At 65.8% G+C, this 54188-nt stretch carries 57 protein-coding genes and 2 pseudogenes (1 of these 59 running past the window's edge); 27 read left to right on the plus strand and 32 right to left on the minus strand.

Features of this window, described 5'->3' with window-relative positions; genetic code table 11:
* Nucleotides 1–3145 (minus strand): Ti-type conjugative transfer relaxase TraA (gene traA, locus ACI7BZ_RS20930; protein ID WP_414119234.1); only part of this gene is annotated, 3145 nt, incomplete at its 3' end.
* 212 nt (nucleotides 3146–3357) lie between these two features.
* Here traA and ACI7BZ_RS20935 point away from each other — a divergent pair.
* The 6 genes from ACI7BZ_RS20935 to ACI7BZ_RS20960 all read left to right on the plus strand — a co-directional run bounded on the left by ACI7BZ_RS20935 (nucleotide 3358) and on the right by ACI7BZ_RS20960 (nucleotide 7013).
* Nucleotides 3358–3642, plus strand: a complete 285-nt coding sequence (locus ACI7BZ_RS20935) for a TraC family protein (protein WP_414119235.1) — start codon at nucleotides 3358–3360, stop codon at nucleotides 3640–3642.
* Nucleotides 3635–3874, plus strand: coding sequence for a conjugal transfer protein TraD (locus ACI7BZ_RS20940; protein ID WP_282642217.1), 240 nt, complete (start codon nucleotides 3635–3637; stop codon nucleotides 3872–3874). Before ACI7BZ_RS20935 ends, ACI7BZ_RS20940 begins: the two co-directional genes overlap by 8 nt.
* Nucleotides 3871–5778, plus strand: a complete 1908-nt coding sequence (gene traG, locus ACI7BZ_RS20945; RefSeq protein WP_282890680.1) for a Ti-type conjugative transfer system protein TraG — start codon at nucleotides 3871–3873, stop codon at nucleotides 5776–5778. The genes ACI7BZ_RS20940 and traG overlap by 4 nt, the downstream gene beginning before the upstream one ends.
* 140 nt (nucleotides 5779–5918) lie before the next feature.
* Nucleotides 5919–6218, plus strand: a complete 300-nt coding sequence (locus tag ACI7BZ_RS20950; RefSeq protein ID WP_414119237.1) for a type II toxin-antitoxin system RelB/DinJ family antitoxin — start codon at nucleotides 5919–5921, stop codon at nucleotides 6216–6218.
* 155 nt (nucleotides 6219–6373) lie between these two features.
* Nucleotides 6374–6613 carry a DUF4160 domain-containing protein gene (locus ACI7BZ_RS20955; protein ID WP_282639822.1) on the plus strand — a complete coding sequence of 80 codons (240 nt, stop codon included), beginning with the start codon at nucleotides 6374–6376 and terminating at the stop codon, nucleotides 6611–6613.
* Nucleotides 6606–7013, plus strand: coding sequence for a DUF2442 domain-containing protein (locus ACI7BZ_RS20960; protein WP_282639823.1), 408 nt, complete (start codon nucleotides 6606–6608; stop codon nucleotides 7011–7013). The genes ACI7BZ_RS20955 and ACI7BZ_RS20960 overlap by 8 nt, the downstream gene beginning before the upstream one ends.
* A gap of 410 nt (nucleotides 7014–7423) precedes the next feature.
* On the opposite strand, the gene ACI7BZ_RS20965 is transcribed toward ACI7BZ_RS20960, so the two are convergent.
* Nucleotides 7424–7612, minus strand: a complete 189-nt coding sequence (locus tag ACI7BZ_RS20965; RefSeq protein WP_282639867.1) for a hypothetical protein — start codon at nucleotides 7610–7612, stop codon at nucleotides 7424–7426.
* A gap of 492 nt (nucleotides 7613–8104) precedes the next feature.
* Between ACI7BZ_RS20965 and parS the strand changes: the two genes are divergently transcribed.
* The 4 genes from parS (at nucleotide 8105) to ACI7BZ_RS20985 (ending at nucleotide 10830) form a co-directional block, all read left to right on the plus strand.
* Complete coding sequence (gene parS, locus ACI7BZ_RS20970) at nucleotides 8105–8590, plus strand: type II RES/Xre toxin-antitoxin system antitoxin (protein ID WP_282639824.1); 486 nt, start codon at nucleotides 8105–8107, stop codon at nucleotides 8588–8590.
* Nucleotides 8587–9090: an RES family NAD+ phosphorylase gene (locus ACI7BZ_RS20975; protein WP_282639825.1), complete on the plus strand. Its 504-nt coding sequence runs from the start codon at nucleotides 8587–8589 to the stop codon at nucleotides 9088–9090. Before parS ends, ACI7BZ_RS20975 begins: the two co-directional genes overlap by 4 nt.
* Before the next feature lie 194 nt (nucleotides 9091–9284).
* Complete coding sequence (locus tag ACI7BZ_RS20980; protein WP_414119239.1) at nucleotides 9285–10478, plus strand: DUF1173 domain-containing protein; 1194 nt, start codon at nucleotides 9285–9287, stop codon at nucleotides 10476–10478.
* Nucleotides 10479–10566: 88 nt separating this feature from the next.
* Nucleotides 10567–10830, plus strand: a complete 264-nt coding sequence (locus tag ACI7BZ_RS20985) for a WGR domain-containing protein (protein ID WP_282639827.1) — start codon at nucleotides 10567–10569, stop codon at nucleotides 10828–10830.
* On the opposite strand, the gene ACI7BZ_RS20990 is transcribed toward ACI7BZ_RS20985, so the two are convergent.
* The 4 genes and pseudogenes from ACI7BZ_RS20990 to ACI7BZ_RS21005 all read right to left on the minus strand — a co-directional run bounded on the left by ACI7BZ_RS20990 (nucleotide 10814) and on the right by ACI7BZ_RS21005 (nucleotide 12591).
* Entirely contained in the window at nucleotides 10814–11227 is a 414-nt protein-coding gene (locus tag ACI7BZ_RS20990; RefSeq protein WP_414119240.1) for a hypothetical protein, read from the minus strand. The genes ACI7BZ_RS20985 and ACI7BZ_RS20990 overlap by 17 nt on opposite strands.
* Nucleotides 11224–11493: a type II toxin-antitoxin system prevent-host-death family antitoxin gene (locus tag ACI7BZ_RS20995; RefSeq protein ID WP_414119314.1), complete on the minus strand. Its 270-nt coding sequence runs from the start codon at nucleotides 11491–11493 to the stop codon at nucleotides 11224–11226. The genes ACI7BZ_RS20990 and ACI7BZ_RS20995 overlap by 4 nt, the downstream gene beginning before the upstream one ends.
* 382 nt (nucleotides 11494–11875) lie before the next feature.
* Nucleotides 11876–12157: pseudogene (locus tag ACI7BZ_RS21000) on the minus strand (DUF736 domain-containing protein); the annotation flags it as partial.
* 137 nt (nucleotides 12158–12294) lie between these two features.
* Nucleotides 12295–12591, minus strand: a complete 297-nt coding sequence (locus ACI7BZ_RS21005) for a DUF736 domain-containing protein (protein ID WP_282892207.1) — start codon at nucleotides 12589–12591, stop codon at nucleotides 12295–12297.
* Nucleotides 12592–12603: 12 nt separating this feature from the next.
* Here ACI7BZ_RS21005 and ACI7BZ_RS21010 point away from each other — a divergent pair, with 12 nt between their 5' ends.
* A complete protein-coding gene (locus ACI7BZ_RS21010; protein WP_282892206.1) occupies nucleotides 12604–12831 on the plus strand; it encodes a hypothetical protein in 228 nt (75 codons plus the stop codon).
* Nucleotides 12832–13095: 264 nt separating this feature from the next.
* On the opposite strand, the gene ACI7BZ_RS21015 is transcribed toward ACI7BZ_RS21010, so the two are convergent.
* The 15 genes and pseudogenes from ACI7BZ_RS21015 to ACI7BZ_RS21085 all read right to left on the minus strand — a co-directional run bounded on the left by ACI7BZ_RS21015 (nucleotide 13096) and on the right by ACI7BZ_RS21085 (nucleotide 25322).
* Nucleotides 13096–13557 carry a hypothetical protein gene (locus tag ACI7BZ_RS21015; RefSeq protein ID WP_414119241.1) on the minus strand — a complete coding sequence of 154 codons (462 nt, stop codon included), beginning with the start codon at nucleotides 13555–13557 and terminating at the stop codon, nucleotides 13096–13098.
* Entirely contained in the window at nucleotides 13526–15412 is a 1887-nt protein-coding gene (locus ACI7BZ_RS21020; protein WP_414119315.1) for a site-specific integrase, read from the minus strand. The genes ACI7BZ_RS21015 and ACI7BZ_RS21020 overlap by 32 nt, the downstream gene beginning before the upstream one ends.
* A 2-nt stretch (nucleotides 15413–15414) precedes the next feature.
* Nucleotides 15415–16503 carry a site-specific integrase gene (locus tag ACI7BZ_RS21025; RefSeq protein WP_414119242.1) on the minus strand — a complete coding sequence of 363 codons (1089 nt, stop codon included), beginning with the start codon at nucleotides 16501–16503 and terminating at the stop codon, nucleotides 15415–15417.
* A gap of 37 nt (nucleotides 16504–16540) precedes the next feature.
* Nucleotides 16541–17692 (minus strand): annotated as a pseudogene (locus tag ACI7BZ_RS21030) (ISL3 family transposase); the annotation flags it as partial.
* A 274-nt stretch (nucleotides 17693–17966) separates the two neighbouring features.
* Nucleotides 17967–18260, minus strand: coding sequence for a type II toxin-antitoxin system RelE/ParE family toxin (locus tag ACI7BZ_RS21035; protein WP_394107394.1), 294 nt, complete (start codon nucleotides 18258–18260; stop codon nucleotides 17967–17969).
* Nucleotides 18260–18565, minus strand: coding sequence for a type II toxin-antitoxin system RelB/DinJ family antitoxin (locus ACI7BZ_RS21040; protein ID WP_282639832.1), 306 nt, complete (start codon nucleotides 18563–18565; stop codon nucleotides 18260–18262). Before ACI7BZ_RS21040 ends, ACI7BZ_RS21035 begins: the two co-directional genes overlap by 1 nt.
* A gap of 120 nt (nucleotides 18566–18685) precedes the next feature.
* Entirely contained in the window at nucleotides 18686–19615 is a 930-nt protein-coding gene (locus tag ACI7BZ_RS21045) for an ArdC family protein (RefSeq protein ID WP_394107393.1), read from the minus strand.
* Between the two features lie 345 nt (nucleotides 19616–19960).
* A complete protein-coding gene (locus ACI7BZ_RS21050; protein ID WP_394107392.1) occupies nucleotides 19961–20548 on the minus strand; it encodes a hypothetical protein in 588 nt (195 codons plus the stop codon).
* A gap of 572 nt (nucleotides 20549–21120) precedes the next feature.
* Nucleotides 21121–21423 (minus strand): DUF7673 family protein, encoded by a 303-nt coding sequence (locus ACI7BZ_RS21055; protein WP_282639835.1) that lies wholly within the window; start codon nucleotides 21421–21423, stop codon nucleotides 21121–21123.
* A 53-nt stretch (nucleotides 21424–21476) separates the two neighbouring features.
* On the minus strand, nucleotides 21477–21764 hold the full coding sequence (locus tag ACI7BZ_RS21060) for a hypothetical protein (protein WP_282639836.1): 288 nt from the start codon (nucleotides 21762–21764) through the stop codon (nucleotides 21477–21479).
* Entirely contained in the window at nucleotides 21761–22000 is a 240-nt protein-coding gene (locus ACI7BZ_RS21065; RefSeq protein ID WP_282639837.1) for a hypothetical protein, read from the minus strand. The genes ACI7BZ_RS21060 and ACI7BZ_RS21065 overlap by 4 nt, the downstream gene beginning before the upstream one ends.
* The gene (locus tag ACI7BZ_RS21070; protein WP_414119243.1) at nucleotides 21997–22188 is read right to left on the minus strand and encodes a hypothetical protein; all 192 of its coding nucleotides are present in this window, start codon (nucleotides 22186–22188) and stop codon (nucleotides 21997–21999) included. Before ACI7BZ_RS21070 ends, ACI7BZ_RS21065 begins: the two co-directional genes overlap by 4 nt.
* Nucleotides 22189–22197: 9 nt before the next feature.
* Nucleotides 22198–23076 carry a DUF7007 domain-containing protein gene (locus tag ACI7BZ_RS21075; RefSeq protein ID WP_282639839.1) on the minus strand — a complete coding sequence of 293 codons (879 nt, stop codon included), beginning with the start codon at nucleotides 23074–23076 and terminating at the stop codon, nucleotides 22198–22200.
* A complete protein-coding gene (locus ACI7BZ_RS21080; protein WP_282639840.1) occupies nucleotides 23073–23549 on the minus strand; it encodes a UCP036055 family protein in 477 nt (158 codons plus the stop codon). Before ACI7BZ_RS21080 ends, ACI7BZ_RS21075 begins: the two co-directional genes overlap by 4 nt.
* 93 nt (nucleotides 23550–23642) lie before the next feature.
* Nucleotides 23643–25322 carry a ParB/RepB/Spo0J family partition protein gene (locus ACI7BZ_RS21085; RefSeq protein ID WP_414119245.1) on the minus strand — a complete coding sequence of 560 codons (1680 nt, stop codon included), beginning with the start codon at nucleotides 25320–25322 and terminating at the stop codon, nucleotides 23643–23645.
* Between the two features lie 341 nt (nucleotides 25323–25663).
* Here ACI7BZ_RS21085 and ACI7BZ_RS21090 point away from each other — a divergent pair, with 341 nt between their 5' ends.
* Both ACI7BZ_RS21090 and ACI7BZ_RS21095 read left to right on the plus strand, forming a co-directional pair.
* Nucleotides 25664–26014, plus strand: coding sequence for an antitoxin Xre/MbcA/ParS toxin-binding domain-containing protein (locus ACI7BZ_RS21090; RefSeq protein ID WP_282639842.1), 351 nt, complete (start codon nucleotides 25664–25666; stop codon nucleotides 26012–26014).
* A gap of 4 nt (nucleotides 26015–26018) precedes the next feature.
* Complete coding sequence (locus tag ACI7BZ_RS21095; RefSeq protein WP_414119317.1) at nucleotides 26019–26525, plus strand: RES family NAD+ phosphorylase; 507 nt, start codon at nucleotides 26019–26021, stop codon at nucleotides 26523–26525.
* On the opposite strand, the gene ACI7BZ_RS21100 is transcribed toward ACI7BZ_RS21095, so the two are convergent.
* The 3 genes from ACI7BZ_RS21100 to ACI7BZ_RS21110 form a co-directional block, all read right to left on the minus strand.
* Complete coding sequence (locus tag ACI7BZ_RS21100) at nucleotides 26522–31609, minus strand: helicase-like domain-containing protein (protein WP_414119247.1); 5088 nt, start codon at nucleotides 31607–31609, stop codon at nucleotides 26522–26524. The genes ACI7BZ_RS21095 and ACI7BZ_RS21100 overlap by 4 nt on opposite strands.
* A gap of 108 nt (nucleotides 31610–31717) precedes the next feature.
* The gene (locus ACI7BZ_RS21105) at nucleotides 31718–32116 is read right to left on the minus strand and encodes a DUF3085 domain-containing protein (protein WP_282639847.1); all 399 of its coding nucleotides are present in this window, start codon (nucleotides 32114–32116) and stop codon (nucleotides 31718–31720) included.
* Between the two features lie 10 nt (nucleotides 32117–32126).
* Nucleotides 32127–32732: a DUF1419 domain-containing protein gene (locus ACI7BZ_RS21110; RefSeq protein ID WP_282639848.1), complete on the minus strand. Its 606-nt coding sequence runs from the start codon at nucleotides 32730–32732 to the stop codon at nucleotides 32127–32129.
* 359 nt (nucleotides 32733–33091) lie between these two features.
* Between ACI7BZ_RS21110 and ACI7BZ_RS21115 the strand changes: the two genes are divergently transcribed.
* The gene (locus ACI7BZ_RS21115) at nucleotides 33092–33553 is read left to right on the plus strand and encodes a mobile mystery protein A (RefSeq protein ID WP_282639849.1); all 462 of its coding nucleotides are present in this window, start codon (nucleotides 33092–33094) and stop codon (nucleotides 33551–33553) included.
* The gene (locus ACI7BZ_RS21120) at nucleotides 33550–34146 is read left to right on the plus strand and encodes a mobile mystery protein B (RefSeq protein WP_282639850.1); all 597 of its coding nucleotides are present in this window, start codon (nucleotides 33550–33552) and stop codon (nucleotides 34144–34146) included. Before ACI7BZ_RS21115 ends, ACI7BZ_RS21120 begins: the two co-directional genes overlap by 4 nt.
* A 20-nt stretch (nucleotides 34147–34166) precedes the next feature.
* Here ACI7BZ_RS21120 and ACI7BZ_RS21125 read toward each other — a convergent pair whose 3' ends face one another.
* Nucleotides 34167–34463, minus strand: a complete 297-nt coding sequence (locus tag ACI7BZ_RS21125) for a DUF5983 family protein (protein ID WP_282639851.1) — start codon at nucleotides 34461–34463, stop codon at nucleotides 34167–34169.
* 521 nt (nucleotides 34464–34984) lie between these two features.
* Between ACI7BZ_RS21125 and ACI7BZ_RS21130 the strand changes: the two genes are divergently transcribed.
* The 3 genes from ACI7BZ_RS21130 (at nucleotide 34985) to ACI7BZ_RS21140 (ending at nucleotide 36010) form a co-directional block, all read left to right on the plus strand.
* Nucleotides 34985–35158, plus strand: coding sequence for a hypothetical protein (locus ACI7BZ_RS21130; RefSeq protein WP_349237833.1), 174 nt, complete (start codon nucleotides 34985–34987; stop codon nucleotides 35156–35158).
* A gap of 172 nt (nucleotides 35159–35330) precedes the next feature.
* Complete coding sequence (locus ACI7BZ_RS21135) at nucleotides 35331–35570, plus strand: FitA-like ribbon-helix-helix domain-containing protein (protein ID WP_282639852.1); 240 nt, start codon at nucleotides 35331–35333, stop codon at nucleotides 35568–35570.
* Nucleotides 35570–36010, plus strand: coding sequence for a type II toxin-antitoxin system VapC family toxin (locus ACI7BZ_RS21140; protein ID WP_282639853.1), 441 nt, complete (start codon nucleotides 35570–35572; stop codon nucleotides 36008–36010). The genes ACI7BZ_RS21135 and ACI7BZ_RS21140 overlap by 1 nt, the downstream gene beginning before the upstream one ends.
* 2 nt (nucleotides 36011–36012) lie before the next feature.
* Here ACI7BZ_RS21140 and ACI7BZ_RS21145 read toward each other — a convergent pair whose 3' ends face one another.
* Entirely contained in the window at nucleotides 36013–36906 is an 894-nt protein-coding gene (locus ACI7BZ_RS21145) for a DUF3991 domain-containing protein (protein WP_414119248.1), read from the minus strand.
* 409 nt (nucleotides 36907–37315) lie between these two features.
* Here ACI7BZ_RS21145 and istA point away from each other — a divergent pair, with 409 nt between their 5' ends.
* From istA to ACI7BZ_RS21170, 5 genes are all read left to right on the plus strand, one after another.
* Nucleotides 37316–38815, plus strand: coding sequence for an IS21 family transposase (istA, locus tag ACI7BZ_RS21150; RefSeq protein ID WP_414119249.1), 1500 nt, complete (start codon nucleotides 37316–37318; stop codon nucleotides 38813–38815).
* The gene (gene istB / locus ACI7BZ_RS21155) at nucleotides 38815–39543 is read left to right on the plus strand and encodes an IS21-like element helper ATPase IstB (protein ID WP_510804056.1); all 729 of its coding nucleotides are present in this window, start codon (nucleotides 38815–38817) and stop codon (nucleotides 39541–39543) included. The genes istA and istB overlap by 1 nt, the downstream gene beginning before the upstream one ends.
* A 281-nt stretch (nucleotides 39544–39824) precedes the next feature.
* Nucleotides 39825–41057 (plus strand): tyrosine-type recombinase/integrase, encoded by a 1233-nt coding sequence (locus tag ACI7BZ_RS21160; RefSeq protein ID WP_414119251.1) that lies wholly within the window; start codon nucleotides 39825–39827, stop codon nucleotides 41055–41057.
* Nucleotides 41054–42019: a tyrosine-type recombinase/integrase gene (locus ACI7BZ_RS21165; RefSeq protein WP_414119252.1), complete on the plus strand. Its 966-nt coding sequence runs from the start codon at nucleotides 41054–41056 to the stop codon at nucleotides 42017–42019. The genes ACI7BZ_RS21160 and ACI7BZ_RS21165 overlap by 4 nt, the downstream gene beginning before the upstream one ends.
* Nucleotides 42012–43022, plus strand: a complete 1011-nt coding sequence (locus tag ACI7BZ_RS21170; protein WP_414119253.1) for a tyrosine-type recombinase/integrase — start codon at nucleotides 42012–42014, stop codon at nucleotides 43020–43022. The genes ACI7BZ_RS21165 and ACI7BZ_RS21170 overlap by 8 nt, the downstream gene beginning before the upstream one ends.
* On the opposite strand, the gene ACI7BZ_RS21175 is transcribed toward ACI7BZ_RS21170, so the two are convergent.
* The 3 genes from ACI7BZ_RS21175 to ACI7BZ_RS21185 all read right to left on the minus strand — a co-directional run bounded on the left by ACI7BZ_RS21175 (nucleotide 42968) and on the right by ACI7BZ_RS21185 (nucleotide 44850).
* Nucleotides 42968–43255, minus strand: a complete 288-nt coding sequence (locus ACI7BZ_RS21175; protein ID WP_414119324.1) for a hypothetical protein — start codon at nucleotides 43253–43255, stop codon at nucleotides 42968–42970. The genes ACI7BZ_RS21170 and ACI7BZ_RS21175 overlap by 55 nt on opposite strands.
* Before the next feature lie 696 nt (nucleotides 43256–43951).
* Complete coding sequence (locus ACI7BZ_RS21180) at nucleotides 43952–44413, minus strand: RES family NAD+ phosphorylase (RefSeq protein WP_414119254.1); 462 nt, start codon at nucleotides 44411–44413, stop codon at nucleotides 43952–43954.
* Nucleotides 44413–44850: an Xre family toxin-antitoxin system antitoxin gene (locus ACI7BZ_RS21185; RefSeq protein ID WP_282890531.1), complete on the minus strand. Its 438-nt coding sequence runs from the start codon at nucleotides 44848–44850 to the stop codon at nucleotides 44413–44415. Before ACI7BZ_RS21185 ends, ACI7BZ_RS21180 begins: the two co-directional genes overlap by 1 nt.
* A 1180-nt stretch (nucleotides 44851–46030) precedes the next feature.
* Here ACI7BZ_RS21185 and ACI7BZ_RS21190 point away from each other — a divergent pair.
* Nucleotides 46031–48058 carry a c-type cytochrome gene (locus tag ACI7BZ_RS21190; RefSeq protein ID WP_414119256.1) on the plus strand — a complete coding sequence of 676 codons (2028 nt, stop codon included), beginning with the start codon at nucleotides 46031–46033 and terminating at the stop codon, nucleotides 48056–48058.
* Between the two features lie 77 nt (nucleotides 48059–48135).
* Here the strand turns inward: ACI7BZ_RS21190 and ACI7BZ_RS21195 are convergent, their stop codons facing one another.
* Genes ACI7BZ_RS21195 through dsbD form a run of 3 tightly spaced genes read right to left on the minus strand, consistent with a single transcriptional unit; the run spans nucleotide 48136 to nucleotide 51304 of the window.
* On the minus strand, nucleotides 48136–48807 hold the full coding sequence (locus tag ACI7BZ_RS21195) for a L,D-transpeptidase (RefSeq protein WP_414119318.1): 672 nt from the start codon (nucleotides 48805–48807) through the stop codon (nucleotides 48136–48138).
* 23 nt (nucleotides 48808–48830) lie between these two features.
* A complete protein-coding gene (locus ACI7BZ_RS21200; protein WP_282639860.1) occupies nucleotides 48831–49463 on the minus strand; it encodes a DsbA family protein in 633 nt (210 codons plus the stop codon).
* Nucleotides 49464–49489: 26 nt separating this feature from the next.
* Nucleotides 49490–51304: a protein-disulfide reductase DsbD gene (dsbD, locus tag ACI7BZ_RS21205; RefSeq protein WP_414119257.1), complete on the minus strand. Its 1815-nt coding sequence runs from the start codon at nucleotides 51302–51304 to the stop codon at nucleotides 49490–49492.
* A 79-nt stretch (nucleotides 51305–51383) separates the two neighbouring features.
* Between dsbD and ACI7BZ_RS21210 the strand changes: the two genes are divergently transcribed.
* The 3 genes from ACI7BZ_RS21210 to ACI7BZ_RS21220 form a co-directional block, all read left to right on the plus strand.
* The gene (locus ACI7BZ_RS21210) at nucleotides 51384–52046 is read left to right on the plus strand and encodes a response regulator (protein ID WP_414119258.1); all 663 of its coding nucleotides are present in this window, start codon (nucleotides 51384–51386) and stop codon (nucleotides 52044–52046) included.
* A complete protein-coding gene (locus ACI7BZ_RS21215) occupies nucleotides 52043–53350 on the plus strand; it encodes a sensor histidine kinase (protein WP_414119259.1) in 1308 nt (435 codons plus the stop codon). Before ACI7BZ_RS21210 ends, ACI7BZ_RS21215 begins: the two co-directional genes overlap by 4 nt.
* A 664-nt stretch (nucleotides 53351–54014) precedes the next feature.
* On the plus strand, nucleotides 54015–54188 hold the 5' end (the start) of the coding sequence (locus ACI7BZ_RS21220; RefSeq protein ID WP_414119260.1) for an SLAC1 anion channel family protein. The gene runs 846 nt beyond the window's last position; the window shows 174 of its 1020 coding nt (coding positions 1–174); it begins with the start codon at nucleotides 54015–54017; the stop codon falls past the right edge of the window.

The following is a 54188-nucleotide window of genomic DNA, read 5'->3' on the forward strand; positions in this document are numbered from 1 at the left end:
TCTCCTTCACGGCCGGCGACACAAGCTGAGCCCGGCGCGCATCTTCCTCCACCGACCGTGCGAACCGCGTTACCGGCGCGAGCAGATGGCGACCCTCCCCGGCCGACACCTGCGGAGGCGGCGCCTGGGCGCGCATGTCGTTATAGGCGACGCCACGTTCGCGGGCGATCGCAAAGCCCAGGGCGACGCTCGCCCGCTCCCACAGCCGCGCCAGCTCGCCCCTCTTTTCGGCCAGCCACGCCAGCTGCCGCGCCGCGCCCTCCTCCATCCCGGCCGCGGCCTCCGCGAGTTGGTCGATGCCGCGCAGCCGCGCGAAGTCGCGGGCGTGCGCCTGGTAGGAGGGCTCGCTTTCGTAATCGAGCGTGGTGGTCTTCGCACCGGATCGCGACAGACGTTCGACGAGCCCGGCGAACACCTCCAGCCGGTGGCTGTCTCGTGCGAGCCGATCTAGGCGAACGGCGGCGGTTTCGATCCGCCCGGCCCGCCAGACGTTGCGCTCGACGACACGGTCCTCGAACCGCTTCTGTCCGGTTTCCTCATCGACGATTGGCAGCTTCAGGGTGACGGTCTCGACGCCGTCCTTGCGCAGCAAGACGGTATCACCGACCCCAACCCCCGCCTTCTCCAGCGCGGCGGGCAGACTCGTGCCCCATAGCCGACGGGTGGACCCGTCGTCGGTCCGCACATCCGCGAACGGGCTCAGCGCGACATCCTCGCCGTCGCGGAACTTGGCCCGGCCTACCGCCACGAGCGCGCCGGTGACGCCGGCGGCGTGATCGACGCGGGCCTTTCGTCCCCATTCGCTCCTCGGTTCGAAATCCTCCTTCGCCGCATAGAGATCCGCCCGATCACGGTGCCGGCTCATCCCCACATAGGTCAGATGCTGGTCCATCATGCCGGTGACGAGCACGAAGGTCCGGTCCACCGTCGCGCCCTGCGCCTTGTGGATCGTGGCCGCATAGCCATGGTCGACATTGCGGTAGGTGTCGTCGCCAAACACGACCTCGCGCCCATTGTCGAGACGCACCGACAAGAGCGTTCGGCCGCGCTTGTCCGTGGTCGACGTCACCGTGCCGAGCATGCCGTTCTTGACGCGCTGCGGGCCGAGATGCGTCGCCCGCGGCTCCACGAACCGCGCGTTTTCGAGGAACATGATCCGGTCGCCGGCGGCGAATTCGCGCGTCCCGCGCTCGGTGGCGAACGTGCGGCTCTGTGTCAGCACACCGTCGTCGATCAGCACCTTGCGGAGGGCCTCGTTCAGGCGTTTCACATCGTCATTGGTATGGGCGAGCACGAGCAGCTCATCCCCGCGAACGGGTTGCGGATCTCCACCAGCTGGCGCCTTGGTGGCGAGCGCGCGGCGAGCCTCGGTCCAGTCGGCAACGATCCGGCCGACGGCGTCCGCGCGCGTCGCGGTCTCGACAATATGGCCATGCTGCGCATAGGCATCGAGCGCTGTGGCGACCTCGGCGCGCGCGAACATCCGGGACGCTTCGCGCGCCCACGCGTCGCGCTGGCGGCGCACACCGGCGAGCTCGGCAAAGCCGATCCGCTCCACGATCGCCCTGAAGGCCGCGCCCGCCTGGATCGGTTGGAGCTGCATGGCGTCGCCCACCAGGACGACCTTCGCCTCGGCGGCCTCGGCCGCCTTCAGCACCCGCGCCATCTGCTGCGACGACACCATCCCGGCCTCGTCGACGACGAGCACGTCGCCGCGCTTGAGCTGGTCGCGCCCGTTGGTCCAGGCCAGTTCCCAGGACGCCAGCGTGCGCGATGCGATGCCCGAGCTGTCCTCCAGGCCCTCGGCCGCCTTGCCCGCCAGCGCGGCCCCGACCACGCGGCGTCCGTCGCGTTCCCAGGCGACGTGCGCCGCGGCGAGCAGGGTGGACTTGCCGGCGCCGGCGAGCCCGACCACGGCGGCGATCGCCGCATCCGAGGTGACGTGCCGCACCGCATCGACCTGCTCCGCGTCGAGCTTGAACGGCTTGTCGGGGTCTCGGGTCTCAACGGCTTCGATCGCGGCGGTAACGCGCGCGGGGCCGACACCGAAGCCATCACGTGCCGCGAGCGTGAGTGCGGAGCGCGCCATGCCGTGCTCGACACGCAGCATGTCGCGCGTCGTGAAGACTGCGGGCTCCAAAGCCCGCCCGGTCTCGGGATCGAGCTGCTGCGGGCGCAGCGTCACCAGATCGGGCGACGCCATCAGGCGGGCCCGGATGTTGGCGAAATCGTCCGGATCGTCCACATAGCGGTGGAGCGCGCGGGCGATCTCGCGTTCGTCGAAAGTGGATCGCTCGTTGGCGAGCTGCTGCAGGAGCAGCCCCGGATCGGCGGCAAGGCGATCGGCCATGTCCTGCCTGCGGGCGAGCTCCGCCGGCGCAAGAAACATCGCACTGCCCTTGCGCGCCATCGCTGCCTTGGCAGGCCCCAGGTGCCTCTGGGCGATCCCGTCACGGCCCTGCTCGGCATAGGAGCGTCCGTCGAGGCGGATGTCGTAGCCCGCCAGCGCCAGATGCCGATTGGCCGTCTCCGCCCAGGCGAGCTTCCATGCCTTCATCGTCTCGCGGTCGCCGGCCCACAGCCGATAGACGATCTTGCCGTTCGGTCGATCGGGCGTGACGACGCGCAGCGGCCTGCCATCCTCCCCGAGCACCGCCACCTTCTTCGGGCCAAACCCGTCCTCCGCGAGCGGCCGCAGCGTCATCATCAGGTGGACGTGCGGATTGCCGTCCTTGTCGTGATAGACCCAGTCGGCAATCATGCCCTTCGAGGTGAAGGTCTCCCGCACGAACGCGCGCATCAGCGCGATGTTCTCGCTTCGGCTGAGTTCCTCCGGCAACGCAATGATCAGTTCGCGGGCGAGTTGCGCATCCTCCCTTTTCTCGAACGCCTCGACCGCATTCCACAGGACCTCGCTGGCGGCGGCGACGCTCTTTCCTCCGATGGCCGCCTCAAGCCAGGCCGGCAGCTGCTGCGGAAGCGCCAACTCCTCATGCACCAGCTCGGAGGCCCCGCCCTCATAGCGGAAGCTGGTGCCGCCCTTCTCGTCCGTCATCCGGGTGCGGTGACGATAGGCGGCGGCCGAGACGACCGAGCGCCCCGTCCCGCGGCTGATCACCTGCGCTCTGACGAACATGATGGCCACTGCCGTCGTCGCTCCCACCAGGCATGTCGCTAGCGCGACGTATATTGCGCCCTCAAACAGATCGGACCGCTGGGCCGATGCCGCTTCAAACGGCTGGCCCTGCGGGGGACCGCCGCCAGTGAGCCAGTTGGCTCATGATGAAATTAGCCTATTTAACTGCCTTATACGAGTCGATATAATCGACCTGTTTCGAGTTGAGGTGAGGTCCATTAATGCGCGTAAAATCGTCACTTCCCGAGATCGATGCCCAGATCGAGAAGCTGCGGGAGCGTCGGAAATTTCTGATAGTCAAAGCCGGGGAGCGCTTCGCCCGGGCCGCCACGAAGGCAGGCCTGGTGGAGATGGAAATCCCCGACGAGGAACTCGACGCCATCTGCGAGGAGATCGCCGCCCGATTTCGCAAGGCGGAAAAAGGGAACGCCGGTTCACCTGCCGCTGCGACGGATCGATCGGGAGCTCGTTCGGTGGGCGCGACGGCGAAGGGCCACCATGAGTGAGGTCCGCCGACGCGACGCACTTCAGAAAATTCTGCTCGGCGCCCTGGTGGTCCGTGCCGGACTGGCGGAAGCCGACCGGGCGTTTCTGCTGGGTGCGCTGATCGAAGCGGGCCGCATCGCGGTCGGCTCAAATGAGCACGAGCGGCTGAAGGCAATCGGACTGGAGGCGTTCAAGTGGCAGCCGATGGAGGACGCACCGGCGCCGGATCAGGAAAGTGAAGTGGCGCCGTGAAGCGACGATTGAACCCGAGCCTGCTGCTGGTTGTCGTGCCGATCGCCGTCACCGCCCTGACCGTCTATGTCACCGGCTGGCGATGGCCGGATCTCGCCGTCGGAATATCCGGCAAGGTGGCCCATTGGTTCCTGCGAGCTGCACCGCTCCCTGCCCTTCTGGTCGGCCCCCTCGTCGGGCTCGGGACCGTCTGGGCGCTGGCGATGCATCGGCGCCGGCCGATCGCGATGGCGACGCTGCTGTGCTTTCTCGGCGTGGCCGGACTCTATGCCCTGCGCGAATATGATCGCCTCGCCCCCTTCGTTGAGAGCGGCGCCGTCACCTGGGACCGTGCCCTCTCCTACCTCGACGGCTTCGCCGTAGCCGGCGCGATTGTCGGATTTCTCGTTGTCGCCACGGCGGCAAGGATTTCGGTGCTCGTCGCCGATCCGGTCAAGCGCGCCAAGCGCCCGACCTTCGGCGATGCGGACTGGCTGCCCATGGCTGCGGCGGCGCGGTTGTTTCCCGCCGATGGTGAGATCGTGGTCGGCGAGCGCTATCGCGTCGATCGGGAGATCGTGCATGAGCTGCCGTTCGACCCCGCGGACCGCGCGACCTGGGGCCAGGGCGGGCGGGCACAGCTCTTGACCTACAAGCAGGATTTCGATTCGACCCACATGTTGTTTTTCGCCGGGTCGGGGGGCTTCAAGACGACCAGCAACGTCGTCCCGACGGCGCTGCGCTATTCCGGGCCGCTGATCTGCCTCGATCCCTCGACCGAGGTCGCGCCGATGGTCAAGGAGCATCGCACGCGCGCTCTCGGCCGCGAGGTCATGGTGCTCGATCCCACCAACCCGATCGCCGGCTTCAACGTCCTCGACGGCATCGAGGGATCGAAGAAAAAGGAGGAGGACATCGTCGGCATCGCGCACATGCTGCTTTCCGAGAGCGTGCGCTTTGAATCCTCGACCGGCGCCTATTTCCAGAACCAGGCGCACAACCTTCTGACCGGCCTGCTCGCGCATGTGATGCTCTCGCCCGAATATGCGGGACGGCGCAATCTGCGTAGCCTGCGTCAGATCGTTTCCGAGCCCGAGCCCTCGGTGCTCGCCATGCTCCGGGACATTCAGGAGCACTCGGAATCGACCTTCATCCGTGAGACGCTCGGCGTTTTCACGAATATGACCGAGCAGACGTTCAGCGGCGTCTATTCCACCGCATCGAAGGACACGCAGTGGCTCTCGCTCGACAATTACGCCGCCCTCGTCTGCGGCAATGCCTTCAAGTCGCGTGACATCGTCTCCGGCAAGAAGGACCTGTTCCTGAACATCCCCGCTTCGATCCTGAGGTCCTATCCCGGGATCGGCCGGGTGATCATCGGCTCGCTCATCAATGCCATGGTGGAAGCGGATGGCGCGTTCGCGCGCCGGGCCCTCTTCATGCTCGACGAGGTGGACCTGCTCGGCTACATGCGGGTCCTGGAAGAGGCCCGCGATCGCGGCCGCAAGTACGGCATCACGCTGATGATGATGTACCAATCGGTCGGTCAGCTGGAGCAGCATTTCGGCAAGGCCGGCGCGACGTCGTGGATCGACGGATGTGCGTTCGCCTCATACGCCGCGATCAAGGCGCTCGAAACCGCGCGCAACGTCTCGGCCCAGTGCGGCGAGATGACGGTCGAGGTCCAGGGCCGGTCGCGGAACGTGGGATGGAGCATGTCGAGCACTGGCGATCGGCGCTCGGAGAGCCTCAGCTTCCAGCGCCGGCCGCTCATCATGCCCCACGAGATCACCCAGTCGATGCGCAAGGACGAGCAGATCATCATCGTCCAGGGCCACAGCCCGATCCGCTGCGGGCGGGCGATCTATTTCCGGCGCAGGGACATGAACGAGCAAGCCAAGGCCAATCGCTTCGTCAAGGTGTGAGCCGCCTTCGCGAGCAGTTTCCGCAGACAACGCGCTTCGCGCCAGTGACACGGGGCAATGGCGAGCCGCCCCCATCGTCGCCCCTCCTCGAATGTCTCTCAAAAGAGAGACACAATGCCGCCAAGTCAGGAGGTCGGAACATGGCCGCTCACACCTCAATGCTGCACATCCGCATAGACGACAAGCTGAAGGCCGACGCGACCGAGACGCTGGCCAGCTTCGGTCTGACGGTTTCCGATGCCGTCCGGATTCTCCTCACGCGCGTCGTAAACGAGGGCGTGTTGCCGGCGGGCCTGACTGCGGACCCGGACTCCCATGACGCATGGTTTCGGGCCAAGGTACGCGCGGCCCTGGTCGATACCCGGTCGGCGGTGCCGCACCAGCAGGTGATGGAAGAGGCACAGTCGCTGATCGACAGGAAGCGCCGTGCGAAGGCTTGAGCGGCGCGAGAACGCACGCGCACCGATCTGCAGGCGATCATAGACTCCGGCAAGCAGGGGCATCGAACCGTCCGTGTCCTGATTTCGGAAGGACTCCCCCGATGCCTTCAGCCGATCATTCTTGCAAAACCCATCATGTTAGGTTACTTAACTCTATGGTCACGATCTACCGCGCATATGGCCTGCGCGTCGTCATCTTCGTTGATGACCATGAGCCGGCCCATGTCCATGTATTCGGCGACGGACAGGCAAAGATCAATTTGATCGGCTCGGAAGGAGCACCGGAACTGGTCTGGGCCGAGGGCATGAAGCGGGGCGAGGTGCGCCGCGCGATGCAATTGGTGACCGAGCAGCAGACTGCGTTCCTGACCCGATGGAGAGAGATTCATGGCTGACCTTACCGATGCCGCCATCGAGGCCGCCCTGGAACGCGGCCGCCGGGCCCATGAAAGCGAGCCGCGAGCAGCTACCGCGCGCTTTAACCGGCAGACTGGCCGGGTCATCGTCGACCTCACCAACGGCTGCACTTTCGCCTTTCCGCCGCGTCTGGCGCAGGGGCTGGAAGAGGCAACCGATGACCAGCTTGCCGCTGTCGAGATCCTTGGTCACGGCTATGGCCTGCATTGGGAGGCGCTCGACGTCGACCTGTCCCTGCCTGGCCTGATGGCCGGCATCTTCGGCACCAAAGCTTATATGGCTCGCCGAGCCGGCCAGGCGACGTCCGCAGCCAAGGCGGCCGCTGCCCGCGCCAATGGCGCTAAAGGCGGTCGTCCGCGAAAAGCGAGCGGCCAGTAGCTTGGCGCGTCGCCCTACGCCGCGCCTGGTTGGGGGGCTGGCGTCTTTGTTGTCGGGAGTGGATCTTTGGTCATCGCTGTCGTCGCCGGTCGCCCGATCGCAGCGTGCCGTCGTTTGGCATCCGCTCAGCGCGCGGAATATTTCGTAGCCACGTTCAGGATGGCGGGCGAGGCCCGCTTTATCGAGGGATTGACTGCGCCTTCAAGGCACCCTGTTGCTCACCAACCGTCTGCCATTGCGCCGCAAAAGGCCATTTCGTGGCGCCAGATTGCGAGGTTTGCTCGCCACCATGGAAGCCGCCCTTCGTCCAAAGACGATGGACTGTCGGCCGCGGCGGCCTTAACCAGGCATGCTGCCGTCGTTCCATGACACGCCGGGACCGTCACCGAGCCGCGGCGAAAAGAGCTGCTTCACGGCAGCTCCTCCTCGGCGATCTTGCGGGCGAGTTCGGCGCGGGCCGTCTCAAGCTCGGCCGCGATCTCGCGGCGCTCACCGGCATTGACGGCGTTCCGCAGCTCGGCGCGCAGTTCCTCGATGTGCTGTTCCAGGGTCATCGTCATCTCCTCGACGTTCTTGTGAAAGATGACGACGGCGGTCATGGCGGGTGGGCACGGGTCAAAACCCGCGACAGCGGCCAGCTTGCTGGCGCGCGGAGGAACCGATTTTCCTGCGCAGCGGGAAAATTGGAGGGGCCGCGCGGTTTTGGGGCGTGCCCACCCGCCATGGCAGGCTTGGACATTCTGAGCAGACAGGGTGGGTTATCCAGGCACGCGGCAGCAGCAGGCGAAGCCTGCCCTCATCCCCCCTCAGGCGGGGTCGATGCAGTGACCGGGCGTCGATGCCGGTCTCGCGGGTTCGCCCCAGACAGCGAGGCTGCATGCGCAAGGGATCGTCACGCCGCGAGGCGCGAAGACTGCGCGCAGGCTTCGTGGAGCCGGGATCCGGCGGAGTAGAGCCCGGTCCGGCACGCCGGATGCGCCCGAATACTCCTTTGCAGGATGCAGATTCATGCCCTGCCGATCGCTCCGACGCTTGAACCAGATGCGTCACCTGTCATATATAGAAGCGACAGTTGACACACGGAGCTTGCAATGGCGATCGCGGCGAAACAGACCGTTCCCGAGGTGGCCCCGCGCGATCTGCAGAAGATCGCCGAGTTGCTCGGCGGCTCCCGGGTGTTGTCGGGGCACGTCAACAGTGCCCTTGACGCCCATGAGTTGCTGCTGCGCGGCCTGCCCGCCTCTGCGCTGGATCACCTCGTGGGGCATCTGCGCGTTCTGCACAAGGCGGATTCGCTCGAGAAGGCGGTCGGCATGAGCGTGCGAACCTATCAGCGCCGGAAGGATGCGCCCTCCAAACCGCTGAGCCAGGAGCAGAGCGGCAGGGCATGGAAATTTGCGGAGATCCTTGCCAAGGCGACCGACGTCTTCGGCTCACAGGAGGAGGCCGAGCAGTGGCTGGAGCGTCCAGCGATCGGGCTCGACCAGCGCCGTCCCATCGACCTGCTCTCCACGCCCGCCGGCATCGAGCTCGTCGAGGACTATCTCGTGCGGCTTGAATACGGCGTCTATGCATGACGCCGCTGCCGGGAGCGCTTGGCGGCGGTGAGCTTGTGGCATGGCGGCTCGACCAGGTGAGTTTTGCTTCCAGCTGGGACAGCGGTGAGGGCTCCTACCGGGTTGGCGGTCGATGGAACAGCAAGGGCGTTCGCGCCGTGTACTGCTCTATCGATCCCTCCACCGCGATCCTGGAGGTGGCGGTCCACAAGGGGTTCAGAGCGCTCGACACGATCCCTCATGTAATGACGGCGACAATGGTGACGGACCTCACCGACGTGCATGTCGTCGAGCCCGCCGACGTTCCCAACCTGAACTGGCTGAGGCCCGGCATCCCGAGCGCAGGCCAGCAGGCGTTCGGCGACGATCTCCTGCACCGCCATCGCTTCGTGGTCATTCCGAGCGCCGTCTCCACGCACAGCTGGAACCTGATCTTCATGGCGAGCAGCGCTGCAGGCGCCTATGCCGTGAAGCGTCAGGAACCTTTTGCATTGGACACACGCCTGCATCCGCCCGCGTAGGCGCCGAGGCCGCGCAGTGTGCTCTCTTCTCCCGGTCGAACGGACCGGCGAGCCTAGGCCGAGGTGGCGCGAGTGTGGCCGTGGCAGAATGAGATCTCCACGACCACGTCCTTCCGACGTTGGGAGGTTTGTGGCTGTCCGATCAGCATTTTTACTGCCTTGTCCTTTGCGGTTAAATGAAGGTGCATCCACCCATGCGGCAGTTCAGGATTGGTGAGCGGACCTGCGATGAAGGCGCGCCGGAGCTTCAATCCGCGCTCGAGCAGGCCTTTGAGCGCAAGCAGCGGCCGCTCTGCCTGTGCCGCGAGCCGCCCACCACGATGTATATCGCGCGGAACGACGGACAGTTCCTGGTCAAGCGCATGCCGCTGACTGGCCGCGATCACGACCCCTCCTGCCCGTCCTACGAACCGCCCTACGAGCTTTCGGGGCTCGGTCCCCTCATCGGCAATGCGATCCAGATTGACGATGCGACCGGGACCGCCATTCTCAAGCTCGATTTCTCGCTGACGAAGCGTGGCAGCCGGTCCGCGCCGGCATCCCCATCGGAGACTTCCGACACGGTGCGGAACGAGACCAAGAAGCTCTCGCTGCGCGCCGTTCTGCACTATCTCTGGGATGCCGCCGAGCTGACCGAATGGACATCGCTTTGGGCCGGCAAGCGCGGCTGGGGCAAGGTGCGGGCGAGCGTGATGAATGCCGCTAGGGAAATGACCGTGCGCGGCGGTCCGCTCAGCGACATTCTGTTCGTGCCGGAGGTGTTCCACGCCGACGACAAGGCTGCGATCGCGGTGCGGCGATCCAGGGCTCTATCCGGCGCCCAGGCGCCGGGCAACGGCCCGCAGAAGTTGATGCTGCTGGTCGGCGAGGTGAAGGAATTCCCTGAGGCTCGCAGCGGCCGGAAGGTTGTCATCAAGCACCTGCCGGATTTCCCTCTGATGCTGGAGGAGGCGGCCTGGCGCCGGCTGAACAAGCGGTATGACGCCGAGCTGGAACTCTGGGATGCGAACGAGGAGACGCACGTCGTCGCCATCGCGACATTCGGGATTTCAAACGCCGGCGTTCCGGCCATCAACGAGATCGCCCTGATGGTGGTGACGGAGAACTGGATTCCCTTCGAGAGCGCCCACGAACTGCAGTTGCTCTCTCGCCTAGCAGGCATGCGGCGCAAGAGCGTGAAGGGATTGCGGTTCAATCTCAGCCGGGATCAGCCGGTCGTTTGCGTGACGCTCCCTGAGAGGCGCCCGTCTCCTGTCGCAATGTACATCGTCCCTGCGGGCGCCGACGAAGACTATGATCGCATACTGGCGGAGATGATCGACGCTCGGCCCGAGATGACGCCCTGGGTCTGGCGCACGGCTGACGGCGGCATGCCGCTCATGCCCTGAGGCGTTCATCACGGGCATGAATCGATCCCGCAGGATCGATTCATGGAAGTCGTTGGACGCGCCTTTCCTGGGACGCGAGACTCGCCCCATGGAAAGAACGGCACCGGGCCCGCTGCACCTCCGCCGCATCGATCCCGCGCAGAACATGCGGCGGTACTACACGCTCTCGCTCCAGCCGACGCTGTTCGGCGGGGCGACGGTCATCCGCAACTGGGGCCGGATCGGCACGAACGGCCAGTCGATGATGGAGACCTTCGATCAGCCTGAGGAGGCTGTGGGCGCGTTCTCGCGCCTTGCCCGGACGAAACGACGCCGCGGCTATGGCGACGCCGGCGTCAGCGGAAACGGCTGACCTCGGTGAAGGCTTTCCGGCGGGCGATGAACTCGCGCAGCAGCGGCAGGAAGAAGGCCTTGCTGAAGCGGCCGATGGGCCGCTTCGGTTCGAGATAGAAGGACCGGCCGACAAGGTCGGTGTTGAATTCATCGAGGATGATCCAGAGGCGCAGATCGGTGTCCAGCCCGGCACGGCGCTTTTCGATGGCCGGGATCTCGGCAAAGAATCGCGATGCTTCCGGTTCCTTGGTGGTAATCGGAAAGAAGAGCACGAGATCACCGTCCGGCCGGACGATACGCGCGCCGACGGCGACGGGCCGATCCTTGCGGCCCTCGGTTTCGCCGGCACGCGCCTGCCGCGCCCAGAGATACGGATAGCGGATGACGGTCGCGGTCTGGATGTCGTCGAAGCTCACGGCTTTCCGGCCTCGTCCTCCCGCGCATAGGCGTCGACGGCGTTCTCGAACTCTGCGAGAAGGCTGTCGGGCATCGTCTCGATGGTCCCCGCCGAGCGTGCGTCCGACTGGCGCATCAGGCGCTGATAGTCCTCAATGTTGAGGAGCACGAGGCGCGGCTTGTTGCGCTGGGTGATCGTTACCGGCCGGCGCAGCGCCTCAGCGATGATATCGCCGGACTTGCGGGAAAGCTCGCTCGTGGAATAGGACCCACCTAAACGCGGCATGGCGATCTCCTGTAATTGCTGCCTTTGCTGATATATACAGCATTGACCGCATTTGCGCAACGAAGCGCCGTCCGAAGCGCCGCCGCCGGGCCGGCAGCGCTTCGGACGGCGCGACATGGTGAAAGCAGGCCCTCCAGCTCGGCCCAGATGAGCTCGCGCTCCGCGAGAACCGTCTCCAGATGGGCCTCGATCTCGCGGCGTTCCGCAGCTCGGCGCGCAGTTCCTCGATGTTCCGTCGGGCCAAACCGCGATGTCGCCACTGTGGTGGACCTTTGCACCTGTGAGATTGTGGTGGTAGTCATGTGTTTCCTCCTGGCTGTGGCCGTTCGTCACCGAAAGGGCTGAAGGCCCCGCCTTGCGGCGGAGCCCTCTGGTCGGAGGCTCAGTCCCGGTTCGGGCGGGACCAGATCAGCTGGAGGCCTTCCTCGCCTTCCACCTCGATCAAGGTGGCGTAGATCGGAGCGGGGAACGAAGGGTCGTCGAGCTTGACGGAGAGGTAGTCGCGCTCCGTCTCCTTCGCGGTCTTCTGCCAGGCGGCGCCGAATTCCACGTTGCGGCTGTCGAGGATGCGGAAGTCGGGGCCTTTGTCGGAGGTGCGCTCGGCGCGAACGATCTTGGCCTTGACGTTGAGGTTGAGGGTCTTGATGACGCCGGTGAAGCCGTTTTAGGTCAGCCGTCAACTGTCCTCTTGAAACGACGCATCGGATTTTGCTTGGCTATCTGGTGGAGGACACTTCCGAGTGTCCTTTAGCTGGATCGCGGCGCCCCGGGGTGGAGCGCCGCGTCCGGTGAGTGGTCGCCTCAGCGCGACCAGATGAGGGCGTATCCGTCCTCGACTTCCACGAGGCTGGCGTAGATCGGAGCTGGGAAGCTCGGATCGTCGAGCTTGACGGAGTGGTATTCCCGGCCGGTTTCCTTGGCGGCTTTCTTCCAGCCTGCGCCGATCTCGATTGAGCCTGCGAGGGCGCGAAGGTCAGGGGACTTCTCGCTTTCCTTGTCGGCGGCGACGAAGCGGGCCTTGATGTTGAGGGAAAGCGTCTTGATCACTCCGGCGAAAGAGCCGTCTTCGTTGCGGGTGAAAGTGCCGATCTGAGCCATGGGTCTTCTCCTTTGCTGTATCAGGTCGCGACCATCGCGGCCTTGATGGCGATCGGAGAACACCGGGCGACCGGCCCGCACCCGAAGGGCTGGAACGAAGTGGAGGGCGGCGCAGGGACGAGCTTCTTGCTTCGCGAGGAAACCGCGCGCAGGCGTCAGCCGAGCACGGTGGGGAAGAAGGTAGGCATCGCGCTGTTGTGGGATCGAGGTCGGGCTGCGCAGCAGCCGGACGCGGTGTGAGATACGCCAACAAGAAAGGCCGCAATGGACGTACCTCAGGACAGCCCTGCCAAGGAGATGCCCTAGCTTGCGACACCGAAATCCCAACGATAGCGACATGGTGGAAATCCAGACGCTCCCTCTCATCATGCGAAGCCTGCCTGCCTCCCGACACAAAGAGGGAACCCCGTGGCACCTTGCGCCATGCGGCGCCAAGCCGGCGGCGTTCGGCGACGGACCGCATGAACCAGCCAGGAATATGACGGCATCTGCTCGAGCAGTCGCTCATGGCTGCGTCGATCGCAGTATCGCGGGACGGCGATGGGCGTCGATCTCCCTCGTCAACTGCGCGCTGCGGCGTTCAGCCCTCTCGGCCCAGCGTTCGGCCTCGATCGCGCGCCGCATGAGACCGGCATTCTCGGTCGCGAGCTGGCGAATCTGGCGCTGCATGTCGTCGATCACGACGCGCTGCTCGGCAACTTTGTCTGCGATGGTGGCGATCCGGCTGGGGACACGCTGCCGCTGAAGAGCGCGGGCAAGATCGTCGAGAATATCGCGGTGATTAGCATAGATGGCGTTGCGGCCGACGCGGGCTTCGCGAGCGAGCGCTGCAACGGTCAAACGTCGAGTGGGCGCCGCCGGGTATTCTGCGGAACGCCCAGTCAGCCGAGCGAGGGCGGCACGCAGCTTCTCGGCCGTCGCCTGCATGCGCCGGTCATGCGGGTTTTTGGCGGTCGTCTTCGGCACGGGCTTCTCCGGTGGCGGAAAGATCGGAAAGGATGCGCTCGCACTCGGCGATGCGGGTCCTGGTGAGAGCGAGGCTCGGTTCGTCGAGCCGTTCGTCGGCGATCAGGGCGAGGTTGCGGTCAAGATGCGCCTGCCAGACTGGGCGATGACGCTCGGTGACGGCGAAGTTGGCGCAGCTCATGCCGGTGCTTTCGGTGCGCCACAGAGGGTTCGGGCCACGCTCGTCGCCCATGCAGGCGGCGGACTCGGCGCGATAGACGCAGTATCCCCAATCGCAGACGCCGAGCCGCATGCCGCTCTCCTCGATGAGGAAATCGACATAGGCGGCGAGTTCGCCGTCACGAGTACGGCCGCGGAAACGCGACTGCGACGACAGCGTGCGTCCGGCCTTGCCGCCGAGGCGGGATGCGGTGAGCAACTCCTCGAGCGCGGATCGGGTCTCATCGAGCGTTTGTGCGTCGACAAGTTCGCCGAGATCGAAATCCGTCCCGACATAGGCGCTGTCGGTCATAATGCGGGTCACGTGCCCGAAATGATGCTGCAGGGCGTGGAGGCCGGTTCGGTCGCGCTTGCCGACGAAACGGGCGAAGGTCTTGCGGCCCTGATGTGTGGTCAGATGCCACGACGTCCCGTCGTCATTGCGCGGCATGTCGATGAATGGTGCGAACCTCTCGTTCAGGCGGATGACGAGGGAGCTGCCCGTCGCGACCTCCGGTGGGCGGCGATCGACGATGCCGCTCCCGGCCAGGGAGAGCCACAGTTCCGATCGGCCAGCCTGGGTACGCAAGGGTTCCGACAGGCGATGAAGGACCTCCACCGCGCGCAGAACGGGCGGCGGCGCTGGCCAGAGGTGCGGCGTGCCGGCTTCATTGGCGGCGGTCTTGAATATCCGCCCGCGGAGATAGGTGAAGGCTTCCATGCCATCCGCGGACGGGTGCTCTTCGATGCAATCGACTTCGAGTGCGAGAATCTCCGAAGCCCTCGCGCCGATCAGATAGGCAATGGTGATGAAGCAGGCCTCCTGGATCCTATTGATCAGCAGGCGAAGATCCTTGGTCCGCGTCAGCGGCGGATGCCAGGGCGCGTTCTCGCCGTCGATGGTGGAAAAGCAAAACGACGAAACAAGGGCGCGGACGGCCTGACGGTGGACGAAGAAAGAGCGCCCCTGATGGTCGATGCGAAACGGTACGGCCTGATCGCGCAAGGCGATGACGTCGTCGGCCGGCTGGCCGATCAGCCGGATCCCCGCCGAGACGAGCGGAACAGCGATGGCGTCGGGCGTGAATGGCAGGCGCCGCACGGTGTGGCGGCTGAAGCCCGAATACATGCTGGCACGCTGTTCGTCGAAGGGATGCTCTGATGGCGGATATGCGAGCTTGCGCCTCTGCTGGTAGAGAGCCAGCAGGACGTTAGCGTAGTCGTGCCGGGTTCCCGGCCTGATTGGCGTGCCGTCATGCCTTCGCCGCTCGGCAATGGAATGCATGAACCGCTCGGCTGTATCGCGATCGAGATCGCCGAAACTGCGCATGGCTTCGCCGGCTATCCACCGGATCAGAACACGAAGTTTGACGGCCGTTGCGACGAGCGATCGTGAGCGGGCGTGCCGCCGGCCTGGCGGCGGATCGACCCGAAGCGACCATAGGAAGACCCGCGCATCTTCCAGCCACACAGCCCAGAAAGGATCGGTGAAGCGACTGCCGTCCGGGAGTTCGAAAGCCCAATCGATCAACAACTGATGCGTTCGCAGATCAGGCCGCAAGCCATCGAGCTGCCACTGCGGATCTGACCACAGCGAAGCCGACGAAACCTTCTGCGGCGGATCGGTATCGCGGATGGTGGCGGATCGGCTCGGCATGATCACTCCAGTTCCGGCAAGGCAGGCATGCCGGCGACGAGCGAGCGGGCGGCCTCGTGCAGTGCCGTCGGGAAATCCGGAAGGATGTCCTGGGTCAGAATCCGCCATGACGGCGCGTAGAGGAGATTCCAGCGCCGTGGGTCGAGCCGGTTGCGGGCCTGTTCGAAGCGATCGATGGCAGCCAGAATGCGCGCCAGATGCTCGGTGTCGATCGGGATCACCAGGCCGGGGCAAGCGAGACATCCGCCGAATTGCGGGCATAGGCGCTCAGCGCCGTCGCGACCGGGAACGACCGGCGCGAGACAATCATGGCCGAAGGGAACGGCGGCGCGAGGCTGGCTGGGTCCTGGCACCGGGTCGATCCGCTCGGAACCCCGAACCCAGGCGACCATCAGGTCTTGGAGGCGGGCGATCGTCTGGCGCTGAAGCCGCGTCGTCTCCTCGCTTTTGATATAGGTCTCGGTCGTTGCGACGCTGGCGTGGTTGAGGATCGACTGTGCCGCAAGGATATCGCCGCCGGAGGCGCGGTAATGCTCGGTCGCGACGGTCCCGCGAAAGAGAGCCGGAGCAAAGCTTGCGATCGACGCGCGCGGACTGTCGGGGTGCGCTGCGTTCCATTCATCGATGCGTTGGTTGGCGCGCTTTGTGAATCTGAGGATGGCCCGCCTGAGAACCGAGTGCTCGATGACCTCGGTGCGGTTGCGGAGCGAGCGACGGGTAGGCCCGGCATAGATGCTGCGCGTCAGGAACACCCGATCCTGCTGACCGGGCGGCGCGTCTGCGAGGAGCGGTCCGGTCAAGGCCAGCATCATCTCGATCAGGTTCGGTGCGGCGTATCGTCGACGCCGGTCGAACGACCGCCGCTGCGCCTTCTGGAGCCGCGCGCTGGTCTTCGCCTTGTTCCAGTCGACGATGACACGATGTTCGTCGAGCGGATGCGGAACGAGGCAGTCGCGCCGGAGGTCGCGCAACGGTTCCGGATTGGCGGCCGTCTGGATGGCGATCGCCAAGAAGAACGGAACGAGCGTGTCGGTCGTGATGTGAAAATGCTGTGCGATGGTGCGATAGCCACCCCAGATGTGTTTCGGCATGGAAGATTGGGTCTGACGCAGTTTTGGTGAAGAAGACCTAGGGCGCGCCGACGAGACGGGCCTGAAGGAGATCGAGCTTTCCTCTGCCGTACATCTGGCGCTTGACGAGTTTGAGCTTGGTGATCTGCCCCTCGGTTTGGCCGTTGGACCAGTGCGAGGTGATGGCGGCAACCACGGCGGCCCGATCTTTGACGACGCCGTTGGCGAATGACGCGATCAGGCTGGATCTGGCCCGCTCGAGCCATGGCTCGAGCTCTGCGACACTCTTCTTGCGGATCATGGCCTGGAACGCGGCGATGATCTCTCGCGCCTCGACGAGGAGCGGCACGGCGGCTTCGATCGCAGCGATCGTGACGCTCTCGGATTTGGACACGCGGTCCCGGCCAATGGTCATGAGGCGCGCGATGGTGCGCGCCGAAGGGGTTCGAGTGAGTGCATCACTGTCCATCCGTTCGGCGCGCCGACGGCGTGACACCCACTCGGTGACGACCCGAAGGCAACCGCGGAAGCCTTGGCGCTTGAGGCGCCGCCACAGCTCCGCGCCGTTGCGTTCGCCGGCTGCCCACCTGTTCTCAAGCCACGGCAGGTACAGTTCCAGCGAACTTTCCCGGGAGCGGAACACGTCCGTGCGCTCGCCGCGCAGGATCCTGCGGACAAGGCCACGGCTATGCCCAGAGCGGCGCACGATCTCCTTGATCGCGATCCCATCCTTCGCCAAGCGGAGGATGGTCCCGTTTGCGTCTTCCCGACGAAGATATCCCTCATATTGCAGCCGCTCGGCGGCCGTGAGCAGATCAGGGTTAATGGTCGCGGCGCCGATCGCGGCTCGTACCTGACGCATGGATTTGCGCACCGCGTCGAGAAAGGCACGGCTGGCGTTCTCCATCAGGTGCCAGCGGTCAGCCACCTGGGTGGCCGTCGGCAGCGCCTTGGCCGCAGCCGTGGCATATCCTCCGCCGCGATCACGAGCGACGGTGGTGATTTGAGGCTGGCAGGTCAGCCACGCCTGCGCTGTCGCGGGCTCCCGGTCGGGTAAGAGAGCGATGGTCCTGCGGCGCTCAAGGTCACAGATGATCGTGCCATAGCGTTGGTTGCGCCGCCACGCCCAGTCGTCGATCCCAATGACCGTTGGCGGGACGAAAGGCCGGTGGCCGCGTCGCCGCACCACCCGCAGCAGGGTGTCGTTGCTGAACCATCGTCATGTGAAGCTCCTTCGTCTCGTTGACGAAGGCGGATCACCGAGCGTTGGAGGGACGGGTCAGGATCGTGAAGCGACCGGCGGGGTCAGCGCGTGGGGAGCCGATTTCGTTGTCGCGCGGCGGTGGCAAAATTGGGGGCACCGCGCGTCCTTGACGCGGCCTGACTGCCGGTATGATGGATGGCGATGAGAGAAAGATGGCCTGGTACAACATTGCGGCTGCGTCCATTTCGCGCCGCGAAAGCGCCGTGTAACCCGCGACTGCTCAGCTCTCGGGGAAGTCGCCCGGCCAGATCTGTGCACCAGGAAGGACGCACAGAATGCGCACGAATGTCGTCGTCACGGTATAGGCAGCGATATAGGGCGTGCCGGGAATAACGAGCTCCCGCGTTCCCGGGACACGGCCGGGCCTCCCGCTTTCAGGAAACTCCAAGAGGCGATGGGCCGCGGCCGAAATCCGCTCGTCGACGGCGATGGCGGCCTTCGGACTATCAGCTTCGATATGGGTGAAGATGCCGTCGCGATCGGTGAGGGCAACGGCGGACCAGACGAGCCTCATCAGCCTGCGGACCCGGCCTTACGCCGGGCCGTGGCGCGTCGGGCCGCGAAATGCGCCTCCGCTTCTTCATCCGGAACATCGGGCCGGGTATCCTCGATCGCCTGCAGGACCTTGGCCCGGAACCATGCATCATGCGCTTCGCTGTTGGTGACCAGCTCAAGCGGAAGGGTACCTTCATTGGCCGTTCGGGTCAGCAGGATGCGAACTGCGTCTGAGACGGTCAGGCCCATGCTCTCGAGCACTGCAGACGCCCGGTCCCTGACATCGGCATCGATGCGGGTCTGGACCAGTGCATTGGCAGTCATGTCGATCTCCCTGTCTGACACCTGTAGTGTAATGCATTTGCATGACGATGACCAGCGCGACGTCGAATATCATACGCTCCCCGAGGAGCACTCGCCGAACTCCTCGCCAGCCAGTGAGCACTATGCCGCTGCCTCCTGCACCGTCTCGGCCTGTAGCTGCAGGCCATGCAGAAAGGTGACGGCACGCTGCGCATGGGCGGCGGCCGAGAAGATCGCCCGCTTGTCGTTGGCAAGGACCGTCAGCCAGCTTCCGAGATAGGTGGCGTGGTCGGGCCTGGGCTCCAGCTCCGGAACGATGCCGAGATCGGCACAGAGAAACGCCGAGCCGATTTCGGCCACCAGCTCTTCGCGCGCCCTCTCGCTGCGATCCTTCGCGTAGCGGCTGAGATCGCGGCCGACGCGGCGCGGGTCAGCCGTCCAGTGCACCGATTCATGGCTGAGGACCGCCACGTACGAAGCCGCGTCGCGAAACGTCTCGAACGGCGGCATCTGGATGTGGTCGGTCGACGGCGAATAGAATGCCGCCGAGCCACCGTGGCGGATCACGGCGCCGGTATGCGCAAAGAACCAATCGGCATGCTCGATCCGCGCCATCGGATCGAGAACGGGCGGCGGCGGGAGATAGAAATTTGCCGGCAGACCCTCGATCTGGTCGACGTTGAAGACGCGGTAGGTCTTCAGGAACGGGATGTCCCGCTCCACCTCCCCGCCGTGCGCGTCCGTTTCGGTTTTCGTGAAACGGCTGGCGTAGATGACGATCGAGCCGGATTCGCCCTTGCGAACATGGCCGCCGAGCTCCGCCGCCTGCTTGAAGGTCATCCAGGTCGGCGAGGCGAAGCCCCGCGCCATGGCCTCCGACCACAGCAGCAGCACGTTCATGCCGGAATATGGCGCTCCGGTATGACGCAACGGGCGGGTGATGCGGCCGGTCGCATTCGCCGCGCTCCATGGCTGGATCCACGGTCGCACGCCCTTTTCGAGATCGGCGACAATCCGCTCGGTAATCCTGGCGTAGATGTCGCCGCGCTCGCCAATCTCTTTCCTGCTCATTTTCCTGAACCTCCGCACTGGAGGCCGCGCCGATCGCGGCCCCGTCACGGGGTCCGGTTGCCGGGGGAACAGGCGAGACCGCGCACCCGGAGGCGCCCGACCGCGGGGCGAGGCGCGACGGGCCGCAACGAAGTGGAGGACGGCGAAGCCGTTGCGCTGACCGCCGGCCCCGGCAGGACCTCCTTCCGGGACGGGACGCGCACGGCGCGCTCTCCTCCCATTTCTTTTCCTTCCGCGATCGACTGAGGTTTGGTTTCGACATGCGAAAAGGCCGGCGCCTGGAGAGGCCGGCTTGGTCTCGTGCGAGCGATGAGAAGGGCGGAGCCAAGGCTCCGCCCGGGCGGCTCAACCGAGAGCCGCCATCTGGAGCTCGGCCGCCTTGCGGTCGACGCTCTGGCCGGCATTCTCGAGCGGCCGCTCGAAGGGCTTCCAGCGCTCGCCGACGACCTGCTCATAGGCCGCGTCGGCGCCCTCCGCCGCCATGCGGAGCACGTGGGCCTGGAGCCCCATGTCGGCGGCGAATTCGCGCTTGCGCTGTGCAGCGCTCGAGAAGCCGACCGGGCCGTCGAGATCCTCGTCGCGGGCGTCATTGGCGAGCTTGGCGGTGGCGTCGCGGGCTTCGGTAACGGCGCGGGAATAGAACTGGCCGGCTCCGTGGGCCGATCCGACATAGGCACCGACGATGCGCTGGAGATGGATCTGCATCGCCCGTTCGCTAAGCCCTTCGCCAAGGCTCTCGGCCGTCTCCATGATCAGTCGCAGGTGGAGCTCCCGGATTCCGTCGCTGTCGGGGACCGGAAGCCCGAAGCTTTCGCAGATGAGGAAGGTCTGGTGGGCGTCGGGGCAAGCCAGCCGAACCATCTCGAGCGTGGTGCCCTTGCGGAGTTGGACAACGCGGGCGGACTGGCGGGGAGCGCGAGCGGTCTTGGTCATGTGAACTTCCTTTCCTGCGGTTTCTCCCTCGGGCTAGGATCGGCCCTTGCCGGTCTTTCCTTCGGGTGCGGTCGAGAGAAATCGGCGATAGGTGGACGTTTCAGGGTCCGGAGACGGCGAGGCGAGCGAAGCGGGCCTGCGGACAAGCGGGGCTTTCAGCCCTCGCGCGGGACGCGGGCCCGCTTTGCCGAGCCTGACGGGGTCCGGCCGCCACGCGGCGCGGAACGCGGCCTTGAAGCGGCCGGCCGCCGGTTTACGACCGCAGCAAAACCCGAGGGGAGGACCGGCAAGGGACCTGTGCCCAGGCTTCGAAAGTGACATGGGAAGGCCGACATGACCTGCCGCCGCGGACCTGCTTTCCCCGTCGGCCACGACAAGGCGCAGGCGGAGAGATCGACCGGCGGGCCCGCGCGCAGCGCCTCACATCCCGAACGTCACGGCGGTTCACAGCAGCGATTTGGAGAGAGCCACGCCGCTATCGTCGAGGCGGACGACAAATGGCGAATGCGAGAAAACGCGAGGATCCGCTTGCTGCCGAGGAATTGTCGGCGGGAGATAGCCAGCAGCTTGGCCTAGGCGGCGTCGGTTGCCCTCGCCCACACGTCTGGCCGCCACTGCCGGATGACGTCCTCGATTTCGGTCCGATAGGCTTCGGGATACTCCGCCACAGGTCGGCCGGCGACATAGGCGAAGACGGTCGCCATGTCATGGGCGATGGCATTATCGACGGCGAAGAGGTCGGCGATGTCGAACCCGCCGAGGTCGATTGCATTCCACCAGGCGAGGACGAAGCCGGCGACACGGCGCGACTGCCCGGTGTCGCTGCGGGCGATGGTGAAGAGCCGCTCGAACCCGGCGCGCGTCGTCTCGTCCATGATGGTACTCCTATGACGAGCCAAGGTTAGCGCAAGCGCGATCCACTTGCACCTCAACGCCGCCCCCGCGACCTTCCGCTGGCGAGCTTCCACGAGAGCGCCTCGATCTCGCCGCGGCGCTCAAAGGCCAGTTGATCGACATGCTCGCGGAAGAGCCGCCCATCCGCCGGCGTCCATCCGGCCCGACGACGGCTCGACGGTCGGGCTTTTGCCTTTGCGGTGTTGGTTTTCCGTTCGGCGCGGTGCTTGATCTGGCGTTCGATGCGAGCAAGCTGGCGACGGGCCTCGGAGCAGGCGGCTCGTGTTCGTGCGAGCGGCGCCGGTCTGCCCGAGGTATTCATGACGAACTCTCCCGGGCGCGGCGCCGCGAATACGCCGCCGGCCACGCCGGAAGCGGGGTGGTGTCTGGCGCATAGGAGGCGGGCAACGCGACCGAAGCGATCGAGGATGCGAGATCCTCGCCGGCATCCTGCTGCATGGCATCGCTCAGGATGCCATGGAGTGCCGCGCAGATTTCGGCGCGCGGCTCCGGCCCTGCCTCGACCAGCAGATGAACGGCCACCATATAAGTCGTCATGGCCGGCCCTCCCTGCGGAGCAGCGGGTGTGCCGACGGCGAGCGGATCGACAGCAGGACAGCCTGCTTCCAGGCGTCAGTGCCGGAATAGTGCCGGCGCCGTTTGGGGTGCCGGACGACGAGGAGACTTGCCTCGTCATCATGGGCGGCCTTCCAGCCGAAGGCGGAAGCGATGATTTTCCAGGGCATCGCTGCCTCCTATCGCGTCCAGCCGAGGAAGCTCGACGGGCCGGAATAAATCCGATGGCGATTCTTATCGATGACGAAGCCGAACGGGCCACTTCGGTACTGTGATGACGGGATGAGGAAGCGGCGCTCCTCGGTGCCGGGGCCACGTCGGCCGCCCATCGTGGCGACGACTTCGACCATGCCTTTCTCGCGGTTCGAGGTGATCGCCGACACCACGATCCAGTCGCCGGCGTGCTGTTGTTCGAAGGACCGGCGATCCTTCTCGCGGGACTCTCCTGGGGCGAGGATGATCCCGAAGATCGTCTCCCATGCCTCCGGCCAGCTGTCCTTGACCGTCTGCTCGGCGCAGCGCCGCTCGAAGGCGGTGAACAGGTGCGGGAAGGTGATGGCGACGATCGCCCAGGCTTCATCTTCCTCGTACCAGCCGCCCTCGGCGCGAAGCATGGGATGGACCATGCGGTTGCGCGTTGCCGAGAGGTGAATGCCTCCATGGCCGGCCGTGGAATGGAAGACGACATCCTCGGCATAGAGGGTCGCGCCCTGCGACCGTCCCCAGGGCGTGCTGGCGGTCGCGCGGATCTCGCAGCGGCGGAGCGCGCGCTTCTCGCGCTGATGCTCGGCGTTTTCCATGACCTTGGCGCGGAAGGCCACCTCATTGGCGAGCTCGCCGGAATGACTGTGGAAATCGGCGCGCGTCCATTGCTCCATGGGACGGCCGATGCGCCAGCCACTCGCGAGATAGAAACGCCCGTCGCGCGAGGGCAGCATGGCGAACGCGGTGTCCGCGACCCGGGCGACGGCAAAGCCGTCCGCGCTGTGGCCGAACGCCACCTCCGGAAATCCGCTGGCGGGGTCGGCAGCTTCGTTCGGAGATGCCAGCATGGTCATGCGACGATCCTCCCCTCGACGACGTCGGCGCCGACCTCGTCGGCGGTGACCTCCTCGAACACGGCGCGCGGATAACCATGACGCGAGAGCCATTCTTCGGCAGCCTGCCGATGCGCAGCGAGATGGACGAGCACAGCGCCGCGGCCGGCGCGGTCGAAGATTCGCACCGAGCCGATGGCCGGGCGCTCGAGGATCGTGAAGTGCAGCTTCGAGTCGAGCGAGAACGTCCGGTGGACGCGAATCGCGATGACGCCGCCAGCGCCATAGTCCGCCTCGTGCAGGGTGAAGCTGGCGGACAGGCCGACGCTGCCGATGCCGCGTTCCCCCTGCTTCTGGATCAGGCGGCCCTTGCTGTTGTGGGTCTGCCAGGCGGACAGCTTCCTGGTGAAGCGCTCGGGCGGCCGCGGCGTTCCATCGGACCAGGCGACGAGGGAGCCGATCGGCGCGTTGTCGTAGATCGTGTGCGCGGACATCATGTCCTCCGTGATTGCGCAGGAGTGGAAACGAAAGCGCCGCCGGCAGAGCCGGCGGCGGGATGGGATTCGCAGTGCGAAAATGTGCGCCGGCTATTCGGCCGCGACGCCGTAGGCCTCGCCGTCGAGCGCGTCGGCCGGCTCCGCGGCGTCCGGCTCGGCCGACCCCTCGTCGAGATCGTCGTCCTCGCTCGCCTCGTGCTTCACCAGCCAGCTCGCGAGCTTCATCGCGTCGGGCGCGAACAGCGCCAACGGATGAACGAACCGCTCCGCCTTGAAGTGCTCGACGAGAGCGGCGCGGGTGTCCTTCACCTTCTGGCGCGGCAGGACCGGGGTGTCCTTGCACGAGCCTTCGAGCGCGGCGCGGGACAGGCACGAGAGGAATTCGTCCGTGCCCATGTTCGGGAGGAAGCCGTCGGCGCCGATGGCGTCGCCGGCGAGCCGCGCGACGATGCCGGTGTCGGTGCGGTTCTCCCGGCACGACAGCACATCGATGAGGACGCCGCGGGCCGCCTGCTGCAGCGTCTCGCGGTCGAACGCGAGCTTGCCCTCATTGCCGACCAGCCGTGCGGCATGGCGATCCATCCGGGCATAACCGTAGACGTCGCCGGAGGCGCCGGACGCGATGGAGATGTTTCGGCCAGCGAACGCGAGCACGAGCAGCGCCAGCAGCGTGTCGTCTTCGATCGGGGCGCGGGCGAGCGCTTCATGCAGCGCATCGGTCCGGAAGTCGCCGATCATCTCGATGCCCTTGCGGGTCACGTCCGGACGCGGCCTGGATACGACGACGCCATCTTCGCCAGCCGCGCCACCGACCTCCTCGCCCTTGGCCTTGGCCTTTTTCGGCTCGGGGAGACGATAGTGCACGGTCTGCACCTTGCCCTCGCGATCAAGATACATGGCAGCGTGGTCCGACTTGCCGGGCCGGCCGTAGACCTGCTCGGCTTTGGGGGGCAACTTCGCGCGGCCCCAGGTGTCGGCCTCGACGATGACACTGCGCTTGGGCAGGTGGTTCGCCATCCATTCCTGCTGGGCGCCGAGGAAGGCCTCGACGTCCGTCGTGTAGCGGCTGTCCTCGTCGGCCGAGGCGAACAGGTCCTCGACCCAGGCGATGCCGTAGGCCTTGGCGAGATCGTCGTCGAAGCTCGCATCCTTCGCGTACATCCGGGTCTTTTCCAGGCCGTTCGCCACGCTGTACCAGGCGACCTGCGGGTCGGCCTTGGACGGCTTGTGCTTCTTCCAGACCTCGCGCTGCTCGTCGGGCGAGGCTGCCGCAATGGTGCGCAACTGCTTCTCGTTGGGCATGTCGCCCTTCGTCATCTGGTCGAGCATGGCCGGCAGGACATTGGCGAGGAGGCGCAGCTTCTTGATCTGGCGAACCGGCAAGGCAAGCGCGACGCCGATCGCCTCCTCGGTCCAGCCGAGCGCGACGAGGCGCTCGATGGCGCGCCACTGGTCGACGGGGTTCAGCGCCTCGCGGGCGATGTTCTCCACCATGGACCGCATCGCGCCATTGTCGTTGGCGGCGTCGTCGACGAGGACGTCGATCTCTTCGAGGCCGGCGGCGATCGCCTGGCGCACGCGACGGTGGCCGGCAGTGATGATGTAGCCGTTGCCTCCGCTGGTCTCGGGGGCGATGACAGGCGGCTGGACGATGCCGACCGCCTTTATGGTGGCGAGCAACAGGGCGTCGGCCTGTGGCGTGGACTTCGTCAGGCGCATGCGGTCGGGGTTTTCCTTCAGCGCGCGCGGATCGACTTTCATGAGATGCATGGGGAAGCTCCTTGTGGGGATGTTGGACGCCGCCCTTCGCGGGTCCTTCCTTCGTCTTCTTTTTGAAGACCTCCCCCGGCCCGCGGAGCGGACGGGCCGGTGCAACTGCGGCCGAGCATCCCTGCCCGGCCGGCCAAGCGGGGCGTCAAGCCCTGCGCCGGACGCCGTGGCCGGGATCGCGCGGGCTGCGGTTGAGCTTCAGCGTCGCCGGTTCGGCCGATCGGCGAACCGGATTTTTCCTGAATGGCCCTCCTTTCCTCCTCATAACGCACCTTGAATGCCGGCCATAGTGGCGCTATATTGCGTCAGATGTAGCGTCATTCGGACAATAGGAGGCTCGCATGGGGTTGGCGCAATATGCGGATAACGGCTTCCTCGCTCCCCGGAAGATCGCGGTTGCGTTTCGAACCACCAGCGAGGAAGTCGCCCGCACGGCCGGGCTCGGCAAGGATGCCGTCCAGCGCAAGGACCGCGTCCGGTCGGACAAGACCCAACGCCGGCTGCGCGAGATGGTCGAGGTGATCAACAAGGTCGAGCCGCGCTTCGGCTCCACCTTGATGGCCTATGCTTGGTACCGGTCGGAGCCCCTGCCCGGCTTCTCCGGCCAGACGGCCATGCAGCTCGTGCGCAATGGTCGCGTGGATGACGTGCTCGATTATGTCGACGCGGTCGACGCCGGCGTGCACGCCTGACGACGTGCAATATCGGGGAAAGCTCTATCGAGCGCTGAATCCGGTCTATGCGCGCGAGCCACTGTCCGGGCGGGGTGCCGAACTCTATGGCGGACGGTTCAACCCGAAGGGCCTGCCCGCACTCTATGGGTCATTATCAGTGATGACCGCGCTGCGCGAAGCCAATCAGGTCGGCAATCTCCAGCCGACCACGCTCGTCTGCTACGACGCGGAGATCGATGGCATATTCGATTGCCGGGATGATGAGGCGCTCGCGGCAAAGGGAATGGACCCCGCGGCACTCGCCGACAGCACATGGCGCGACCAGATGAAGGCGAGCGGGGAAGCGCGGACGCAGACCTTTGCCCGGCGACTTATTGCCGGCGGCTATAACGGCTTGCTCGTCAGGAGCTTCGCAGCCGGCGCGACGGCCGAAGATTTGAACCTCGTGCTCTGGAGATGGGGCGACGGGGCTCCATCTCGTCTCGTATTGATCGATGATGAGAATCGCTTGTCGCCAGAGCGCTCCTAAGCAGCGATCAGATCGCGGGGACTCTCGACGTCGTTCGCAAGATCGGCCTCGATCTCGGCGAGCTGCGTGCACTTCATCTCCAGCTCGTCGGTGAAGGCGAATGCGCCGCCCGCGCGCGCCTGGTAGGAAGCGAGGCGGCGGCGGGCATCGCTCAGTCGCTGCCGATATCCTTCCTGTTCTTCCTCGAAACCCGACAGCGCGTGCTCGAGCCGAGCGACGGCGCCGAGCGGCGTGACCGTAACAGGCAGATCGATCTCGAAGTCTGCGCCGGTCCGCAGCAGCATTGTGGTGTAGTGGAAGCCGTCACGTCCGACCCGCTCGCCGGAGAATTCGAGATCGAATCCGCCGAGCGAGGCGATAACGACCTCCTCCTGCTGGAGTTGGACAAGCGTCAGGATCTCCTTCATCAGAGCGCGACCGGCGCTCTTGCGCTCGGCGTGGCGTTTCCCGGTCACGGCCATGGCGAAAGCATCGCCGGCAGTTGGCACAAGCCGCTCGATGTCTTGCCCAATCTCGGCCATGCGCCGGGTCGCATGCTCGATCTCACGCTCGGCATCGCGGATCTGGCGGCGAATGGCATGCTGGTCATCGACATGGGCGGCACGCAGGCGATCGAGCCGGGCGATCTCGGCCTCCAGCCCAGCCTTCTGCATCAGGCGCTGATCGCCACTGGCAATGGCCTTCGCCATGGCGAACTGCGATGCCTGCCCTTCGCCCATGTCTTCCAGCCTGCGGATCGAGGTGTCGCCGGAAAGCGCGGCGGTGATGAAGCGAGCCTTGCGCTCGTTGTTCTGCCACATCGTGGCGTCGAGCGACCCGAGCGTTGCGTACGCAAAGATGTCCACGACGTCATGCTGATTGCCTTGCCTGACGATCCTGCCTTCACGTTGCTCAATCTGTGACGGCAGCCACGGCACATCGAGGTGATGCAGCGCCTTCAGCCTCAGCTGCGCGTTGACTCCGGTCCCCATGGTTTCCGAGCTGCCGAGAAGGAAGCGGACCTTACCGGCCCGGACATCGCCGAACAGGCGCTGCTTCGCATCAGAGCGTTTGAAATCCTGAATGAAGGCGATCTCGGCAGCGGGCACTCCCATGCGGACCAGTTCGTCGCGGATCCAGCGATAAGCTGAAAAGCCGCGGGTCTTCTCGACATTGAGCGTGCCCAGATCGGAAAAGATCATCTGTGCGGCGCCAGTCAGATCGTAAGGCTTCCCATCGCCGCGGACATAGGTGATTTTCGCCGTTTCCCGCCAGATGCGGAAGGCGTTCGCGACGAGCTGATTCAGCTTGTTGCCGGGCTCGTTGTCATAGGCGGGACCGACCAGCCGAAGATCGATCGCGGCATGGCGCCCGTCGGTGATGACGGAGAGCAGGATGTCGTCACCGGGCTCGGGCGGACGGTCGCGTTGCTCTATGGCGGTGATGCGGACCTCGAGCTGGCGCTGATAGGCCTTGAACGCCGCGCTCGGCGGCGCGGTGATGATCTGGCGCTTGCCGCCTGAGATCTCCGGCACCTTCACGGACTCGCGCAGGTCCGCCGGCATCACCACGTCGGCGAAGGAGCGGAACATGGCGATCAGCTCGGCGACATTCACGAACTGCGCGAAGCGCGTGACCGGCTTGTATTTGCCCGACGGCTGGAGCTCGAGCTCGGTGGATGCGTCGCCGAAGGTCGAGGCCCATGCGTCGAACTCGTGCAGCCCGCGCTCACGCAGCGCCGCGTGGCCGAGTAGCCTCTGCACGGTGAACATCTCGCCAAGCGTGTTTGTGATCGGCGTGCCGGAGGCGAGCACGAGCGCCCTGCCCGGGTTTTTCGTCTCGATGAAGCGGGCTTTGACGAACAGGTCCCAGGCCCGCTGCGAGCCGTTCGGATCGATGCCTTTCAGCGTCGACATGTTGGTGGCGAAGGAGAGCTTGCGGAACTCTTGCGCTTCATCAACGATGATCTGGTCGACACCGATCTCGGAGATGGTGAGAAGGTCATCCTTCCGCGTTGAGAGCGCCTCCAGCCGTTCCTTCAGGCCTTCCTTCAATCGCTCGAGGCGTTTGCGCGAGACGCGATCGTCGCTCTCGACCTTGGTCAGCAGTTCCTCGTAGAGTTCCAGCTCATCCTGGATCATTTGGCTCTCGAACGCCGACGGCACGCCGATGAAGCGGAAGGCGCTGTGGGTGATGATGATCGCGTCCCACGTCGCCGTCGCCGCGCGCGACAGGAAGCGGTGCCGCTTGTCCTTGGTGAAGTTGGTCTCGTCGGCGACGAGGATACGGGCATTCGGATAGAGAGCGAGAAACTCCCTCGCGGCCTGCGCCAGGCAATGGCCGGGAACGACGAGCATGGCCTTGGCGATCAGCCCGAGCCGGCGCTGCTCCATGATCGCGGCGGCGATCGACATGGTTTTCCCGGCGCCGACGGCGTGGGCGACATAGGTGCTGCCGGAGGAGATGATGCGCCAGATGACCCGCTTCTGGTGCCCATACAGCGAAAAGGCGCCAGAGGCGCCCGGAAGCTGGAGATGATCGCCGTTGAAGGCGCGAGGCGCGATATTGTTGAAGCGGTCATTGTAGACCCGCGCCAGCCGGTCGGTCCGGTCGGCGTCGCTCCAGATCCACTTCTGGAACGCGGCCTTGATCTTGGTGAGCTTTTCCTTGGCGGCTTCCGTGTCGACGACATTGAGCACGCGGCGCTCGCTTTCGCCGTCCTTCACGATGTCGAAGATCTGTGGCACCGAGGAGTTCAGCGCATCCGAAAGGAGCTGGCCGGCGTGACGCCGGTCGGTGCCCCACTCCGACGTGCCGGCCGCCATATAGCCGAGCTGCCGCGCCTCGACGGTCCAGGATGCCAGCTCCGGCATGTGGTGGATCTTGATCTCGACGCCCATCGTTTCCCTGACGAAGGCGACGATATCGGCGGCCGGGATCCACGGCGCGCCGAGACGCGCGGTGATGTCGGAGGGCCGAAGGTCGGCCGGCTGCACGGCCTGCAGTGCGGTGACATTGCGCAGATACGCAGGATCGAGCCCAGCTGCGGCCTGCGCGGAGACGAGCTTCGAGCGGACGGCCCCCGAGAGATAGGCGTCGGCGGTCTGCCAGGAGCCATCGGCCGGGTCGCGGAAGATGCCGTTGCCGAGCTCGGCGATGACAGCCTCGACATCCCGGTGCAGCAGCTCGGCAATGTGGTCGGGATCGACATGGCCGCGCTCGTTGAGCACCACGGCGAGCGCATCGGCCGGCGAGGTGATGATCGGCGCCGGCGGCGGCGCGATGACCCGCTCGGTGAAGATCGGGCCGGGCTTGGCCGTGTTGCTCTCAAGGTCGTAGTCCTCGATCGACGCGACCAGCCAGCAATCGGGATCGTCGAGGAAGGGCTGGATGTTCGGGCGGCGGTGCGTCTCACGCACGTCGCCGGTCTCCTCATCCTCGCTGGTCGAGACGACAGTGGTGTTGATCGGGCCGAAGTCGCGCACGAAGTTCGACCAGGCGATGCGCAGCTTCACCTGTGCCGGCTTCCACGGCTTGTCGAACTCCTGGGCCTTCAGCACCTCGCGGACCGCGTCGCGGATCGGGATCAGCTTGCGGAGAATGCGGACGTGCTTTTCCGGAATCCCGTTGCCGCTGCGCCCCTTGCGCACATGGATCGCGACCGGCGCGCCGTCGACGACCTGCATGAGGCCATGCCGGCTGTCGACGAAGTAGCTGCCCTCCCGCGCTCGGGACGCGCCGGGCAGGTCGGCGGTCGGGCTCGGCTCCTCAAGATCCGCCGAGATCGGCTCCGGGTCACCGTCATAGATGTCTTCCGGAAGGAAGGTGAGCGTGGCCGCAAGCGCGGCATCGAGATCCTCGCCGTCGCGTGCGCTGCATGTATAGGTCTCGCCGAAGGGGCCCGAGGTCAGGCCATGCGCTCCCAGCACCATGCCGGGATGGCGCGCGAACCAGCGGTTGATCCGGATCGCCGCCTCGTCATCCGTCGCGGGCCGGACCTCCTCGAGGTCAAGCCAGGACAGGTCGCCCTCCGGCTGGCCGTCCCGCCGCCGGCGGAAGAACAGGATATCGACTTGCGTCTCGGTGCCGGCGTCTGCCCGGAAACTGCCCTCGGGCAGGCGCACCGCGCCGACGAGATCGGCCATGGTCGCGATATGCGCGCGGGCCGAGCTGTCCGCCTTGTCCATCGTGTCGTGCGAGGTGACGAAGGCGGCAAGCGCTCCCGGCTTCAGCCGGCTGATCGCCTTGGCGATGAAGTAGTCGTGCAGCCGCAGGCCGAGTGAGCGGAAAGCCCGATCCGAGCGCACGGTGCGGTCGGAGAAGGGCGGATTGCCGATCGCCAGATCGAAATGTGCCGGCAGGTCGACGCGGGCGAAGTCGCCAGCGATGATCCGGGCGCGCGGCTGGAGGAGCCGGACAATCCGAGCTGTGACGGGATCGAGCTCGACGCCCGTGACATGCGACGACGCCCGCAGTCCGTCCGGCATCAGGGCGGGAAACAGCCCCGTGCCGATGCCCGGCTCCAGCACCCGGCCACCGCGCCAGCCGAGACGCAGTACGCCAGCCCAGATGGCGCGGACGATATATTCGGGCGTGAAGTGCGCATACTGCGTGCAGCGTGCGAGCGAGGCGTAGTCCGCGCTGCTCACGGCTTCCTCCAGCCCGGCTCCGAGCGTCTCCCAGCCCTTCCGGAACCCGCCCTCGCCGGGCCGGCGAAACATGCCATTGGCGAGATCGGACGCGCCGAAGCCGGTGAACTTGATCAGCGCCGACTGCTCCTCCGGTGTGGCCGAGCGCTGCGCCTGTTCGATTTCGGCCGAGAGGCGTATGGCGACGAGATTGTCGCGGGCGCGATCCTTCCACGAACGGGCAAGCTGGCGGGTGCCGGCGAGATAAAAGTTCTCACCCCTCTCGGCAGGGCGCGCGACGGATCGCCGTTCAGCCGCAGCCATCGGCGCGGCCGGCGCCGGCGTCGTGGGCGGAGGATCGTCGTCGTTCGGTCCCTCGGTAAAGCTTGCCGCGAATGCGGTGACGTCGAGGCCGAGGCCGGACGACAGCGCGGTGTTCCCGAACAGGTCTAGGGTGAAGGGATCGTCTTGCGCCATTGTGGCGGTCTCCTGTGATGAGGGCGCGCGCCATCGGCCCCGCCGGAAGCCGGCGAAGCTGAGACGCGTTCGGTTGTCGGGAAAGGTGGGCGAGGCCCGCCCGCCGGTTCAGCGGCGGATCAGGCCGAGCGACAGGCTGGTGTCGGTCGTCACGATCGTCAGGTGCGTGGCGGCGGGGACGGCGGCCATCAGCCGCTCGAGCTCGACGGCGTCGAGGAATTCGATCCCGTCATCCCCGCCGAAGTGCTGGCGCTTGTAGTGCCAGTAGTCGGGATTGGTCTTCGGATCGCACTCCTCGGCGTAGCAGACGAGGGCGCGCTGCCCCTCGGCGAGCTTGCCATTCGAGAGGAGGTAGACCCCTTCATCGCCGACGAGCCACAGGCCGGGCTGTTCGTCCTTGCCAAGGGAGAGACCGTAATGGGGATTGCGATGGCCGCCATTGGCCGCGGCGTCGGATCGTCCGCGCGCAATGACGGCGCGGACCTCCGGCAGAGGGAAGGTGAACATGAACGCCACCTCACGCCGCGATCGCGTCGGGCAGGTAGCGCAAATGCACCGGCAGCTTGGCGGAGATCTGTACCTCGGTCAGACTGTCGAGCAAGATCAGGCTGGTGCCTTGCCGTCCGCCATAGAACAGCACGGTGCGCTTGCCGCGATCGGCCTCCGGCCAGCGATCGCCGGCATAGCCGCGATAATCGTCATGCGTCGAGCTCCAGATGTGCTCGAGACGCTCGGTTCGCGTCATCGCCTTCACTGGCCGCGATTCCCGGTCGATGATCGCGGCATGCATCCGCTCGGAAGAACCCTTGTCGGCGAGATCGCAATAGCCGTGGAAGTGGCGGAGGTTCCCGTCGATCATCAGCGCGAAGAAGACGCTGGTGACGCTGCCGGTCAGGAATTCGCGCATCGCGAACATGTCGCCGCGCATCCACAGCGGCGGCAGGATCTCAAACATATAGTCGTGGTCGATCCGGTCGATCTCAAACCATTCGCCGGCATAGAGCGCGCTCGCCTGATCCTCCCAGCGATTGGGCCGCTGCGCATGACGGTCGAACATCTGGAACATCTGGCGCCGGTCGGGGACGCCTTGAAACACCTTGCGGATAGGGGTGGAGAGGGTCATGTCGGGGCTCCTTCAGCCTCGTCGGGCTGGAGCGCGGTGCATCCTCCTGGATCACCATCATCTTCAGCCCTTCAGGACCTCTCCCTGCGGCCGCCTCTCGGTCCGGACGGGTCAAGGGCCGCGCAGCGGGCGAAGCGCCACCCTTGACGCGGACGGCGGGCATGCGGCAGCCAGTCTTCTCCTCTCCTCTTCCTGATTTCCTTCCCTATACGACTGCGCCATATTCAGCTCATAGGCTGTGAGATTATGTGAGTTTATCAGAGCATAGGCTTATCTATTTTCATTGCGAAACAGGTCACAGATTGATATTTGTCCGGACGTTATCAGACTATAATCTGATAGATTTGAAAGGGCTGCGGATGAAAAGCGATGCACGCAGGCGCGCCCGCGTCCGTCTTGACGAAAGGTTGCGTGTCCTGCAGCCGGTCGACCGTTTCCGGCCACCGCCGAAGGGCTGGATCCGGGCCCTTCGAGACGCGCTCGGCATGACCGGCGCGCAGCTCGGCCATCGCATGGGAATCCGGCCGCAGACCGTGGAGGCGATCGAGAAGTCGGAGGCGGCGGGGTCGATCCAGCTCAGCACGCTGCGCCGGGCGGCCGAGGCGCTCGACTGCACGCTCGTCTATGCGCTCGTGCCGAACAGCTCGCTGGACGAGACTGTCGACGCTCGCGCGCGACAGATCGCCATGCGGGACCTGCAGCGCGTCGCCCATACGATGCGGCTGGAAGCGCAGGAGACCAGCGGCAGCGACTTCGAAGCACGCGTGCAGGCCTATATCCGCGACAGGCTTTCGGAGCGCGACCTCTGGAGCGAAGCATGACCGACCTGTTTCAGGAGCCGGAAGATGCGACGCCCCTTGAGCCCGGCGAGCGCGACGGCCTGCTCCAGAGCTGGATCACACATCGCAAGGATCTGAACGAGGCCGAACAGGAGAATATCGTCGCGGGCGCGGCCTGGGCTCGCGGAAGGCGGCGATTGCCCATCGACAGGATGCTCACCGACGACTTCGTGCGGACGCTGCACAAGCGCATGTTCGGCGAGGTCTGGGAGTGGGCAGGAACCTTCCGAAGCACCGAGCGCAACATCGGCATTCAAGCCTATCGTATCGCGGTGGAGCTCACGAACCTCCTGGGCGATGTACGCTATTGGGTGGAGCATGCCACGTTTCCGCCCGACGAGATCGCGATCAGGTTCCACCATCGTCTCGTCGCCATCCATCCGTTCCCGAACGGCAACGGCCGCCATGCGCGCCTGGCAGCCGACCTCCTCGTCGAGAAGCTCGGAAGACAACCGTTCAGCTGGGGCGGCGGCAGCCTCGCCGATGTCGGCGCATTGCGCGCTCGCTATGTGACCGCGCTGCGATCCGCCGACAATCACGATATTGGTCCGCTTCTCGCCTTTGCTCGCGGATGACTTTCGCGGGCGTCGCCGCATCACCAGTCGAAGTGGGGCAACTCGTCGACGATATTGCCATCACGATCGAAAAGTACGTGATCGCAGCCCTGCTTTTGCGACCAGCTCATGACCGCGAACAGCACCTCCGGGATGGCGTCGGCACCCATTCCGCTGTTTTCGTCATGGGCGTAGACGAGCCAGCCATACTCGCCATAACGCCCTCCGAGGCATGGCCATTGCCGGAAGGGCGTAGCGTCGAGGCGCCGAGCGGTCGCCTCCCGGACATGGCCGGTCGAGATCCCGCGCGAAAATCGCATGGAGATGCTCGAGAGCAAGTGTCATTATCCGTTCCGAGAGGCCCCGGATCGCACTACCGGCCAATGCGGCGACGGCCGAAGGCTCCTCCTGCGACGCACCGGCTGACAGCAGATCGGCCATCAGGTCAGCGAAGCCGTGGTACCCACCGAGCCGAACCGCAAAGTCGGCGCCCGAGCGCGACCGCGGCTGGCAGGCATGATCGCTTATGACGCCGGCGATCTCGTCGAGAAGCGCATCCGCCTGCGGATCGTTTCGTGGCGCCGGACGCGTCCGCAGATCGGCCCTGAGGCTTCCGTCGATCGCCCTCGCCGTGAGCCTGACGTCGGCGAGGGCGACAATCGTGAACAGCGCTCTGACAGCCCCTGCCGTCGGCCGGTCCGCGAGAAGCGGGCAGGCCTGTGTAAGCTGCCGGGATGCGGACGCCTTGAGCGCGCGCCAGGAATGAGGGCTCATTGTTCGATCTCCCCTGGCTCGATGGTCGGGGAGGCCGCCGCCGGCGGGTCGTCGGGATCGCCTGGCGTTCCAGCGCTTACGCACTGTGCTGATCGCTCTCGTCACGATGATCTTCATGGGCGGTCTGGCGCGAATGAGCGGATATGAACCGAGCCTGCTGTTCAGCCCCGAAATCGCCCCGTCATTGCTCTTCGAGGTCGTGATCGCACCCTTGCTCGCATTCTGGTTCTGGAAGGCGGAACGGCAGGCCAACCTATGACCAGCAAATGATGGTTTGCTAAGTCCGCCCTCGCGGCGGGCAAGAGCGGCCTGGCGGTATCCCCAACCTTCCGCGCGGATGCGTGCTTCCCTCCTCTTTCATCCCTTCTTCCTTGTTCGTCCTTCCCAGAATTGCTATCTTTGCTCTCAATGAGCCCAATGGAGCCAAAGAGATGGCCGGAAACCTGCATGTCCGCAATCTGGACGACGATCTGATCGCGAAACTGAAAATGCGAGCGGCGAGGCACGGCCGCTCGGCGGAGGCCGAACATCGCGAGATCCTGCGCCAGGTGCTGGCGAGCGAGGGCGGGCCTGATTTTGACGATCTCGCGAGCGAGCTGCGGAAGCTGACCGCATCGCGCAAGCAGACGCCCTCCGAAGTCTTGCTGCGCAAAGGCCGAGACGAGCGTTGATGGAGACGCTCGTCGTCGACGCCAGCATCGCGATCAAATGGGTCGTGGAAGAGGAAGGGACCGAGACCGCCGTCAATCTGCGATCGCGTTTCCGGTTCGCGGCGCCTGAGCTCTTGATTCCCGAATGCGCCAATATTCTTTGGAAGAAAGTTGCCCGCAGCGAGCTCAGCCGCGACGAGGCCGTCCTGGCAGCCAGGCTGCTCGAACGCTCCGGCATCGACTTCCTGCCCATGACGGGCTTGCTCGAACAGGCAACGAGCCTTGCGATCGAGCTTTCGCATCCGGCGTACGATTGCGCTTATCTCACGGCCGCGCGTGGGACCGGATCAAGGTTTGTGACGGCGGATGCGCGACTGCTGCGCATCGTTGCCGAGCGCGCATCGAGTGAGATCGTGGGCTTATGTGTTTCGCTCGCGGACATGCGGAACGATCCACATTAGGCTCAGCCTCGCGTGCATAACTCCTCGTTCCAGTCGCCCGCCCGTGGGCGAAGCCGCTCATAGGCACAGGTCGCGGCAGCCGCGATCGCCTCCATGCGGCCGGCAAAGACCTCGCCCTGCTCATTGTTGTCGGTCGCCGCGACAAGCAGGGCGCCCGGGTGCGACGCGAGCCCCCGGATGGCGGCCACCGTCGCCGGCGCCCATCCGCCGCCCGTGCTGAGATAGAGGCTATCGGAGCGTAGCTCTTCGATCGCGGCGAGGCTCATCGCGTCGATCGCCGCCTCGGTGACGCAGAGCCGGAGGGCGCCGATCGGTCCGAGGCGGAACAGGACCTTTCCGCCGCCGCTGGCGAAACCGCGCCATTCGGGGCCGCGCTCTTCCCAGCCGGTGACAAGGCCACCCCCATCGACATGGGCAGCCCACATGCTGCCGCGAGGACCTTCGCGGAGCCGATCCTGCTGGATCGCGGCGCGGATGACCGTCTCCGGAAGAGCGCGCTCGTCGCGCAGATAGCGCCAGGTCATGGAGCCGCGCCATGGCTTGCGCCGTGCGCGCCAGCGCTCGGAAACGCCGATGTCGGGATCGCGCTCGCGGACCTGCCTCGTCCAGACGGCCTCGCTCGGCACGAAGCCGACCAGGTAGGAGACCTGCCGAAGAACCTCGGTAAAGCCGATATCGTCGAGATGTTCGACTAGCGAAAACACATCTCCCTTGGCGTCGGACAGGGCATCGAACCAGCCCTTGCCGTCATGGATCACGATGATGATGTCGTCACGACGCCGATACTTGACCGCCTTGCGCGTACTCTCCTTCAGATCGATCGCGAACCCGGCCTTTTCGAGCACGGCCGCACAAGGCACACGCTCCCTCAGCTCCTCGATGTCCCTCTTTTCCATCTTTCTCTTCCGACACGCCCCGGGTCGGACCTTTCCCGCTTGAATTATCCTTATCCCGCGCCTCGCGGGACCATCCCCCGGTGCCGCGAAGAGCGAAGGGGGCAAGGGCGCGGCTGGCAACTGGTGAATCCTGCAGGGCGCGCAGCGCCGTGACATCGACCAGCCGCGGCGCAGCTTCCCTTGCGGCCGCCCGCTCGCGAGCGGCACGCGCCCGGACGGGCGAACCCGGCTCAATGAGCCGGGCCGAACTGGTGGGGATCGTATTCGTGCTTATGCCGATATCCACATAACCGCGATTATGTGTGTTTCGGCATGGAAGATTGACCCCGTTGTGAGGGGGATCGGCGTGTAATTTTGACCCCCCTCTTGGCTCATGGTCCGTCGTTTTTTTGCGACGGGCGGGCTGGGGATGAAGGGCGTGGATACGATTGCACGGATCCGGCGCGAGCATTTCGTGCGCGGCAAGTCCATCAAGGAGATCGTGCGGGAGCTGCACGTCTCACGGAACACGGTGCGCAAGGTGCTGCGGACCGGAGCTACGGCCTTCAGCTACGAGCGGGAGGTGCAGCCGCTGCCGCGGATCGGGCCCTGGCGGGAGGCCCTGGATGGGCTGCTCGCCAGCAATGAAGGGAAGCCGGCGCGGGAGCGGCTGACGCTGATCCGCATCTTCGAGGAGCTGCGCAGCCAGGGGTATGAGGGCAGCTACGATGCGCTGCGCCGCTATGCCAAGGGCTGGCGGCGGGCGCAGGCGACGATGACGGCTGCGGCCTACGTGCCCCTGAGCTTCGCGCCCGGCGAGGCCTACCAGTTCGACTGGAGCCACGAGATCGTCCTGATCAACGGCACCACGGTGTCGGTGCGCGTCGCCCATGTGCGGCTGTGCCATTCGCGGATGCTGTTCGTGCGGGCCTATCCGCGCGAGACGCAGGAGATGGTGTTCGACGCCCACGATCGGGCCTTCGCCTTCTTCAAGGGCTGCTGCACGCGCGGCATCTACGACAACATGAAGACCGCGGTCGACGCGATCTTCGTGGGCAAGGAGCGGGCCTATAATCGCCGCTTCCTCCAGATGTGCAGCCACTTTCTCGTCGATCCCGTGGCCTGCACGCCGGCCTCAGGCTGGGAGAAGGGGCAGGTGGAGAACCAGGTCGGCCTGGTGCGGGAGCGCTTCTTCACCCCCCGGCTTCGGGTGAAGAGCTATGACGAGCTGAACGCTTGGCTGCTGGACCAGTGCATCGCCTACGCCAAGGGGCACCCGCATCCCGAGCGGCGGGAGGAGACCATCTGGCAGACCTTCGAAGCGGAGCGTCCAGCCCTGGTGCCTTATGCCGGCCGGTTCGACGGCTTCCATTCCGTGCCCGCCTCCGTGTCCAAGACCTGTCTGGTCCGCTTCGATAACAACCGGTATTCAGTCTCCGCCAGCGCCGTGGGACGCCCGGTCGAGGTCCGGGCCTATGCGGAGCGGATCGAGCTGCGCCAGGACGGCCGGCCGGTCGGCTCCCACCCGCGCTGCTTCGGCCGGGACCAGACCATCTTCGATCCCTGGCACTATGTGCCGGTCCTGGCGCGCAAGCCCGGCGCCCTCAGGAACGGCGCTCCGTTCAAGGACTGGGTTCTGCCCACGAGCCTCGATCGCGTCCGGCGCAAGCTCGCCGGTGCCGCCGACGGCGACCGGCAGATGGTGGACATCCTCACCAACGTGCTGAGCGACGGGCTGCCCGCGGTCGATGCAGCGTGCGCCGAAGCTCTCGGCCAGGGCGTCCACTCGGCCGACGTGATCCTCAACATCCTCGCCCGGCGCCGTGAGCCTGCAGCCCCCCTCACCATCGTCACGCCCGACGCCTTGCGCCTCCGCCACGCCCCGAGCGCCGACTGCTCACGATACGACCTGTTGAGGAGATCCCCATGATGGAGCGTTCCCAGATCCTCGAGACCATGGGCGAGCTCAAGCTCTATGGCATGAAGGCCGCCTACGACGAGATCATCGCCACCGCCGTCAAACGCCAGCATGAGCCGCAGCGCATCGTCGGCGACCTTTTGTCGGCGGAGATCTCCGAGAAGCAGGCCCGCTCCATCAAGTACCAGATCACCATCGCCAAGCTGCCCCTGGCCAAGGACATCGACGACTTCGTGTTCGACGACACCCCCATCAACGAGACCCTGGTGCGCGACCTCGCCGGCGGCAACTTCCTCGCCCACCAGCGCAACGTGGTGCTGATCGGGGGCACCGGAACCGGCAAGACCCATCTGGCCATCGCCATCGCACGGTCCGCCATCCGCGGCGGCGCCAGGGGGCGCTTCTTCAACGTGGTCGACCTCGTCAACAAGCTGGAGGCCGAGGCCCGTTCCGGCCGCCAGGGTCGCATGGCCGATTATCTCTCCCGCAAGGACTTCATCGTCCTCGACGAGCTCGGCTACCTGCCCTTCGCCCAGTCCGGCGGCCAGCTCCTGTTCCACCTCGTCAGCCGGCTCTACGAGCAGACCTCGGTCATCGTCACCACCAACCTCGCCTTCGGCGAGTGGCCGAGCGTCTTCAACGACCCCAAGATGACCACGGCGCTCCTCGATCGCCTCACCCACCACTGCGACATCGTCGAGACCGGAAACGAGAGCTGGCGCTTCAAGAACCGCGCCTGACCTCCTCCACCATCGACCCCACTGCCGCTGCGCCAAACCAACGCTCCGCGGCAGTGGGGTCGATGCCCCGGGCCGGGGTCAATATTCGGCGCCGATAGGGGGTCAGATTTCCGCGCCGATTGACAATTATGACCCGTTCGAGATTATGGAGAGCTGAAGTCCGCTGGCTCTCGTCGATAGAATGTGCGCCGGGCACTCATCCCGCGCACGTTCTTTTGATCTGCACATAATACTGCATACTGCGCTTCAACTCGACCTCCCAACAAACGGAGATCAGAGTGATGCCCACACCTTCCCGGCTTCAGTTGCGCACAGCCGACCCTGCCAACGTGCTTGCGCCCTTCCTTCGGAGCTACAGCGAGTATTTCGAGGTGGCTCGATACAGGTCGAAGCAGCTCCGCTACTTGGCGAGCATCGTCCACTTCGGGCAGTGGCTTCGGGCTGAGGGCTACGCGGCGACGAACATCAGCGAAGCTGTGATTGCCCGATTCCTGTCGTGCCATTTGCCTCGTTGTGACTGCCAGCGCCCGGTGCCGCTCGGCCTGATCGAGAACAGAGCGGCGCTCAACCATCTGGTCCGCCTGTTACGCACTCAGGGCATCGTCACCCGTCCGGCCGGCGACGAGATCACGCGAGAGCTTGCGCATTTCGACACGAAGATGACGGAGGTCTGGGGACTATCCGAAGGCACACGCGATCATCGCATCCGGATCATCCGGCGCTTGCTGAAGGCGCAATTCGGCTGCCGACCGATCGAAGTTGCACTGATCACTCCCGCCGCGATCCGTCGCTTTGTCCTGGGCGACGTCGATTGGAGTCCGAGCACGATCCGCGTCATGGGTGGCGCCGTCCGGTGCTACTTTCGGTATCGCGAGCTGCTGGGTGACGACGTTGCCCACCTGCTATGCGTTGTACCGCGCCCGGCATGTTGGCGAGATGCCACGCTGCCGATAGGGCTCTCGCCCGACGAGTTGGAGCAGCTCTTCGGAGCGTTCGATGCTCCCTGTCCGTCTCGCCGCCGCGGCTATGCCATCGTCCGCTGCCTGACAGACTTGGGCCTGAGAAGCAGCGAGGTCGTCAAGCTGAGCCTCGACGACATCGACTGGCAGGCCGGAACGGTCACGATCGCCGCCGGTAAAGCACGACGAGCCGACGTTCTGCCGCTGCTGACTACAACCGGCGCGGCCATAGCGGACTACCTCATGCACGAGCGGCCGAAGACCACTTGCCGCGCGGTCTTCGTGCGCCATGTCGCTCCCCTCGGCGAGCCGGTCGGCCGGCGTGTTGTTCAGAAAGCCCTTCACGCCGCCTATCGGCGGCTTGGCTGGGATCGCACCCGCGTCCACGTCCTGCGACACACATTAGCGAGCCGGTTGATTAACGCCGGAACGCCGATGAAGCAGATCGCCGACGTTCTGCGCCACCGCAGCATCGTGACCTCGGCCGCGTACACGCGCGTCGACGTCACACGCCTCTCGGCGGTGGCGCTCCCTTGGCCGGGGGACGTGGCATGAGCGGCCCGCACATCATGCTGGCGTTGGCGGAAGCCTACCTCGCCGAGCGTCGTTCCCTCGGTTTCAAGTTGGACCGATCGGGCAGCCTCACGTTGGCCTTTGCCCGCTTCGCCGACGCGACCGGCCATACGGGGCCGCTGACCGCCGCCGTCGTGCTGCGGTGGGCACGGGAGAAAGCACAGCACCCGGACCCTTTCACCTGGGCGGGCCGCATCAATGTGCTGCGGCCATTCGCGCGTTTCCTGGCGGACCGCGATCCCGTCACCGCGTTCCCGGAAGGATCCCCCTTCGGCCGCTCGCATCGCCGGATCGCCCCCCACATCTACACCCCAGCGGAGGTCGAAGCACTGATCGCCGCCGCAGGGCGGCTGTCTCGAACAGGCGGCCTGACCCCGGCGACTTTCACGACGCTTTTCGGCTTGTTGGCGACCACGGGACTGCGGATTTCCGAAGCGCTGCGCCTGTGCAGCGGCGACATCGACGACGAGCAGGAACAGATCACTGTCCGCCACTCGAAGTTCCAGCGGACCCGGCTTGTTCCTCTGCATTCAACTACGGCCGAGGCTTTGCGCGCCTATTTTCGCATACGGGCCAGATACGGCCCGACCGATACAGTCGCGCCACTTTTTCTGTCCGAGAAGACCGGCGGTGCGCTTCATTATCACAGCGTGAGGAGCATTTTCGGCGTGATCTCGGCCGAGCTTGGCATCGTCGCTCGCGGTGGCCATCGGGTAATACGTATCCACGATCTGCGTCACACCTTCATCTGCCGCCGCCTGATGCTGTGGCAGGAGAGTGGCGACAACCTCAGCAACGCCATGATGGCGCTCTCGACCTATGTGGGGCACGTCAACGTCGGTGACACCTACTGGTATCTGCAGGCAGTGCCGGAACTGATGGCGATCGCGGGCGATCGCTTCGAGGCGTTCGGCGCGAAGGTCGGGGAGGTTTGTCATGGCTGATCCGAGTCAGCACCCGTCGTTTCCGGCACTGCTACAGCACTTCTTCGTCGATTATCTGCGGCAACAACGTGCTGTTAGCCCGTGCACGGTCGCGGCCTACCGCGACACATTCCGGCTTCTGCTCGCCTTCGCCCAAAAGACAACCGGCAAAATGCCGACGGACCTCGAGCTTGGCGACCTCGACGCGGCGCTGATCCTCGAATTCCTCGATCATCTCGAGCGGGATCGCGGCAACAGCGTGCGAAGCCGCAACGCCCGCCTATCGGCGATCCGTTCGTTCCCGAAGTATGCCGCGCACCAGGATCTGACGGCGCTGGCCACCATCGAGCATAGCTTGGCCATCCCGCAAAAACGTCACGACAAGGCCGTGCTCGGATTCCTAACCAGGCCGGAGATGGAGGCGATCATTGCGGCACCGGACCGGCATAGCTGGACCGGGCGGCGCGACCAGGTGCTATTCGCCGTCCTCTATAATACGGGCGCGCGAGTGTCGGAGGTCATCAACCTGCAGGTTGGTGACGTCGTACTCGATGTGTCGCCGGTGGCGCACCTCAATGGCAAAGGGCGGAAGCGGCGAAGCGTTCCGCTCTGGAAAGCGACGGCTGCCATCGTCCGACCGTGGGTTCGCCAGCTCGCCAGGGCGAGCGAGACCGACTACCTGTTCCCGAACAGCGCGGGCGGCAGGTTGTCGCGCTCCAGCGTGACCCAGCGCCTTGCTCTGGCGGTCGAGGTAGCCACCCGACACCATCCGCAACTCGCCGAGCGCGCGATCTCACCCCACACTGTCAGGCACACGACGGCCATGCACCTCCTTCAGGCCGGCGTCGACATCACCGTGATCGCGCTCTGGCTCGGACACGAGAGCCCGACCACCACGCACGGATATCTGGAAGCCGACCTCACGATGAAGGAAGAGGCGCTCGGCCGACTACAGCCGTTGAATGGCGTTCAAACCCGGTATCGACCGCCTGATCGGCTCATGGCATTCCTGCAGAGCATTTGATTATGCGTAGTCCCGGCCGGGTGATCCCGGCCGGGAAACTGGCAGTTCAATTCGAGCTTCTCCATAATCTCGAACGGGTCATAATCGTGGACGACGATGACGTCGGCATCGTCGAGTTCGTCGCTCGGCATGACGCCGAACTCTCCATCGACCTGAAACAGCGTGACCGGGACCATCAGGGTGCGAGCGAGCTGGAACGCGTGGGACTGGGCGAGGGAAAGATCGTGCGACATTTGAGGGCTCCATCCTGGAGCGAGGTCGATCCCCGCTCGATGGCGTCCGTCAGTGTCCTCAACCGGCTGCGATCACCGCGCGGCGCAGCCGTAGCGGCGGCATGCTGCGCATAGCCGACCCCTTGAGGGTTGATCGTGGAAGGCCGGGCGGAGGACCAGGAAAGCCATCCATGGAGAGCGGGGTCGGACTTGCTCCGAGGGTGGTCCGCGCCCTCTTGCACGCTCTTTTCCCGGACGCCGAACCACACTGCCGCGCCCTAACAGATCCTGTCCCGAGCAGCCTCTCACGTCGAAAGGAGGACCTCAGCGCCGAAGCGACGTCGGCGCAGCCGCCCGTTCAATCGCCCTGGTAGCGGGACTCCCTTGCGCGCCGCGTCTCATTGTCGACGATCGCCTGGACCACCGCGAGATCCATCTGCGCATGCGGCGAGATCCTCGCCACTTCGGCCGCCACCTGGGCTCAATGGATGAATTCGCCGGCTTGCCCGGACGCGCGGGAGCGAGCCGCCAGACGCTAAGCCTCATAGTAGGCGCCCGGTTCATCGTGTTCGATGAGTCGGCGGGCGTCCGCCTGCCACCTCTGGCGGATTTGCCTACGGTTCTCGATCCACCGCCGCAGTGCAGCCAGCATGACGTTCTGCCCCCGGCAGCATTTTCTCGTTTCGCGTCAGGCTCGAGAGCCCTTCGCTTCTTGCCTCAGAACAAACGAGGATCGAGCGAGAAGGACGCCTCGCCGACGATGCGGACATCGGCCGCAGCCAGATGGCTGTGGTTGATCAGCACGTTCAGGTCAGGTGAGCCGGCGACCGGTACGATCGCCGAGGGGACGCGAAGCAATAAGGACGACCGTCCCTCGTGCCAGGCATCGCCCTTTTCCTGGCTCCAGGCCTCGTGCCGCCGCCAATCGGTCGGGAGGCCTTCCAACGGCACGTCCTCAATCGCGACAGTGTCGGGGATCTCATAGGTGACCATGACCAGCTCGGGCAGGAGCGCGGGATCCTCCACATGGACGAGCTTTTCGAGGACGCAGAGCGCGGGCGATGTCGCGCAATAGGTGACGACATGGCCCACAGTGTTCCAGCGGCCGTCGAAGTGCAGGCCATAGCCGCCGTCGAGCGCTCGCGCATGCTGCCTGCCCGACAGGCGCCAGAGCAGCATCAGGCGGCTGCGCCCCAGGCGATCTTGCCGAGGATGGTCTCGATCACGCGAGCGCCGGCTTCGGTCTGCGCCACGACGAGCGGCGTCTCGCCGCCGAGCTCGGTGAGCGGGCGGCGCAGCCAGCGATTGGCCTTGTCGAGGTCGCCGAAGGTCTGCTCAGCGAGGGATTGGACGCGCAGCAGACGCACGGCCCGATCCGATTCATCGACCGTCAGCGGCTGCTGCTTGTCGGCGCGGTGCCGGCGGGTGCGCTGCGGGATTACGAACCTCTCGATCTCCTGCTCGCTCATGCCCGCCTGGCTGAGGCCACGCAGGGCCGACAGGGGAAGCCTGTTGCGGACGGCGAGGGCCAGATCGGCCTGCGAGTGCACGACCGTGCCGAGCACGCTCTGGCCGCCCAGCTTGCGGACGACCTCCTCGACGATGGCGATCGACATGAAAACCTCCTTGCGGTCAACGGCAATATGCTGTGAATATAGGCGGCATATTGCCGAATAGCAAGAGAGCGGGCTCCTCTGGCAAGATTGCGGGATGTCGGCCGTCATCGCTAATGATGTCCGCGAAGGTCGCCTGGTCTGAGCGCCTGCCGGATGTGGGGACGTTGGACTTTCCGATCCATGTCAGTCCGAAAGCGCGGCTCGTTGTCGACGTGTGAAAACGCGCCGAAGTGGACCCCGGGTGGGATGAGGGGTTCGTTAACTTAGCAGATTACGGGGGTTCCGATCGGCGCCGATCGGGACCCCCGTGGGAATGAAATCGTCGGCCAAATCAAAGTGTTACGGCTATATGAGTGGGGCGCTGCTTCGATGCTTATTCACAGGTTCGTCTTGGATCACCAGCCGGCGAGCATCGTCCTGCCAGCGACACCGGCGGAGATTCCGTCGTTCGGCCCATGCGTTCAGTCGCGCCAGCATTCGCCGCTCCGCCCGATCACCTGATCGTTCCATGTTTTGCATCAGGGATAGAAGCCCGAAAGGCTGAAGACCGCTCGCGGGCTTCAGCCTAGCCGACAGCCCGGCCCGCAGGGCAACGCCCTCCACTCAGGGACCCTCCTGAGCGCTTTGACAATGATCGCGTTTGTCTATCATTGAATGATATATTATCCAACGATCAAAGTTGCAGTATCGGATGCTTTGATATTCTGTTAGAATATTAACGATAAATCGACAGAGCGCCTCGAAACTAAAGCACCTGCTCCAGACCGTGCCGCCAGGCTTCGCTATCAGGCATCACGTCTGTTGTTCTGAACTTCATCAACGAAGACGCGGCAAGCAACTTTATCGGCGCGTTCCGCGGCTGGAGCGACCGTGATGCGCAGGAGTGAACTCCCAAAACGCCCGGCGCGCCGCGACCGGCAAAAACAGGTCGGATATTTTACAGTTGCGGCACGTCAATGCGGCGCAGCATGGGGCGGGCGAGCCTGCCTGTACGGGACGAGTCACACAGGCGGGGGATCTGCGCATGGCGATCCGGGTGGGGAGATGAGGACGCGATTCTCCCGCGGCCGGCTTCGCGCGTGGGCCGAAACACCCGCCTGCACCAGGAGGTCGTTCAATGAGCGACGATGTTTCAGTAAAGCGTGGATCCAGATGGAAGACTTTGGGCACGCTAGCCGCCGTGGCAGCGGTCATCGGCGCGGGCGTCTTCTGGTGGGTCGTCACGCCGCCGCCCGTGGACGAGACAGGACGCGGGCTGCCGCAAACGGCGGACCCTGCCCTGATCGCCCGCGGCAAGGTTATCGCCGATCTCGGCGATTGCGTCGCGTGCCACACGTCCCACGACGGCACGCCCATGGCCGGCGGGCGGCCGCTGGAGACCCCCTTCGGGGTGCTCTATTCCACCAACATCACCCCCGATGCGAAGACCGGCGTCGGCGGCTACAGCTTCGGCGCCTTTGACCGCACCATGCGCAAGGGGGTGACGGCGGACGGAACGCACATGTATCCGGCCATGCCTTACCCCTCCTATGCCAAGATGACCCCGGACGACATGTATGCCCTCTACGCCTATCTGATGAAGGGCGTGGCGCCGGTTGCGAACCCGAACAAACCCTCCGAGATCGGCTTCCCCTTCAATCTGCGCTGGTCGTTGGCGTTCTGGAATCTGGTGTTCCTCGACACCCATCCGTTCGTGGCCGACGCGGCCAAGGACGAGACCTGGAACCGGGGCGCTTATTTGGTGCAGGGGCTCGGCCATTGCGGCGCCTGCCACACGCCGCGCGGCATCGGCTTTCAGGAAGTCGCCATGTCCGAGAAGGGCATGAATGGCGCCAAATTCGTTTCCGGCGCCAAGGTGGAGGAGTGGAACGCCATCAATCTGCGCAATCTGTGGACCGTCAAGGACACGGTGGAACTGCTGAAGACCGGGCAAAACCGCTATGCGACGGTGTCCGGTTCCATGACCGAGGTGATCCACAATTCGACGCAGAATTTCAGCGAAGGCGATCTGGTTGCCATTGCCACCTATCTGAAGTCCCTGCCCTCCGATCGCCCCTCCGAGGGACCGCCGCAGGCCGTTGACACGGATGTGCCGGAGGCCATGTTCACCACCCGTGGTGGCCTGGCCTATGCGCAATTCTGCGCCGATTGCCATCGCCTGAACGGGGCCGGCGTCGCCAAGGTCTTCCCGCCGCTCGCGGGCAATCCCACGGTGGATGCCAAGGACCCCTCGACCCTGGTGCACATCACCCTCACGGGATGGAAGACGGCCGAGACCCAGGCCTACACGCGCGTCTTCACCATGCCCGGCTTCGCCCGGCTCGAAGACCAGGAAATTGCGGACATCCTGAGCTTCGTGCGCACAAGTTGGGGCAATACGGGTGCACCCGTTTCACCTGCCGAGGTCAAGGCCGCGCGCCGCACGCTCGACCCCAAGGTGGACAGCTCCAAGTTCGAGACGCCGCGCATCGCCAACCTGCTCGCGGAGCAGAATGCCACGCAACTGGTTCGCGGCATGCGCCTGAACACCGAGACCCACACCCTGCTGCCCAAGAACGTCGGCAACGTGCTCAATTGCACGAGCTGCCACCTCAACGGCGGCACGGTGGCAGATGGCTCGCCTTATGTCGGCGTCTCGGCCTTCTTTCCGAGCTACGCGCCGCGCGCGGGACGCGAGATCACCCTGGAGGATCGCATCAACGGCTGCTTCCTGCGCTCCATGAACGGCAAGCCGCTGGCCAAGGACGGCGACGACATGAAGGCGATGGTGGCCTATTTCGACTGGATGAAGCGGGAGACCAAGCCGGGCGACAAGGTGGAAGGGCGCGGTGTCGGCAAGATCAGCCAGACCATCAAGCCCGATCCGGAGAACGGCCAGCAGGTGTACGCCACCCAGTGCGCGGTCTGCCACGGAAAGAGCGGCGAAGGCTTGAAGGACGCCCAGGGCAAGGTGGTCTATCCGCCCCTGTGGGGGGATGAATCCTTCAACATCGGCGCCGGCATGGCCCGCACCTATACGGCGGCGGCGTTCGTGAAGCGCAACATGCCCATCGGCTTCCACGAGCGCTTCCCGCTCGGCCAGGGTGGGCTCTCTGACCAGGAGGCTGTGGACGTTGCCGAGTATTTCAGCCACATGCCGCGCCCGGATTTCCCGGGAAAGGTGAACGACTGGCCGAAGGACAAGAAGCCGGCCGACGCCCGCTACTGATCCTTCGCTCCCACAGAAGAACGAACGCCCGGACCTTGCGGCCCGGGCGTTCGCGTGTCCGGCCCGTCACGGGACTGTCAGACGGGCAGGACAACCACTTTCGCCCCGTCCGGAACGCGGCGATAAAGGTCGATGACGTCCTGGTTCATCATGCGGATGCAGCCGGAGGAGACCGCCTCGCCGATGGACCACGGCTCGTTGGTGCCGTGGATGCGGTAGAGCGTGTCCTTGCCACCCTGGAAGAGGTACAGCGCGCGGGCGCCGAGCGGATTGGTCTCGCCCCCCGCCATGCCGCCCGCCCAAGGCCGATATTTGCTGGGCTCGCGGGCAATCATCGCGTCGGTCGGCCGCCAGCTCGGCCATTCCTTCTTGTAGCCGACCGCCGCGGTGCCGGCGAATTCCATGCCGGCGCGCCCCACGCCCACGCCGTAGCGCAGCGCCTTGCCGTTCTCCTGCACGAGGTAGAGGAAGCGGTTTTTCGGATCCACCACCAGGGTGCCGGGCGACTGCCCGGAAGGGTCATTGACCAGCTGGCGCACGTTGCGGGACTTGATATCCTCGGGGTCGGCCGCGGGGATGCGGAAGCCCTTCTCCTCCACCGCGCCGTAGCGTGCGGCGTCCGAAGGCGAGATGCGCGGACGCTGGGCCGCGGTGGGCGGGTCGCTCGATGCGGTGACGCAGGCACCGAGCGCCAGCGGCAGGAGGACCGCGCACAGGAAGGCGCGGCCGGCCGGTCGAGGTCCCGTCATGGCGGGCAGATGGGCCATCGGTCCTATTTCTCCGCCGCCTGCCGGCGCCGGGCCTCGGCAACGGCCCGCTTGAAGCTGGAATAATCGAGGGTGGACGCCAGCAGCGGGCCGACGAGATAGGTCGGCGTGCCCTGGAGGCCGAGGGAGTCCGCCTGCGCCAGGTTGCGCTTCAGGAGTGCCGAGATCTCCGCGCCATGGAGCTTGAGGTCCAGGTCGAGCCGGGCCATGTCCACGTCCGTGCCCTGGACCACCTTGAGCATCTGCTCCTGCGGGATCTTGCGGCCGGGAATGCGCATCAGGGCATTGTGGACGGTCTCGTACTTGCCCTGGAACTTGGCCGCCAGGGCGAGTTGCGCGCCGTAGACCGAGGCCTCGGTCAGGATGGGCCAGTCCTTGTAGATGAGGCGGATATGGCCGTCCTCATTGACGATCCGCTCAAGGTCCGGCGCCGATTTCTTGCAGAAGGGACAATTGTAGTCGAGGAAGGCGACGATGGTGACGTCCCCGTCCGGATTGCCACCCGTGGGGGCATCCGGATCGCGGAGGATGGCGTCCACGTCGATGCCCTGGGCCAGCGCCTGTTTCGCTCCCGCCAGGGCCAGGGCCGGCGGGAGGACGGACAAAGCCGCGAGGCGGATGAAGTCTCTGCGTCGCATAGGGTCTCCGGAGGATTTGGGGAGGGTCACAGGCCGGCCTTCGCCATGAGGCCTTCGATGTCTGCGGTGGTGAGCGCGCCGATGTGCCGGGAGCCGGGGACCTCGCGGCCCGACGCGTCGAGCAGAAAGAGGGTTGGCGGACCGACGACGGAAAAGCGGGACATGAGCGCGCGCTCGCCTTCGCCATAGGCGGTCACGTCGGCGGCGATGCGCGGCATCTGCGCCAGCCGGCTCTGAAGGCCGGGTTCGGCCATGACCGCCTCGTTGGACTTGCACACGGTGCACCAGCCGGCGGTGAAGGAAACGAGCACCGGCCGGCCCTCCTTCTGCGCCGCGGCGAATGCGGCATCGAGGGCGGCGGGCGACGACACGCGCGTGTCCTGCACGCCGGCGGAGGCGACGCGCGGCGCCCCAGCGAGGACGCCGAGGGGACGCAAGGGGTCGTCTCCTCCACCGGCCGCGCCCACGATGAGCGTTGCGCCGTAGATGATGGCCACGAGGCCGGTCGCCTTGCCGAGCCGCGCCGGCGGGGCGCTGCCGGGGATGGTCCGGTCCAGTCCGCCGAGGAATACACCGAGCCCGAGGGTCAGCCCGCCCCAGAGCGCCAGGCCCGCCGGCGCCGGCAGGAGACGCGCGGCGAGGACCGCTGCGACACCCAGGAAGAGCACTCCGCAGACCTGCTTGATCCGGGAGAGCCAGGGGCCCGAGCGCGGCAGGATCTGCGCGCCGAAGGTCCCGACCAGCACCAGCGGCACCGCCATGCCGAGGCCGAGCATGAACAGCGCCGCGCCGCCGCGCGCCGCGTCGCCGGTCTGCGCCGCATAGAGCATGGCCGCGGCCAAAGGTGGCGTGACGCACGGCCCCACCACCAATGCGGAGGCGAAGCCGAGGGCGCCCGCTCCCGCGAGGGAGCCGCCTTCCTTTGGTGAGAGCCCGCCGCGCGGAAGTCTCGCCGCGAGCCAAGCCGGCATGGCCATCTCGAACAGGCCGAACATGGACAGAGCGAGGGCCAGGAACAGGGCGGCCATGAGGCCCAGCGCCCACGGTGTCTGCAGCGCTGCCTGCAGATTCGCGCCCGACCATCCGGCGGCGATCCCGAGCACGCCATAGGCCGCCGCCATGGCAAGGCCATAGGAGCCGGACAGGGCGAAGCCACGGGCCGGCGTTGGCCGCGTGCCGCCGCCGGCGAGAATGCCGGAGAGGATGGGCAGCATGGGAAACACGCAGGGCGTGAAGGCGAGCAGCAGCCCGAAGCCGAGAAAGGCCACGAGCAGCAGGGCAATGTTGCCGCTGAAGAGGGCCGTCGCGCCCCGTGGCGCTTCTTCGGGCGCCAGCGGTTCCACGGGGGCGGAAGCAACGGGGCCCGCCTCGGCGAAGGAGGTGGGAGGCGCTGTTCCGATCTGCAGGGAGGCAAGGTCGACCTGCCGCGTCACCACCGGATAGCAGATGCCGGCCTCGGCGCAGCCCTGGAAGGAGACATCCAGCGCGCCCGCACCCGGCAGGCCGACTATCGTTGCCTCCGCCGTCCGGTGATAGACCTCCACCGGCCCGAAGTTCGGATCGTCCTTCGTCTCGCCGGAACTGGTGGCGAGGGCGACGGGGGCGCCGGCCCGCTTCGCCTTCAGGCTGTCGCGGTAGAGATAGGTGCCGGGCGCGATCTGCCAGCGCAGCGCCAGCGTTCCGTCCGCGGCGCGGGTCGCGGAGAGGCGGAAGGCCTCGTCCGCTTGCAGCGGCTTCTGTTCGGCTCCGGCGGGGTCGGTCCCGGTGAACACCAACGCAATGACGCAGAGCGCCGCGTAAAACGGCTTCGTCGTGGCGCGGGGCAGCATTCTCATGACCATGAGGCGCTCCCTGGGATGCTCACCTTAAGCCAGCCTTAAGCTGGCGGTAGAGAATCCCGGCACGGCGGAAGGAGAAGGCATGCGCATACTCGTGGTCGAGGATGACCCGGTCCTGATGGACGGGCTGAAGGTGGGGCTCGGCCTTGCGGGCGCGACCGTGGACGAGGTGGCCACCTGCGCCGACGCGCGCGCCGCGCTCGCCGGAAGCCGCTTCGATGCCGTGGTGCTCGATCTCATGCTGCCGGATGGGTCGGGCCTCGACATCCTCGCCGGCATGCGGGCCCGCGACGATGCCACGCCCGTGCTGCTCCTGACCGCCCTCGACGAGACCACCGACCGCATCCGCGGGCTCGATGCCGGCGCCGACGACTATCTCGGCAAGCCGTTCGACCTGGACGAACTGGCGGCGCGCGTCCGCGCCATCGCCCGCCGTGGCCATGGCCGCGCCGGGCCGACGCTGAAAGCGGGGACGCTGGTGCTCGACCCTGCCACCCTTTCCGCGACCTTGGAGGGCCTGGCGGTCGCCCTGTCCCGGCGGGAGTTCGCCGTGCTCGCGACCCTCATGGAGCGGCCGGGCGTGATCCGCTCCAAGGGCGAGATCGAGGAGCGCCTCTACGGTTGGCAGGAGGAGGTGGAGAGCAACACGGTGGAAGTGCACATCCACAATCTGCGGGCCAAGGTGGGACGCGACGCCATCGAGACGGTGCGTGGCCTGGGCTACCGCGTCAGGGGGCCGCAATGAATTCGCTGCGCCGCCGCCTGTTCCTGATCCTGCTCGCCGCCACCAGCGCCATCTGGCTGTGCGCGGTGGGCTGGATCTACCTGTCCAGCCGCAGCGAGCTGGAACACGTGCTGGACGCACGCCTTCAGGAAGCGGCGCGGATGGTCCATTCCCTCGTCGCGGGCGGCAACATCGCCGCCGTGGCGCAGGCGTCACAGCTGCCGGAAGCCGGCTATGAGCGCCAGCTCTCGTGCCAGATATGGTCCCTGGACGGGCACCTCGTGGCCCGCTCCGGCGGCGCGCCCGAGGAGGCGCTCGCGGGTCCGGCCGAAGGCTTCTCGGAGCGCGAGGTGAACGGCGAGCCCTGGCGCGTCTACACCATCCTCGACGCCGACAAGGGCGTCCGCGTGATGGTGGGCGATCGCATCGGCCTGCGCGACCGGCTGGTGCGCGATCTGGTGGCCGGGCTGCTGGGCCCGGTGGTGCTGATTGTGCCGCTGCTCGGCCTGCTCATCTGGGTGAGCCTTGGAGGCGGCCTCAGCCCGCTGAATGCTGTCGCCGGAGACATCGCCGCCCGCGATGCAGACGACATGCGGGCGGTCTCACCCACCGACGCGCCGGCCGAGATCCGCCCGCTGCTCGAAGCCCTCAACGGCCTGTTCGGCAAGGTTGAGGCGGCCCGTCGGCACGAGCGGGAGGTGACCGCCTTCGCCGCGCATGAACTGCGCACGCCCCTCGCCGGCCTGAAGACGCAGGCGCAGATCGCGCTTGCGGCCGATGACAAGGCGACACGGGACGGCGCCCTCCGGCAGATCCTCGTCTCGGTGGATCGGACCGCGCGGCTCGTGCGCCAGTTGCTTGCGCTGGCTAAACTCGACGCCGAAGCCCAGCTCCCTGCGAACGACGAGGTCGATGCGGGCTCGCTTCTGCGGGAGATCATCCATCAGGCGCCGACCGTAGCGGGGGTCTCCGTCAAGCTTGATCCGGCGCTCAACGGGCAGCTCTTGAAGGGCGACCGCGAGGGCCTGCATCTGGCCTTGCGTAATCTGCATGAGAATGCCGTTGAATATATGCCGGGCGAGGGCTGCATCGCCTGGCGCCGCACGCCGGACGGCCTGTGCGTGGAGGACGAGGGCCCCGGCATTCCCCCCGAGGAACTGGCGCGCGTCACCGAGCGCTTCTTTCGGGGACGGCACAGGAGCGCGTCGGGGAGCGGGCTGGGCCTGGCCATCGTCAGCCTTGCTGCGTCAAGGGCCGGTGCGCGGCTGCGGCTTGAGAACAGGACCGAGCGCAGTGGGCTGCGCGCCCATCTGGCATGGCCTTGAACAGGGCGATGAGAAAGCCCTCGTTTGACGGGCCAGCCTTCGGGATCAGCAGCTCTGGTTGCGCCGTCGGTCTGGATCTGGCCCTCTGGTGCCGTCGCGCGGAGGCCTTCTGCCGGTAGTGGGTCAGTTTGAATTGAAGCCAGCGAAACTCCCTCTCCCGCCCGAACTCGGCTTTTGCCGAGTTCGGTTGCGACGAGCCGAAGCCGGAAACATCCGGCTTCGGGCGGGGGAGGGTTGGGGAGGGGGCAAATCCTCTCCAACTGACGCCGATGGATCAGGAGGAAGCACCGGTTTCCCCCCTCCCTGCCCTCCCCCGCACGCGGGAGAGGGTTCTCCACCGCCCCCGGTCATCGCAACAGATTTTCAAACTGACCCACTACCCGGTGACGGCGTCCCTAGCCGCAGATGGCTAAAAATGGTAATATAACACAAACTAGAACCAAGCTTAGCCGTGTCGCCAAGCTGCTCGCGAAAAGGGGGCATCTCGCATCTGATGGATTACGCCCTCACAAGCGCTTGAAGAGACTTCAGAACGCAGATATCGGACAGTCGTGGATTGCGAATACGCAATGAGCGTGGCGGTCGAAGCGGCTAAAAATAAGCCGATATTGCGACAGTTCGCCGCTTGCCCCCAACTATATAAGATCTTTCGCGGAGCCGGATCATGTCCACCGATGTCGTGCAAATTGAGACACGCGAATCGAGGCTGGAGCACCTGCCAATCTCGTTCTTTGCCTCCATGATGGGGCTGTCGGGCCTGGCGCTTGCCTGGCAAAAAGGAGTTCATGTCCTCCACATCGCGTCCGAGTGGGTTCCGCTCGTAATCGCAGCCGCCGCC

Origin of the sequence: Xanthobacter sp. AM11 (assembly GCF_047444035.1) — a bacterium.
Lineage (GTDB): Bacteria > Pseudomonadota > Alphaproteobacteria > Rhizobiales > Xanthobacteraceae > Xanthobacter.

Coding starts and splice junctions, on each gene's coding strand:
- ACI7BZ_RS20935 (WP_414119235.1), top strand. CDS start 3,358: ATGCGCGTAAAATCGTCACTTCCCGAGATCGATGCCCAGATCGAGAAG.
- ACI7BZ_RS20940 (WP_282642217.1), top strand. CDS start 3,635: ATGAGTGAGGTCCGCCGACGCGACGCACTTCAGAAAATTCTGCTCGGC.
- ACI7BZ_RS20950 (WP_414119237.1), top strand. CDS start 5,919: ATGGCCGCTCACACCTCAATGCTGCACATCCGCATAGACGACAAGCTG.
- ACI7BZ_RS20955 (WP_282639822.1), top strand. CDS start 6,374: ATGGTCACGATCTACCGCGCATATGGCCTGCGCGTCGTCATCTTCGTT.
- ACI7BZ_RS20960 (WP_282639823.1), top strand. CDS start 6,606: ATGGCTGACCTTACCGATGCCGCCATCGAGGCCGCCCTGGAACGCGGC.
- ACI7BZ_RS20965 (WP_282639867.1), bottom strand. CDS start 7,612: ATGACCGCCGTCGTCATCTTTCACAAGAACGTCGAGGAGATGACGATG.
- parS (WP_282639824.1), top strand. CDS start 8,105: ATGGCGATCGCGGCGAAACAGACCGTTCCCGAGGTGGCCCCGCGCGAT.
- ACI7BZ_RS20975 (WP_282639825.1), top strand. CDS start 8,587: ATGACGCCGCTGCCGGGAGCGCTTGGCGGCGGTGAGCTTGTGGCATGG.
- ACI7BZ_RS20980 (WP_414119239.1), top strand. CDS start 9,285: ATGCGGCAGTTCAGGATTGGTGAGCGGACCTGCGATGAAGGCGCGCCG.
- ACI7BZ_RS20985 (WP_282639827.1), top strand. CDS start 10,567: ATGGAAAGAACGGCACCGGGCCCGCTGCACCTCCGCCGCATCGATCCC.
- ACI7BZ_RS20995 (WP_414119314.1), bottom strand. CDS start 11,493: ATGCCGCGTTTAGGTGGGTCCTATTCCACGAGCGAGCTTTCCCGCAAG.
- ACI7BZ_RS21005 (WP_282892207.1), bottom strand. CDS start 12,591: ATGGCTCAGATCGGCACTTTCACCCGCAACGAAGACGGCTCTTTCGCC.
- ACI7BZ_RS21020 (WP_414119315.1), bottom strand. CDS start 15,412: ATGCCGAGCCGATCCGCCACCATCCGCGATACCGATCCGCCGCAGAAG.
- ACI7BZ_RS21025 (WP_414119242.1), bottom strand. CDS start 16,503: ATGCCGAAACACATCTGGGGTGGCTATCGCACCATCGCACAGCATTTT.
- ACI7BZ_RS21035 (WP_394107394.1), bottom strand. CDS start 18,260: ATGAGGCTCGTCTGGTCCGCCGTTGCCCTCACCGATCGCGACGGCATC.
- ACI7BZ_RS21040 (WP_282639832.1), bottom strand. CDS start 18,565: ATGACTGCCAATGCACTGGTCCAGACCCGCATCGATGCCGATGTCAGG.
- ACI7BZ_RS21045 (WP_394107393.1), bottom strand. CDS start 19,615: ATGAGCAGGAAAGAGATTGGCGAGCGCGGCGACATCTACGCCAGGATT.
- ACI7BZ_RS21050 (WP_394107392.1), bottom strand. CDS start 20,548: ATGACCAAGACCGCTCGCGCTCCCCGCCAGTCCGCCCGCGTTGTCCAA.
- ACI7BZ_RS21055 (WP_282639835.1), bottom strand. CDS start 21,423: ATGGACGAGACGACGCGCGCCGGGTTCGAGCGGCTCTTCACCATCGCC.
- ACI7BZ_RS21060 (WP_282639836.1), bottom strand. CDS start 21,764: ATGAATACCTCGGGCAGACCGGCGCCGCTCGCACGAACACGAGCCGCC.
- ACI7BZ_RS21065 (WP_282639837.1), bottom strand. CDS start 22,000: ATGACGACTTATATGGTGGCCGTTCATCTGCTGGTCGAGGCAGGGCCG.
- ACI7BZ_RS21070 (WP_414119243.1), bottom strand. CDS start 22,188: ATGCCCTGGAAAATCATCGCTTCCGCCTTCGGCTGGAAGGCCGCCCAT.
- ACI7BZ_RS21075 (WP_282639839.1), bottom strand. CDS start 23,076: ATGACCATGCTGGCATCTCCGAACGAAGCTGCCGACCCCGCCAGCGGA.
- ACI7BZ_RS21080 (WP_282639840.1), bottom strand. CDS start 23,549: ATGTCCGCGCACACGATCTACGACAACGCGCCGATCGGCTCCCTCGTC.
- ACI7BZ_RS21085 (WP_414119245.1), bottom strand. CDS start 25,322: ATGCATCTCATGAAAGTCGATCCGCGCGCGCTGAAGGAAAACCCCGAC.
- ACI7BZ_RS21090 (WP_282639842.1), top strand. CDS start 25,664: ATGGGGTTGGCGCAATATGCGGATAACGGCTTCCTCGCTCCCCGGAAG.
- ACI7BZ_RS21100 (WP_414119247.1), bottom strand. CDS start 31,609: ATGGCGCAAGACGATCCCTTCACCCTAGACCTGTTCGGGAACACCGCG.
- ACI7BZ_RS21105 (WP_282639847.1), bottom strand. CDS start 32,116: ATGTTCACCTTCCCTCTGCCGGAGGTCCGCGCCGTCATTGCGCGCGGA.
- ACI7BZ_RS21110 (WP_282639848.1), bottom strand. CDS start 32,732: ATGACCCTCTCCACCCCTATCCGCAAGGTGTTTCAAGGCGTCCCCGAC.
- ACI7BZ_RS21115 (WP_282639849.1), top strand. CDS start 33,092: ATGAAAAGCGATGCACGCAGGCGCGCCCGCGTCCGTCTTGACGAAAGG.
- ACI7BZ_RS21120 (WP_282639850.1), top strand. CDS start 33,550: ATGACCGACCTGTTTCAGGAGCCGGAAGATGCGACGCCCCTTGAGCCC.
- ACI7BZ_RS21135 (WP_282639852.1), top strand. CDS start 35,331: ATGGCCGGAAACCTGCATGTCCGCAATCTGGACGACGATCTGATCGCG.
- ACI7BZ_RS21140 (WP_282639853.1), top strand. CDS start 35,570: ATGGAGACGCTCGTCGTCGACGCCAGCATCGCGATCAAATGGGTCGTG.
- ACI7BZ_RS21145 (WP_414119248.1), bottom strand. CDS start 36,906: ATGGAAAAGAGGGACATCGAGGAGCTGAGGGAGCGTGTGCCTTGTGCG.
- istA (WP_414119249.1), top strand. CDS start 37,316: ATGAAGGGCGTGGATACGATTGCACGGATCCGGCGCGAGCATTTCGTG.
- istB (WP_510804056.1), top strand. CDS start 38,815: ATGGAGCGTTCCCAGATCCTCGAGACCATGGGCGAGCTCAAGCTCTAT.
- ACI7BZ_RS21160 (WP_414119251.1), top strand. CDS start 39,825: ATGCCCACACCTTCCCGGCTTCAGTTGCGCACAGCCGACCCTGCCAAC.
- ACI7BZ_RS21165 (WP_414119252.1), top strand. CDS start 41,054: ATGAGCGGCCCGCACATCATGCTGGCGTTGGCGGAAGCCTACCTCGCC.
- ACI7BZ_RS21170 (WP_414119253.1), top strand. CDS start 42,012: ATGGCTGATCCGAGTCAGCACCCGTCGTTTCCGGCACTGCTACAGCAC.
- ACI7BZ_RS21175 (WP_414119324.1), bottom strand. CDS start 43,255: ATGTCGCACGATCTTTCCCTCGCCCAGTCCCACGCGTTCCAGCTCGCT.
- ACI7BZ_RS21180 (WP_414119254.1), bottom strand. CDS start 44,413: ATGCTGCTCTGGCGCCTGTCGGGCAGGCAGCATGCGCGAGCGCTCGAC.
- ACI7BZ_RS21185 (WP_282890531.1), bottom strand. CDS start 44,850: ATGTCGATCGCCATCGTCGAGGAGGTCGTCCGCAAGCTGGGCGGCCAG.
- ACI7BZ_RS21195 (WP_414119318.1), bottom strand. CDS start 48,807: ATGACGGGACCTCGACCGGCCGGCCGCGCCTTCCTGTGCGCGGTCCTC.
- ACI7BZ_RS21200 (WP_282639860.1), bottom strand. CDS start 49,463: ATGCGACGCAGAGACTTCATCCGCCTCGCGGCTTTGTCCGTCCTCCCG.
- dsbD (WP_414119257.1), bottom strand. CDS start 51,304: ATGGTCATGAGAATGCTGCCCCGCGCCACGACGAAGCCGTTTTACGCG.
- ACI7BZ_RS21210 (WP_414119258.1), top strand. CDS start 51,384: ATGCGCATACTCGTGGTCGAGGATGACCCGGTCCTGATGGACGGGCTG.
- ACI7BZ_RS21215 (WP_414119259.1), top strand. CDS start 52,043: ATGAATTCGCTGCGCCGCCGCCTGTTCCTGATCCTGCTCGCCGCCACC.